Annotated in this window: 58 protein-coding genes and 1 pseudogene (1 of these 59 running past the window's edge); 30 read left to right on the top strand and 29 right to left on the bottom strand. The window is 60.4% G+C overall.

Translation table 11 applies throughout. The features are described 5' to 3' along the window. The 16 genes from Q8O29_RS02220 to Q8O29_RS02145 all read right to left on the bottom strand — a co-directional run. Positions 1 to 360, bottom strand: partial view of an ATP-binding protein gene (locus tag Q8O29_RS02220; RefSeq protein ID WP_305560425.1) — the 5' end (the start) only. 972 nt of this gene lie to the left of the window's left edge; 360 of the gene's 1,332 nt are visible here — the first part of the coding sequence; its start codon is at positions 358 to 360; the stop codon falls past the left edge of the window. Then, positions 357 to 1,028: a response regulator transcription factor gene (locus Q8O29_RS02215; RefSeq protein ID WP_305560424.1), complete on the bottom strand. Its 672-nt coding sequence runs from the start codon at positions 1,026 to 1,028 to the stop codon at positions 357 to 359. The genes Q8O29_RS02220 and Q8O29_RS02215 overlap by 4 nt, the downstream gene beginning before the upstream one ends. An 18-nt stretch (positions 1,029 to 1,046) precedes the next feature. Next, positions 1,047 to 1,283 (bottom strand): PepSY domain-containing protein, encoded by a 237-nt coding sequence (locus Q8O29_RS02210; protein WP_305560423.1) that lies wholly within the window; start codon positions 1,281 to 1,283, stop codon positions 1,047 to 1,049. Next, positions 1,280 to 1,900 (bottom strand): glycine zipper 2TM domain-containing protein, encoded by a 621-nt coding sequence (locus Q8O29_RS02205; protein ID WP_305560422.1) that lies wholly within the window; start codon positions 1,898 to 1,900, stop codon positions 1,280 to 1,282. Before Q8O29_RS02205 ends, Q8O29_RS02210 begins: the two co-directional genes overlap by 4 nt. Positions 1,901 to 3,008: 1,108 nt before the next feature. Beyond that, positions 3,009 to 3,638 carry an ANTAR domain-containing response regulator gene (locus Q8O29_RS02200; RefSeq protein ID WP_305560421.1) on the bottom strand — a complete coding sequence of 210 codons (630 nt, stop codon included), beginning with the start codon at positions 3,636 to 3,638 and terminating at the stop codon, positions 3,009 to 3,011. Position 3,639: 1 nt separating this feature from the next. Further along, positions 3,640 to 4,794, bottom strand: coding sequence for a transporter substrate-binding domain-containing protein (locus Q8O29_RS02195; protein WP_305560420.1), 1,155 nt, complete (start codon positions 4,792 to 4,794; stop codon positions 3,640 to 3,642). Between the two features lie 217 nt (positions 4,795 to 5,011). Then, positions 5,012 to 7,048, bottom strand: a complete 2,037-nt coding sequence (locus Q8O29_RS02190) for a nitric oxide reductase activation protein NorD (protein WP_305560419.1) — start codon at positions 7,046 to 7,048, stop codon at positions 5,012 to 5,014. A gap of 17 nt (positions 7,049 to 7,065) precedes the next feature. Next, positions 7,066 to 7,872: a CbbQ/NirQ/NorQ/GpvN family protein gene (locus tag Q8O29_RS02185; RefSeq protein ID WP_305560418.1), complete on the bottom strand. Its 807-nt coding sequence runs from the start codon at positions 7,870 to 7,872 to the stop codon at positions 7,066 to 7,068. A gap of 69 nt (positions 7,873 to 7,941) precedes the next feature. Continuing rightward, the gene (locus Q8O29_RS02180) at positions 7,942 to 8,979 is read right to left on the bottom strand and encodes an aliphatic amidase (RefSeq protein WP_305560417.1); all 1,038 of its coding nucleotides are present in this window, start codon (positions 8,977 to 8,979) and stop codon (positions 7,942 to 7,944) included. Between the two features lie 30 nt (positions 8,980 to 9,009). Further along, complete coding sequence (urtE, locus tag Q8O29_RS02175; protein ID WP_305560416.1) at positions 9,010 to 9,699, bottom strand: urea ABC transporter ATP-binding subunit UrtE; 690 nt, start codon at positions 9,697 to 9,699, stop codon at positions 9,010 to 9,012. Positions 9,700 to 9,704: 5 nt separating this feature from the next. Next, the gene (gene urtD, locus Q8O29_RS02170; RefSeq protein ID WP_305560415.1) at positions 9,705 to 10,475 is read right to left on the bottom strand and encodes an urea ABC transporter ATP-binding protein UrtD; all 771 of its coding nucleotides are present in this window, start codon (positions 10,473 to 10,475) and stop codon (positions 9,705 to 9,707) included. Between the two features lie 53 nt (positions 10,476 to 10,528). Beyond that, complete coding sequence (urtC, locus tag Q8O29_RS02165) at positions 10,529 to 11,560, bottom strand: urea ABC transporter permease subunit UrtC (RefSeq protein ID WP_305560414.1); 1,032 nt, start codon at positions 11,558 to 11,560, stop codon at positions 10,529 to 10,531. 2 nt (positions 11,561 to 11,562) lie between these two features. Then, complete coding sequence (gene urtB, locus Q8O29_RS02160; protein WP_305560413.1) at positions 11,563 to 12,465, bottom strand: urea ABC transporter permease subunit UrtB; 903 nt, start codon at positions 12,463 to 12,465, stop codon at positions 11,563 to 11,565. An 80-nt stretch (positions 12,466 to 12,545) separates the two neighbouring features. Beyond that, positions 12,546 to 13,736: an urea ABC transporter substrate-binding protein gene (urtA, locus tag Q8O29_RS02155; protein ID WP_305560412.1), complete on the bottom strand. Its 1,191-nt coding sequence runs from the start codon at positions 13,734 to 13,736 to the stop codon at positions 12,546 to 12,548. Positions 13,737 to 14,316: 580 nt separating this feature from the next. Beyond that, on the bottom strand, positions 14,317 to 14,727 hold the full coding sequence (locus Q8O29_RS02150) for a type II toxin-antitoxin system VapC family toxin (protein WP_305560411.1): 411 nt from the start codon (positions 14,725 to 14,727) through the stop codon (positions 14,317 to 14,319). A gap of 19 nt (positions 14,728 to 14,746) precedes the next feature. Beyond that, the gene (locus Q8O29_RS02145; protein WP_305560410.1) at positions 14,747 to 15,004 is read right to left on the bottom strand and encodes a type II toxin-antitoxin system Phd/YefM family antitoxin; all 258 of its coding nucleotides are present in this window, start codon (positions 15,002 to 15,004) and stop codon (positions 14,747 to 14,749) included. Positions 15,005 to 15,354: 350 nt separating this feature from the next. Here Q8O29_RS02145 and Q8O29_RS02140 point away from each other — a divergent pair, with 350 nt between their 5' ends. The 11 genes from Q8O29_RS02140 to Q8O29_RS02085 all read left to right on the top strand — a co-directional run bounded on the left by Q8O29_RS02140 (position 15,355) and on the right by Q8O29_RS02085 (position 24,307). Beyond that, entirely contained in the window at positions 15,355 to 16,083 is a 729-nt protein-coding gene (locus tag Q8O29_RS02140; protein ID WP_305560409.1) for a type IV toxin-antitoxin system AbiEi family antitoxin domain-containing protein, read from the top strand. Further along, entirely contained in the window at positions 16,080 to 16,991 is a 912-nt protein-coding gene (locus Q8O29_RS02135) for a nucleotidyl transferase AbiEii/AbiGii toxin family protein (protein ID WP_305560408.1), read from the top strand. The genes Q8O29_RS02140 and Q8O29_RS02135 overlap by 4 nt, the downstream gene beginning before the upstream one ends. Positions 16,992 to 17,106: 115 nt before the next feature. Then, positions 17,107 to 17,385 carry a type II toxin-antitoxin system RelE/ParE family toxin gene (locus Q8O29_RS02130; protein ID WP_305560407.1) on the top strand — a complete coding sequence of 93 codons (279 nt, stop codon included), beginning with the start codon at positions 17,107 to 17,109 and terminating at the stop codon, positions 17,383 to 17,385. Between the two features lie 34 nt (positions 17,386 to 17,419). Further along, entirely contained in the window at positions 17,420 to 17,743 is a 324-nt protein-coding gene (locus Q8O29_RS02125; protein ID WP_305560406.1) for a HigA family addiction module antitoxin, read from the top strand. A gap of 205 nt (positions 17,744 to 17,948) precedes the next feature. Further along, complete coding sequence (locus Q8O29_RS02115) at positions 17,949 to 18,734, top strand: DUF2971 domain-containing protein (protein WP_305560405.1); 786 nt, start codon at positions 17,949 to 17,951, stop codon at positions 18,732 to 18,734. Positions 18,735 to 18,923: 189 nt separating this feature from the next. Further along, positions 18,924 to 20,399 (top strand): RNB domain-containing ribonuclease, encoded by a 1,476-nt coding sequence (locus tag Q8O29_RS02110; RefSeq protein WP_305560404.1) that lies wholly within the window; start codon positions 18,924 to 18,926, stop codon positions 20,397 to 20,399. 257 nt (positions 20,400 to 20,656) lie between these two features. Beyond that, complete coding sequence (locus Q8O29_RS02105) at positions 20,657 to 20,983, top strand: XRE family transcriptional regulator (RefSeq protein ID WP_305560403.1); 327 nt, start codon at positions 20,657 to 20,659, stop codon at positions 20,981 to 20,983. A gap of 2 nt (positions 20,984 to 20,985) precedes the next feature. After that, a complete protein-coding gene (locus tag Q8O29_RS02100; RefSeq protein ID WP_305560402.1) occupies positions 20,986 to 22,224 on the top strand; it encodes a type II toxin-antitoxin system HipA family toxin in 1,239 nt (412 codons plus the stop codon). A 214-nt stretch (positions 22,225 to 22,438) separates the two neighbouring features. Continuing rightward, positions 22,439 to 23,032, top strand: a complete 594-nt coding sequence (locus Q8O29_RS02095) for a carboxymuconolactone decarboxylase family protein (protein WP_305560401.1) — start codon at positions 22,439 to 22,441, stop codon at positions 23,030 to 23,032. A 24-nt stretch (positions 23,033 to 23,056) separates the two neighbouring features. Then, the gene (locus Q8O29_RS02090; RefSeq protein WP_305560400.1) at positions 23,057 to 23,821 is read left to right on the top strand and encodes a TSUP family transporter; all 765 of its coding nucleotides are present in this window, start codon (positions 23,057 to 23,059) and stop codon (positions 23,819 to 23,821) included. Positions 23,822 to 23,839: 18 nt separating this feature from the next. Beyond that, complete coding sequence (locus Q8O29_RS02085; protein WP_305560399.1) at positions 23,840 to 24,307, top strand: EVE domain-containing protein; 468 nt, start codon at positions 23,840 to 23,842, stop codon at positions 24,305 to 24,307. Between the two features lie 117 nt (positions 24,308 to 24,424). Here the strand turns inward: Q8O29_RS02085 and Q8O29_RS02080 are convergent, their stop codons facing one another. Together Q8O29_RS02080 and Q8O29_RS02075 are read right to left on the bottom strand one after the other, a co-directional pair. After that, the gene (locus Q8O29_RS02080; RefSeq protein ID WP_305560398.1) at positions 24,425 to 25,336 is read right to left on the bottom strand and encodes a ketopantoate reductase family protein; all 912 of its coding nucleotides are present in this window, start codon (positions 25,334 to 25,336) and stop codon (positions 24,425 to 24,427) included. Then, positions 25,333 to 26,502, bottom strand: coding sequence for a PHB depolymerase family esterase (locus tag Q8O29_RS02075; protein ID WP_305560397.1), 1,170 nt, complete (start codon positions 26,500 to 26,502; stop codon positions 25,333 to 25,335). The genes Q8O29_RS02080 and Q8O29_RS02075 overlap by 4 nt, the downstream gene beginning before the upstream one ends. Positions 26,503 to 26,734: 232 nt before the next feature. Here Q8O29_RS02075 and Q8O29_RS02070 point away from each other — a divergent pair, with 232 nt between their 5' ends. Then, positions 26,735 to 27,718 (top strand): rhodanese-related sulfurtransferase, encoded by a 984-nt coding sequence (locus Q8O29_RS02070; RefSeq protein ID WP_305560396.1) that lies wholly within the window; start codon positions 26,735 to 26,737, stop codon positions 27,716 to 27,718. Next, positions 27,718 to 28,368, top strand: a complete 651-nt coding sequence (locus Q8O29_RS02065; protein WP_305560395.1) for a glutathione S-transferase — start codon at positions 27,718 to 27,720, stop codon at positions 28,366 to 28,368. Before Q8O29_RS02070 ends, Q8O29_RS02065 begins: the two co-directional genes overlap by 1 nt. A gap of 118 nt (positions 28,369 to 28,486) precedes the next feature. Here Q8O29_RS02065 and sbcB read toward each other — a convergent pair whose 3' ends face one another. The 4 genes from sbcB to icd form a co-directional block, all read right to left on the bottom strand. Further along, positions 28,487 to 29,956 carry an exodeoxyribonuclease I gene (gene sbcB / locus Q8O29_RS02060; protein WP_305560394.1) on the bottom strand — a complete coding sequence of 490 codons (1,470 nt, stop codon included), beginning with the start codon at positions 29,954 to 29,956 and terminating at the stop codon, positions 28,487 to 28,489. 141 nt (positions 29,957 to 30,097) lie between these two features. Then, positions 30,098 to 32,434 carry an ATP-dependent Clp protease ATP-binding subunit ClpA gene (clpA, locus tag Q8O29_RS02055; protein WP_305560393.1) on the bottom strand — a complete coding sequence of 779 codons (2,337 nt, stop codon included), beginning with the start codon at positions 32,432 to 32,434 and terminating at the stop codon, positions 30,098 to 30,100. A gap of 85 nt (positions 32,435 to 32,519) precedes the next feature. Beyond that, positions 32,520 to 32,888 carry an ATP-dependent Clp protease adapter ClpS gene (gene clpS, locus Q8O29_RS02050; protein ID WP_305560392.1) on the bottom strand — a complete coding sequence of 123 codons (369 nt, stop codon included), beginning with the start codon at positions 32,886 to 32,888 and terminating at the stop codon, positions 32,520 to 32,522. Positions 32,889 to 33,074: 186 nt separating this feature from the next. Then, positions 33,075 to 34,328 carry an NADP-dependent isocitrate dehydrogenase gene (icd, locus tag Q8O29_RS02045; protein WP_305560391.1) on the bottom strand — a complete coding sequence of 418 codons (1,254 nt, stop codon included), beginning with the start codon at positions 34,326 to 34,328 and terminating at the stop codon, positions 33,075 to 33,077. Between the two features lie 209 nt (positions 34,329 to 34,537). Here icd and Q8O29_RS02040 point away from each other — a divergent pair, with 209 nt between their 5' ends. Both Q8O29_RS02040 and Q8O29_RS02035 read left to right on the top strand, forming a co-directional pair. Beyond that, positions 34,538 to 34,876, top strand: a complete 339-nt coding sequence (locus Q8O29_RS02040; RefSeq protein ID WP_305560390.1) for a cell envelope biogenesis protein TolA — start codon at positions 34,538 to 34,540, stop codon at positions 34,874 to 34,876. Positions 34,877 to 34,969: 93 nt separating this feature from the next. After that, positions 34,970 to 35,455 carry a DUF192 domain-containing protein gene (locus tag Q8O29_RS02035; protein WP_305560389.1) on the top strand — a complete coding sequence of 162 codons (486 nt, stop codon included), beginning with the start codon at positions 34,970 to 34,972 and terminating at the stop codon, positions 35,453 to 35,455. A 73-nt stretch (positions 35,456 to 35,528) separates the two neighbouring features. Here Q8O29_RS02035 and Q8O29_RS02030 read toward each other — a convergent pair whose 3' ends face one another. Further along, positions 35,529 to 36,110 (bottom strand): superoxide dismutase, encoded by a 582-nt coding sequence (locus Q8O29_RS02030; protein ID WP_305560388.1) that lies wholly within the window; start codon positions 36,108 to 36,110, stop codon positions 35,529 to 35,531. A gap of 83 nt (positions 36,111 to 36,193) precedes the next feature. After that, positions 36,194 to 37,468, bottom strand: a complete 1,275-nt coding sequence (gene xseA, locus Q8O29_RS02025; protein ID WP_305560457.1) for an exodeoxyribonuclease VII large subunit — start codon at positions 37,466 to 37,468, stop codon at positions 36,194 to 36,196. A gap of 374 nt (positions 37,469 to 37,842) precedes the next feature. Between xseA and Q8O29_RS02020 the strand changes: the two genes are divergently transcribed. The 6 genes from Q8O29_RS02020 to adk all read left to right on the top strand — a co-directional run bounded on the left by Q8O29_RS02020 (position 37,843) and on the right by adk (position 41,796). After that, complete coding sequence (locus tag Q8O29_RS02020) at positions 37,843 to 38,481, top strand: MotA/TolQ/ExbB proton channel family protein (protein WP_305560387.1); 639 nt, start codon at positions 37,843 to 37,845, stop codon at positions 38,479 to 38,481. 169 nt (positions 38,482 to 38,650) lie between these two features. Next, on the top strand, positions 38,651 to 39,079 hold the full coding sequence (locus tag Q8O29_RS02015) for a biopolymer transporter ExbD (protein WP_305560386.1): 429 nt from the start codon (positions 38,651 to 38,653) through the stop codon (positions 39,077 to 39,079). Positions 39,080 to 39,081: 2 nt separating this feature from the next. Further along, positions 39,082 to 40,098: a tetraacyldisaccharide 4'-kinase gene (gene lpxK, locus Q8O29_RS02010; RefSeq protein ID WP_305560385.1), complete on the top strand. Its 1,017-nt coding sequence runs from the start codon at positions 39,082 to 39,084 to the stop codon at positions 40,096 to 40,098. After that, complete coding sequence (locus Q8O29_RS02005) at positions 40,079 to 40,261, top strand: Trm112 family protein (RefSeq protein WP_305560384.1); 183 nt, start codon at positions 40,079 to 40,081, stop codon at positions 40,259 to 40,261. Before lpxK ends, Q8O29_RS02005 begins: the two co-directional genes overlap by 20 nt. A 10-nt stretch (positions 40,262 to 40,271) precedes the next feature. Continuing rightward, positions 40,272 to 41,030 (top strand): 3-deoxy-manno-octulosonate cytidylyltransferase, encoded by a 759-nt coding sequence (kdsB, locus tag Q8O29_RS02000; protein WP_305560383.1) that lies wholly within the window; start codon positions 40,272 to 40,274, stop codon positions 41,028 to 41,030. 109 nt (positions 41,031 to 41,139) lie between these two features. Further along, positions 41,140 to 41,796, top strand: a complete 657-nt coding sequence (gene adk / locus Q8O29_RS01995; protein WP_305560382.1) for an adenylate kinase — start codon at positions 41,140 to 41,142, stop codon at positions 41,794 to 41,796. Positions 41,797 to 41,863: 67 nt separating this feature from the next. Here the strand turns inward: adk and Q8O29_RS01990 are convergent, their stop codons facing one another. Genes Q8O29_RS01990 through Q8O29_RS01980 form a run of 3 tightly spaced genes read right to left on the bottom strand, consistent with a single transcriptional unit; the run spans position 41,864 to position 43,768 of the window. Then, positions 41,864 to 42,343 carry a DUF6152 family protein gene (locus Q8O29_RS01990; RefSeq protein ID WP_305560381.1) on the bottom strand — a complete coding sequence of 160 codons (480 nt, stop codon included), beginning with the start codon at positions 42,341 to 42,343 and terminating at the stop codon, positions 41,864 to 41,866. Positions 42,344 to 42,366: 23 nt separating this feature from the next. Beyond that, on the bottom strand, positions 42,367 to 42,786 hold the full coding sequence (locus tag Q8O29_RS01985; RefSeq protein ID WP_305560380.1) for a hypothetical protein: 420 nt from the start codon (positions 42,784 to 42,786) through the stop codon (positions 42,367 to 42,369). Position 42,787: 1 nt separating this feature from the next. Next, positions 42,788 to 43,768 carry an asparaginase gene (locus Q8O29_RS01980; RefSeq protein ID WP_371134126.1) on the bottom strand — a complete coding sequence of 327 codons (981 nt, stop codon included), beginning with the start codon at positions 43,766 to 43,768 and terminating at the stop codon, positions 42,788 to 42,790. Between the two features lie 100 nt (positions 43,769 to 43,868). Here Q8O29_RS01980 and lexA point away from each other — a divergent pair, with 100 nt between their 5' ends. The 3 genes from lexA (at position 43,869) to Q8O29_RS01965 (ending at position 46,311) form a co-directional block, all read left to right on the top strand. Continuing rightward, positions 43,869 to 44,558, top strand: a complete 690-nt coding sequence (lexA, locus tag Q8O29_RS01975) for a transcriptional repressor LexA (RefSeq protein ID WP_305560378.1) — start codon at positions 43,869 to 43,871, stop codon at positions 44,556 to 44,558. Between the two features lie 156 nt (positions 44,559 to 44,714). Then, on the top strand, positions 44,715 to 45,107 hold the full coding sequence (locus Q8O29_RS01970; protein WP_305560377.1) for a hypothetical protein: 393 nt from the start codon (positions 44,715 to 44,717) through the stop codon (positions 45,105 to 45,107). A 196-nt stretch (positions 45,108 to 45,303) separates the two neighbouring features. Then, positions 45,304 to 46,311 carry a D-2-hydroxyacid dehydrogenase family protein gene (locus Q8O29_RS01965; protein ID WP_305560376.1) on the top strand — a complete coding sequence of 336 codons (1,008 nt, stop codon included), beginning with the start codon at positions 45,304 to 45,306 and terminating at the stop codon, positions 46,309 to 46,311. Positions 46,312 to 46,392: 81 nt separating this feature from the next. Here Q8O29_RS01965 and Q8O29_RS01960 read toward each other — a convergent pair whose 3' ends face one another. Further along, positions 46,393 to 47,991, bottom strand: a complete 1,599-nt coding sequence (locus tag Q8O29_RS01960) for a hypothetical protein (RefSeq protein WP_305560375.1) — start codon at positions 47,989 to 47,991, stop codon at positions 46,393 to 46,395. A gap of 257 nt (positions 47,992 to 48,248) precedes the next feature. On the opposite strand from Q8O29_RS01960, the gene Q8O29_RS01955 reads away from it, so the two are divergent. From Q8O29_RS01955 to Q8O29_RS01935, 5 genes are all read left to right on the top strand, one after another. Further along, positions 48,249 to 49,769 carry a 3-hydroxyacyl-CoA dehydrogenase gene (locus tag Q8O29_RS01955; protein ID WP_305560374.1) on the top strand — a complete coding sequence of 507 codons (1,521 nt, stop codon included), beginning with the start codon at positions 48,249 to 48,251 and terminating at the stop codon, positions 49,767 to 49,769. A 162-nt stretch (positions 49,770 to 49,931) separates the two neighbouring features. Next, positions 49,932 to 50,711: an oxepin-CoA hydrolase, alternative type gene (locus tag Q8O29_RS01950; protein ID WP_305560373.1), complete on the top strand. Its 780-nt coding sequence runs from the start codon at positions 49,932 to 49,934 to the stop codon at positions 50,709 to 50,711. Positions 50,712 to 50,819: 108 nt separating this feature from the next. Next, entirely contained in the window at positions 50,820 to 51,545 is a 726-nt protein-coding gene (locus Q8O29_RS01945) for a Crp/Fnr family transcriptional regulator (protein WP_305560372.1), read from the top strand. 3 nt (positions 51,546 to 51,548) lie between these two features. After that, on the top strand, positions 51,549 to 52,649 hold the full coding sequence (locus tag Q8O29_RS01940) for a phosphotransferase (protein WP_305560371.1): 1,101 nt from the start codon (positions 51,549 to 51,551) through the stop codon (positions 52,647 to 52,649). A 41-nt stretch (positions 52,650 to 52,690) separates the two neighbouring features. Continuing rightward, on the top strand, positions 52,691 to 53,950 hold the full coding sequence (locus Q8O29_RS01935) for an acyl-CoA dehydrogenase family protein (RefSeq protein WP_305560370.1): 1,260 nt from the start codon (positions 52,691 to 52,693) through the stop codon (positions 53,948 to 53,950). A 112-nt stretch (positions 53,951 to 54,062) separates the two neighbouring features. Here Q8O29_RS01935 and Q8O29_RS01930 read toward each other — a convergent pair whose 3' ends face one another. Continuing rightward, positions 54,063 to 54,743, bottom strand: coding sequence for a hypothetical protein (locus Q8O29_RS01930; RefSeq protein WP_305560369.1), 681 nt, complete (start codon positions 54,741 to 54,743; stop codon positions 54,063 to 54,065). 92 nt (positions 54,744 to 54,835) lie between these two features. Here Q8O29_RS01930 and Q8O29_RS01925 point away from each other — a divergent pair. Next, a pseudogene (locus tag Q8O29_RS01925) lies at positions 54,836 to 54,955 on the top strand (glutathione S-transferase family protein); the annotation flags it as partial. Positions 54,956 to 55,232 lie beyond the last annotated feature (277 nt).

Here is a 55,232-nt window from a genome sequence, read left to right as displayed (position 1 = left end):
CTGGTTGCGCCACTGACCGGCTTGCAGGCTGCGCGGGACCGGCAACTGCTGGCCCAGCGCCGAGGCCGACTGCCACTGCTCATTGCGCAACACGTTGTGGATACCGGCATACAGGCCAGAACCCGGCAGCGAGAGGCGCGGCTCAGCAAACGCCTGCGGCATTACCAGCACACCGCAGGCATCAAGTTCGGCCGCTGCCAGCAAAAGGTAGATGGTGCTCTGCAGCCGGCCGAAATAGGCCGCCTGCACGCTCTCGGCATTTGCTCGCTGCACCGCCAGCCCAGCGCCCGTCAAAAAGGCCAGCAACACCAACGCCGCACCCAGAAGCAGTCGAGTACGGATGGAATAACCGGCCCTCATTCGAGGGTGAACCTGTAGCCCCGTCCGCGCACGGTGTCGATGGGCCCGACGCTGCCTTGCGGATCGAGCTTGCGCCGCAGCCGGCCCACCAGCACCTCCAGCACGTTGCTGTCGCGGTCTTCCCCGTGCGGGTACAGGTAGTCCGACAGCGCCTGCCGGGTGACGATGGCCGGGCGCTGGCGCACCAGGGTTTCGAGCAGGCGGTACTCGAACGCCGTGAGCTCCAGCGCCGCGCCATTGAGCCGCACCGCCTGAGCCGTCAGGTCGATGCTGAGCGGGCCAAGCGTCAGCACGTCAGAGGCGGTCTTGAGCGAGCGCCGCAGCAAGGCCTTGAGCCGCGCCGCCAGCTCCGGGTATTCGAAAGGTTTGACCAGGTAGTCGTCGGCCCCGGCTTCCAGGCCGACCACCTTGTCTTGCCAACTGCCGCGCGCGGTGAGGATCAAAATAGGCAGAACTTTGCCCTCCTGGCGCAGACGCTGCACGATGGTCAGCCCGTTCAGCTTGGGCAGCCCCAGGTCAACAATGACCAGGTCAACCGGGTACTCGCGCGCCAGAAACAGGCCCTCTTCGCCGTCCCTGGCCTGATCAACCCGATAGCCTTCGGCCTCCAGTTGGCGGGCCAGGGTCAGCCGCAGCGCCGCATCGTCTTCAATGAGCAACAGGCGCATGGGCTGAAGCTGCCGGCCCTAACGGACCTGGCCGGTCGCGACGTCCACCTGGATCACACGGACTTCACCAGCCGCCGTGATCACCTTGACGCGCCACACCGGCTGGCTCGAAAACTCGGACTTCTCGACGGACAGCACGCGACCGCCACTGGCCCGCTGGGCCACCGCAGCCGCGTCGTCGCGGCTCAGGTTGGCCCAGGCCAGATTGGACGCCACCAGCAAGGTGGCACAGAGCAGTTTGGCAAATGTGTTCATCGGTTGTAAGCGCCATGGTACTCGCGACCGTCACGGTTATCTCGCCTGCCCTGGTACTCACGCCCGCCCTGGTAGTCACGTCCACCTTGATACTCGCGCTCCACTGGCGCAAATGAAACGCGTATGGGCAAGGTGCGGCCCGGGTTCTCGCGGGTTACCGTGCTGTAAACCTGGCCACGGTACTCGTACTCCACCTGGTAGCCCGTGAGGCGGGACTGCACGTCATTCACAGTGCGGCAGTTCTGCACTTGGCGCTGCTGCGGCTGGGGTGCCTGCTGGTAGCCACCCCCCCAGTTGTTCTGGTTGGCAAAGTGCTCGCCGGCCAGCGCGCCGACCACGGCACCGACCGCAGTCGCAGCTTCGCGGCCGCGGCCCCCGCCAACCTGATTGCCCAGCAGGGCGCCGGCGACGCCGCCAAGCGCCAGCCCGCCGTAATTGCGCGAAGACACTGTAGGTTGCTGCTCGGTCACCCACTGGCTGGTGCACTCGTTGCGCGGAACAGAGACATTCTCGTACTGCGGGCTGACATTGCGCACGCGAGCCGTGTCGTTGAAGGTCTGGGCCTGGGCGCCCGCTGCCAGCAGCGTGGTCAGGCAAAGAATGGCAGAACGTTTCATGGAGAGCTCCTTGGTTGATGTGAGACAGAGCTTATGAAGGAAGGGGTGAACGAAAGCTGAACGAAATCGATAAAGATTCATTACGACGCCTGGCCCACGCTCCGCGGGCATGACCCGCGCGCCCGCGCTGATGGCCGCAGGCGTCAACATCGCCTTCACTCACAGCTGTGTGATGGACCCTTGGTACTGCAACCCGAAAATATCGAAACATGAAAGCGCGTCTTCGCATCCATGGTTGCGCCTTACCCTGGGCACGAATCCATCACTTTCATCTTGTTCCGCTACCTCCGGGTTGCAGTACTCGTACCGTTTGCCAAGTCCGATTCAGACTCCGGAGACTCGTATCTAGTTTCAAATCTGGTGAACCAATTCGACTGCAAGGAAATGCTTGTCCGGCCTACACGAGCATTCGGCATGAGAGTCATTGGTTTGAATTGCGTTAATTTCGTTTCCCTCGAATCTGGGTATTCGCTCGATCCTGAAGCTGTAGCCTGTTGCGGCCAGTCGAGGATTGGCCCATGTGCCGGAATTGCGCTGACCTATGCATCGGCTATGCGAATCGTTGCCCAGTCGACCAGCGCATCAACTGGTGAACGGGAAACCGGCGATCGGATCGGATTCGCCCTAGGGTAGCCCTGCGCCTGGGGTGGACGGTACCTGTCGATTCGGCCGTTCATCCAGATGGCAAGTGACCAAACCTGACATCACTGCTCGAAAAGTGCGGGGCTTCATGACAGGCCACGGTGCGATACGTGAGCTCATGCGGTTGAATTTCCTATCTATCTCCCGGTCATGATGCACGGAGTCTGCAGGGCCAGGGCGCAGAAGTCGCCTCCAGAACCGTGTGGGATCCGGCAATAAATGAGCTCACATTGCGGCATACAAACGAAGGAGTCAGGGTTTTCTAGTCAGTCAAGCATGGGCTTTCTTTTTTTCCGGCAATTTGCGTTCCTTGGATCGTATTTCCCGACAAATTGTGCGCTTGGATTGTTTGAGTTTACTAGCCAGTGAAGCCCAGACATACTCTCACTTGTGCTACCTGGGCCATCCAAGGACTCGGCGGCTCTTGCTCTGCAAGGCGGCTCAACGCCACGTCCCAAGGTATAAATCATGTGCGCCCAAGTGAAAGGATCTCGTTGGCATTGATGATCGCTGCAGCGATTTCTTCAGTGGTGACCCGCTTGCTCATGGCTTGGTCCCGGATCAGATCGTAAGCAGCACCATCCGTGATCTGGCGAGTGCGCACCAAGATGCTCTTGGCTTCTGCGATCTGGCGCACACCCAAAAATTTGGCCTCAAGTTTGTGCAGGCGACGTTTCAGGGTTTTGGTATCGCCGTGCACATGACGCGTAACAACGAGGGCGGAGAGCAAACCGAATGAACGAATAGGTGATGGCAGAACAGCTTGTGCGCCAATGTGCAGAACGATTTCCACGATCGTCGGATTCTCGTAGGTCACCACGGCAATGACCGCAGGAGCGTCGTCTCCCTTGAGCCACTCGTAACCCATATCGATACTGTCGGGCCGAACCGCAAGAAAAACCACGTCAATCCCCGCAGACAACGCGGGAAGCGGCGGCCAGAAGGCCTGTACCTGGCAACCGATGCGTTGCAATTGCTGGATCAGCTGCCTGCCATCCTCGTCGTCCGGATGAAAGACGGCGACTTTGAGTGTACGCAGGTCCTTGAGAAGCGGGGGCGTGGTCCGCGTTGCACGCCGAGTGGTACTGCTCTCCAATTCAAAGCTCCAGTGTGCTGAGCGTTGTGGTCCAGTCGCCGAGGGAGTGCGTAACCATATAGGGGTCGGGCTGCACGGGTCGGGTAGCCTCGCGAACAATCGTGAATTGGCCCTTTGAGTTTGCAACGCCAATGCGCGGGTACAGCGATGTGTGGTGATTTGTAGGATCCACGCGTATGCGACCCTGTGGTGCTTCGAACTCGCTCCCCAGTATGTGCGGCATGATCCGGCTGATTTCGTCGTCCTCCGCATGGCGGTAAGCGTTGGCATAGATATGAACCTGGAAATAAGCGGCTTCCCAACACATATTTGGAACGCACGAAGATCCAAAGCGCTCGCCAAGCCACTCCAGGCAGCGTTTGTTGGCGGTGGAATTTATCGACTGGAAGTAAGGCGCTGCAGTGAAATGCCCCAGTGCCACATCAAAACCCATCTGCGAGATCTCGGCTTCTGACGTCGTCAGGCTGGCGATGGGCATGGTCTTCGGATCAAGACCTGACTCGGCATAAGCCCGATAAAGGCTTGCAGTCGAGTCACCCACCACAGTCGAGAAAATGAAGTCAGGACGCTTGTCACGGATGTCAGTCATGATCAGCCGATAGTCCTTTTCCGTGGCATCGAGATTGAAGTACCGTTCTCCGACTTTTCTGCTGTTGGGGCGCTGCAGAACCAGGTCGCTCATGATGCGATTGGACTCGTAAGGGTAGATGTAGTTGGATCCGATCAGATAGACCGATGAACCGAAATTGGCGGTCATGAATTCCGCCAGCTGCACACTGTTCTGGTTCGGTGCTGCGCCCGTGTAAATGATGTTGTTGGAAAACTCAAACCCCTCGTACAGCGTGGGGTAAAAAAGAAGTTTGTTCGATTTCTCGACGATCGGCAACACTGCCTTTCGACTGCTGGACATGTAGCAGCCGAAAATAACGTTGACCTTGTCTTGAAGCAGCAATCGCTCGGCATAAGCGGCATAGACCGCAGGAGAAGACTGGGCATCGTAGCGGACGGGCACAATCTCACGCCCCTCAACACCGCCAGCCTGATTGATCTCATCAATGGCCAGCAGAGTCCCCTGCATTTGGGAACGCCCGATGGTTGAGGTCGCACCGGTTTCGGAGAACAGAACGCCGATGCGTATGGGATCCTTATTTGCCACAATACCTACCTTTTTTGCTGATATTCAGCATTCCAGAATTCATGAGTAGTTCAGTAACCATTAGATGAGAGCTAAAAAGTGTCTTCGCCGGATGAGCGCCCGGATCCGCACTGTTGCACCAATAACAGTGGCCGATAACTTTGGTGCAACATCCGAAGATGTGGCAGGTCTTTTGCCCTGCCCTCCCTTATTTTGCTGCAAATTTGTGGGCGTGAAGTCACAAAAGCACCAGCCGCGCATACAGCGAGGACAGATGAGCTTGCAAGCTGTCGGGTTCGTCGACGATGCGGTAGTTATTCCATCCAAATATATTCCGCACGTACGGGTCGGCCTGCGGGTCCAGCGCAACGCAGAAGATATGCACACCGCATCGCCGGCTTTCGTGGACTGCCGCGCGGGCATCTTCAACCAGATACTGAGGCTCATACACATCCACATCCGAAGGCGCACCATCTGTGATCAGCAAAATTGCCCGGTGATCGCCCCCTTCATGCGCAAGCTGCGTTGTTGCATGGCGAAGTGCGGCTCCCATACGGGTCGAATAGCGGCCAGGCACTGACAGGATTCTCCCGGTGGAATTCGTATCAAGTGGTGCACCAAACTCCAGCAGGCGGTAATAATTCACTTCGGCCCGCGTGTTCGATGAAAACCCGTGTACGGCAATGCGGTCCCCGCAATGTATTACCGCCTGCGCGAGCAGCAGCGCGGCCTTCTTTTCGATGTCAAGTATGGATTGCATCCGATCACCGACGCAATCGTTGGTCGACTCGGATAAATCGAGCAGCACAAGGACGCTTGACATCCGATCTTCGTTGCCAGCGCGCATGAAAAGGCGCGGGTCAGGCGATAAATCCAGCCGTTGGTCAATCATGACTTCGATGGCTGCGTTGAGATCAATGTCCTCTCCTTCCAGCTGACGCCTGATGCGTCTGTTTCGGCTCAAGCGCCGTGAGCGAGGCAGTGCAACCGGCGGCATAACCGCCACGCCAGTTTCGACGAGGATCGATGTGGCGCGGCGGCCTTGCCACGCCGGCACCTTTTCAATAACGGTGCACCAATCTGTCCGCATGAAATGACGCCGGTGGTCCCATTCCGGATAAGTGTGGCGCCCGATTTCGGTCTCCGTGGCTGGCGGCTCGGCGGTCCACTCATCAGGCAGTGCGGATTCAGGTCGCTGCTGCTGGGGCAATGGGCTCATGGCTTGCAGGTCCACCGGCTCAGGCGGCATGGTGGCTCCATTGAAGTCCCAGAGAAAGCTGTTGTCGTCCCGGTAGGCCTCAGGAACAAGGTAGCTTGGGATCCGGAACGGAACCCGCATCTGGCCGAGATCGTTGGCCAGGATGGACGCCAGCCGACGAAATGCAGCATAGTCATGAAGATCAACGGCCTGCGCTTCGAACAGTCGGCGGGCCTTGTTGACCCAATAATTGTCGTCTTGGTAATGCGTGTCCATCAGGGCCAGATTCATGCGCCCAACCAGCGCCGAAAAGTCGAGCTCCTGTGGCCTGACGCCATGCCTGAGAAACTCGAGGAACCAGCCCTGTACCCCGGGATAGTCGCGGACCAGCAAGCGTTCGACACGCGCATCCTCGATCGCCGAAACCATGGCAATGCTCATAGGCTTCAGGGTCTGGACGGGCAAGCCCGGCGTCGAGTAGCGGAGGTGGGCAACCGCATGAGCAACAGCTGCACGATAGATGCGGTAGCGGTCATGACCATCCAGCGCGGTGTAATCATCCGGCAAAAGCAGGTGACTTGGCGTCAGTACCGGCCGCAGGGGCAACCCGTTCAGCGATATTTGGTGGCGCGGTTGAAGCTCAAACGCAATGCCTGCCAGCCCGCGGAATAAAAGTCCCAGAGATGGCAGCGCCGCAGCAAGGTCGCCAGCACCCGCCTCGCCGTGCAACATCTCGATCGCGCGCCTATCTTCCAGCTTAAAGTAGGCACGCTGCCGAGCCTGATCGCCTGGGTACATGCGCAGTCCGGTCAGTATCCACCGCCCCAAGCCCTCAGCCCCAATATGCGGAAAAAGCGAGTCAAGGCGGTCCGCCACCGCTAGCGCGCACACCGGATCTTCATCGTTGAGCGCTTCAAGCCAAGGCAGTATCGCGGCAGTTTGATCTGGGCCGTGGCGGGCTGCGACCTGGGTAAGCTTTAGGTCGAGAGTGCCAAGATCGACGTCGCCCCATCGCTTACTTGCCGCCGACCTCGGAGACAGAGGTTTCGGCGCGCGTGATCCTTTTTCTTCTGCCATCTGGGGCCCGCCTTTGTCTACTCGAAATAGGCTTCGACAAAGCCGCGCAGCGCCTTGGCCATGTCCGGGTCGTCCGTCAACGCGCGCGTCATTGTCATGTCGCAGCTCTCGCGTGGGTTGACGCCGGAGCCGATCAGCACGCCAGCATAGATAAGCATGCGGGTAGAAATTCCCTCGTCCAGACCATGATGCTTCAGCGCCCTGGATCGGTGCGCAATACCGACAAGACGAGCCGCAATATCCGAGGATATGCCGGCTTCGTGCGCCACGATTTCGGCCTCCAGCGCAGCATCGGGGTAGTCAAACTCCAACGCGGCGAAGCGCTGACGTGTCGACGGCTTCATGTCCTTGCTTCGACTTTGGTAGCCCGGGTTGTAGGAAACCACTAGCTGGAAGTCGGGATGGGCGTGAATAAGCTCCCCTTTTTTGTCGAGCGAGAGGATACGGCGGGCATCAGTCAGTGGATGGATGACAACCGTCGTATCCTGGCGCGCCTCGACCACTTCGTCGAGATAGCAAATGCCGCCATGCCTGACTGCAAGCGTCAGCGGGCCGTCGTGCCATGCGGTGCCCTGCGCGTCCAACAGGTAGCGCCCAATAAGATCAGAGGCCGTCATGTCCTCATTGCAGGCAAGCGTCACCAACGGCCGGTTCAGCTTCCAGGCCATGTACTCGACGAAACGCGTCTTTCCGCAGCCGGTAGGCCCTTTGAGAATCAAGGGCAGACGGTGCGAGTACGCATGCTCATACAGGGAAACTTCATTACCGGTCGACCGGTAAAACGGCTCGATGGCAAGCCGGTAGGCGTCTAGATTGGATGCCACGTACGAATCCTGTCAAGACGGACGGGCAACGTTCGTCACGCCCCCAGCCCGATCTGGTTGCAATAAGTTTCAGCGATGCTTCACAGTCTCATTCGGAATGCCTTCGATGGGGCACTCCGCGGTGCCGGGCGTTGAACGGGTAAAGCCCTCCACCATCTTGCGCGTCCCTTCCGGATCGTTAATCCATTTGCCGTAGAAGTCGAATGGGCAGGACGCCACCCCGTTGACGTCTTCGCCTGAATTGATCTTGCCGGTATAGCCGCGGTGCACCAGCTTGTAGAGATGGTTATTCGACTGCGAATTCTTGCGCGCGTCGCGGATCAGGCTCATGGACAGTTCGGCGTAATTGACGCCCATCTCCTCGGTGCCGCATTCGCCCAAACTGCGGCCGTCAAAGCCGATTACGGCCGAGTGCCCGAAGTACGAGTAAACACCATCGAATCCGGTGGCGTTGGAGACGGCCACATAGACATTATTCATCCACGCCATGGTCTTCGAAACCATGATCTGCTGCTCCTTGGCCGGGTACATGTAGCCTTGGCATCGAACAATCAATTCGGCGCCGCGCATGGCGCAATCACGCCAGATTTCCGGATAGTTGCCATCGTCACAGATGATCAGGCTGATCTTCATGCCCTTGGGACCTTCGGAAACGTACGTGCAATTTCCGGGATACCAGCCCTCGATCGGCGTCCACGGCATGATCTTGCGGTATTTCTGGACGATTTCTCCCTTGTTGTTCATCAGGATCAACGTGTTGTATGGCGCCTTGTTAGGGTGCTCCTCATGACGCTCGCCAGTCAAGGAGAACACCCCCCAGACATTCGCCCTGCGGCAAGCGTCCGCAAAAATCTCCGTTTCATCGCCCGGAATTGTTGACGCTGTCTCGTACATTTCCTTGGCGTCGTACATGATGCCGTGTGTCGAATACTCCGGAAAGACCACCAAGTCCATCCCGGGCAGGCCTTTTTTCATACCGATCAGCATCTCAGCGATGTTGCGTGCATTGGCAAGAACTTCAGCTTTGGTGTGCAACCGCGGCATCTTGTAATTGACCACCGCCACGCCGACGCAATCATTGCTGCTGGAAATATCGCCATGTCTCATAACTCTCTCCTGAATTGATAAAAAACCTGCCTAGACGGTCAGGAACGAACGGACTTCTTCAATATCAATATCGCTTTTTTCGACGGCACGCACGATGCGCCCGCGGTCAATGACCAAAAGACGATCTGCCACTTCGAGCGCGAAGCTCAAAACCTGCTCGGATACCAGAATCGCGATGCCCAGCTCCTTGCGCAGCGCGTTCAGTGAACGGGCTATTTCCTTGATGATGGAGGGTTGAATGCCTTCGGTAGGTTCGTCAAGAATCAATACCCGAGGCCTGGACACCAGCGCGCGCGCGATTGCCAACTGCTGTTGCTGCCCGCCGGAAAGGTTGCCGCCCTTACGGTCCTTCATCTCCTTCAGAACCGGAAAGAACTTATAAATGAAGTCCGGAATATCGGCATAGCGCGCAGTCTCCAGACCCGTCAGAATATTTTCTTCAACCGTTAGCTGCGAAAAAATCATCCGGCCCTGTGGCACATAAGCCAAGCCCGCCTGAACGCGCGCATAACTTGGAAGGCCCGCCAACTCGCGCCCGCCCAGCGTGATCGAACCGCTCTTTACTGGAATCATTCCGATAAGCGACTTCAGCAAGGTGCTTTTGCCCATGCCGTTTCGGCCGACGACGGCGATGGCGGCACCTGGCGCGAGTTCAAAAGCCGCCTTATGGATGACATGGCTTTCACCGTAGTAAACGTCCAGATTGGAGATATTGAGCATGATTTTTAATGTCCCAGATACACTTCAATAACGCGTGGGTCGTTCTGTACCTGGTCGACGCTTCCCTGGGACAGCAACTTGCCCTGGTGCAGCACCGTGATGGTGTTGGCGATTGCCTTGACAAAGTCCATGTCGTGTTCAATCACGACCAGCGACTTGCCAAGCGCAATGGTTTTCAGCAACTCAGCCGTCTGCTCGCGCTCACGGGGTGACATCCCTGCGACGGGCTCGTCGAGCAGCAGTAGGTCCGGGTCCTGCACCAGCAACATGCCGATCTCCAGCCACTGCTTTTGTCCGTGCGACAGCCTTCCGGACTTGGTGCGAAGGTGATCGGCGAGCATGATCTGCTCGGCAATACTGCCGATCCTCTCCTTAACCTGCCGGGTACGCCGGAAGAGGATCGAGGCCCAGACGCCATGCGCCTGTGGAATGGAAATTTCAAGATTTTCCCCAACGGTGAGATCTTCATAGATGGATGGGTTCTGGAACTTCCGACCGACCCCTTTGCGCACGATCTGAAAGTCCGGCAATCGAGTCAGTTCGAGATCACGGAAACGGATACTTCCGGAGGTTGGCTTGGTTTTTCCACAAATCATGTCAAGCAAAGTCGTCTTGCCGGCCCCGTTTGGACCGATGATCACTCGAAGTTCTTTCTCGTTGATTGACATTGAAAGGTCGTCAACCGCCTTGAAGCCGTCGAATGAAACGGTCAGGTTTTTGATGGCCAGGATGGGTGGCGCGCTCACTACGCTCTGGGGTAAGGAGTCGGCTTTCATAGGGACATTCATGGAATCTTGGAACGTGGCGGCATGCATTGATCGTCCCCGCCTCAGGCCTTAAGCCGAAGCAGGCGTTGCATCGCGCCAGCCAGCCCGTTAGGCAAAAAAGCCACCACGAAGATGAACATTCCGCCCAAAAAAAACAACCAGCTCTCGGGAAATTGCTCAGACAGAAAAGATTTCAGGAAGCCGACCACGAGGGCGCCGATGACGGCACCGGGCACTGACAAGCGTCCGCCCACTGCGGCGTATATCACCATCTCGACGGAAGCGACTGTGCCGATGAGGCTGGGTGTGATGAGGCCGACCTGGAGGGTAAACAAGGCTCCGCCGATTGAAGACAAAACAGCGGCAACGCTGAAGACAAAAGCCTTGATCATCGCCGTGTCATACCCCGAGAAGCGAACGCGGTCCTCACGGTCGCGCACGGCGACCAGGATTTTCCCGAACCGCGTGTGCAGCAACCCCGCTGAAGCGGCCATAACCACCAGCAGCAACACCACCTCGACCAGGTAAATCCAGCGCTTGCTGGCGTCCCCGATGATGTCGAGTCCCAGCAGGGACTTGAAATCAGTGATTCCGTTTGCGCCACCGGTCTCGCCCTGCTGCCCAATGATCATGACAGTCAGCGTCAGCGCCAGCGACAAAGTGACAATGGCGAAGTAAACTCCACTGACCCGTTTTTTGAAAATTGCATAGGCAAACGGAAACGCAACGACGACGGGCACCACTAGAATCGCAGCGATTGTCAGCGGCAAGCTCGTGAACGGTTGCCACCAGCCCGGAAGGTGCTCGACGCTGCTCCAGACCATAAAGTCGGGCAACTCGGGAGCCGACGCTTCGATCTTGAGGAACATCGCCATGGCATAGCCGCCGATGCCAAAAAAGATACCTTGGCCCAAGCTGAGGATGCCGCAGTAACCCCAGGCGAGGACCACGCCGACGGCAACGAACGCGAAAGCAAGGTACTTGCCCGCAGCGCCCAGCCAAAACGGTTCAAGCGTTAGCGGCAGCACGAGCAGAAGCAGCGCCGCGATTCCCAGGTGTGCCGAGCGCTCGGCGTTTTTCTCTGTGATTTTCATGCTTAACTCCGCACTTTTGAGGAGAACAGCCCGTTGGGCCGGAAGTAAAGCACGACGACGACCAGTAAAAGAATGGAAGCTTTGGCCATGGAGCCGCTCATCAGGTACTCCAGCGTCGTCTGCGTCTGGGCAATCAGGAAGGCTGATGCCGCAGTGCCAAGCAAGCTGGCAACACCACCGAAGACAACGACGATGAATGAGTCGACAATATAAAGTTGTCCGGTGCCCGGATTGGTCGAACCAATCATGGTGAATACCGCACCGGCTATGCCAGCCAACCCCGAACCGAGCGCAAACGTCAGCGCGTCAACGCGGTTGGTGTCAATGCCGACGGCAGAGCTCATGGGCCGGTTTTGCGTCACAGCGCGGGCGCGCAGTCCCAAGCGGGTTTTGTAGAGGATGAGGTAAACACTCAACGCAACCAGGATCGTCAGGCCGATGATGAAAATGCGGTTGAGAGGTAGCTGAATACCGACAGTCGGCTCCCATGCTCCACTGAGCCATGAAGTAAGGGGCACCGAGACCTCCTGCGGCCCAAAAATCGAGCGGTAACTTTGCTGCAAAATCAGGCTCAACCCCCAGGTGGCCAGAAGGGTGTCAAGCGGTCGGTTGTAGAACCAGCGAATGAACCCTCGTTCCAGCACATAACCGAACCCGAAGGTGACGCCAAACGCCACCACGATGGCCGCGAACAGGTACCAGTCCATCAGCGACGGAAGATAGTGAGAGAAAAATTGCGCTGTGAGATAGGTGGCATAGGCACCGAGCGCCATCAATTCGCCGTGCGCCATATTGATGACGCCCATCAAACCGAAAACGATGGCCAGGCCCAGGGCCATCAGCAACAAGATGGTGAACAGGCTCATTCCGTTGAAAACCTGCATCACGAGAATATCGAAAGACATGCCAAACCCCCACTTGCGGAAAAAACTGCAGCCGGGCGGGACCGGTTCACCGACCCCGTCCGCTGGCAGGAGTCAGACCATCAGAGTTTGGGGAATGGATTAGGCTCAATCACGCCTGACTCATAGACGATATCGAACTGCCCATCGCTGCGGGCCTTCCCAATACGGACTTTTTTCGCGACATGGTGGTTGGTTGCGTGGATGCGAATCTTGCCCTCGGGGGCGGCAAATTCGAGGCCGGATGACGCTGCGATCACCTTTTGAACGTCAAAGGATTTGGCTTTTTCGGCTGCCAGCTTCCACAAATAAACCGCGTTGTAAGCGCACTGCATCGGGTCCCCGACCACCCGGTCCTGCCCATATTTAGCCTTCAGCGCTTTGACGAAGCGCTCGTTTTGCGGATTTACCAGGCTCTGGAAGTAGCCCATGCAGGCGTAATAGCCCACGGCATTTTCTTTGCCAATACCGTCAATTTCATTTTCAGAGACAACGGTAGACAACAGTTTCTGCTTTGTGCCATCGAGACCCGCCGCCTTCAGTTGTTTGTAAAAGGCGACATTGCTTCCGCCTACAACGGTAGAGTAAATCCAGTCCGGCTTGGCCGCCTTGATTTTGTTGATGATTGACGAAAATTCAGTGTGACCCAACGGCGCGTATTCTTCGCCAACGACTTTACCCCCGACACGGGCAATGGTGGGCCTGGCGATTTTGTTGCAGGTCCGCGGATAGATGTAGTCGGAACCCACCAGAAAGAATGTCTTGCCCTGCTCCTTTGCGATCCACTCCATGGCCGTGATCACCGATTGGGTAGCTTCCTGCGATGTGTAGATGACTGACTTGTCCTGTTCCTGGCCTTCGTAGTAGGTCGGGTAGTACAGCAAGCCTTTCATCTGGTTGAGTACCGGCAGCACCGCTTTGCGCGATGCCGAGGTGTAGCAGCCAACGATGGCCGCGACCTTGTCGCGTTGTAGCAATTTTTTGGTTTTTTCAGCAAAGGTGGGCCAATCGCTTGCGCCATCTTCTACAACCGCTTCGATCTTGCGCCCCATCACACCACCAGCAGCATTGATCTCATCAATGGCCATTTTTTCGGCGTCAACCAGTGCGGCCTCGGCAATGGCGATGGTGCCCGACAGTGAATGAAGTAAACCCAGTTTTACCGTTTCCTGCGCACTGGCCAGGCTCGGCAATAGCGAGGCACCGGAGGCGGTCCCTAGCACCATCATGGTCCCGCCGGTTTTCATGAAACGGCGTCGATTGAATTGGCTCATCTATTTCTCCTTGTTACTATACGGTTGATGTTGACCTGCGAACACTCTTGAAATCGACGTGTATGAGATAACGTTTTCATACACGACAGCCGCGTTTTTCCAGAGGCAAAGCTCCGCCTCGACTGCTCTCACAGCCTGATAAAAAATCACGAAGAAAACGGCCAGAACAAAAAAGCCCGAACCGGATAAACCGGTTCGGGCTTTTTTGCCTTACGACTTGCTGGCAGTATTGGCAGCAGGTCGTTAAAAGTATATTGACGGTGCGTCGTCTGGGAAGAAATATAGCGCTGGAGTGAATTTCGAATATTGGCATTTACCCTAATGCCTCGGGCATCGTTTGCATCAGCAGGTAGTCATCGCTCGCCTGGGGCTTGGAAGTCGATTGACCAGGCATGGCCATCAGACGTTTTCACTCTTCAGAAGTCAGCTACGGCAGAATAAATTTCCCCGCCCCAAGGGGCGGGGTATTGGCTGCACTATGCCTCACACGCTTCGCGGCTCGTCTTCGTTTTACAGTGCCCTTCGGACACTGTCGTTTTCCGTACGCCCCAAGGGGCGGGGAATTAGACCCGCTTCGGATTCAAACGGGTGACTCAAATGGGTTGAGCAGTTGAACGCCAAAAGTAGAAAAATCTGCGGCGTTGCGCGTGACCACCGTCAGCTGATGTCGAATTGCGGTCGCTGCGATCATTGCGTCCTCATACAAGGTGTCGGAGCGGCGGTGCATGAGCTTTGCCCAGATGCGGAAGGCCTCTGCGTCCATGGGCAATACGTTGTACGACGCCGCCATCAGATCGGCCCAGCGCTCGATCTCAAGCGCCTTGGCCTCGTTCTGATCCCGCGTGATCTCAATCCCGGCCTGGATTTCGCCCAGACTCACCGCTGAAACATGCAAATCAATGTCAGCAACCGACTCGAGCCAGGCGATCCCCGCGCCATGTGGCCGGGGTCGGCGCAATTCAGAGATGACATTTGTGTCCAAAAGGTACATGGCGCTTTAGTTCGATGCTTTACTTGAAAGCTTCAGTGCGTCGCCGGCGAGCAGCACCGCGCTTTGGCACCAGGAACTCCGTACGCGCGGCTTCAGACAGCAACAGCTCTTTGAGCGAGGGTTTGGCCGCAGACTGCAGCCGCTTCCACTCCGCAGCCGGAACAAGCACCGCCGCCTCAGCCCCTCGCCGCGTCACCATCTGCGGCCCGGCTGTCAGGCATGCATCGAGAAATTCACTAAAACGCGCCTTCGCGTCTTGCACGGGCCAGACTTTCATACGACACTCCTTTTGACCAGTCATCTGACTAGTTTAGCAGATCAAGCAAATTTCAGTGAAATCCCCCGGCTACGGAAATCGTTGAATATCAGTGAGCGCCGTACTCACGACGGGATGTGACGGAGACTGTCCGCTTGCGGTCGAATCGGCTGTAGGTTTGGAAAAAGGGAGCGCTGTTGGCGGAGGTGGCGGAGGTGGCGGAGGTGGCGCGAGACTGAAGCTTTCAGGAAGGTCGCAAGCGTGATACCAATAATTTGAAATTTGCATCAGAACCACAGATTTACTGTGAATTCACAGAATAAATGAAATAGGTCGAATGCAATATTTAGAAATATTCATAAAATCACAGTGTGACTACCGAAAAACGAAACAAACTAAACACTCTGTACATACAGGTTCCCGCAGGCACGCCTTTAACTTCGGCCACATTGGCCGATCTAGGAATCTCCAGCAACCTGGCTGGCCAGTACGCGAAGGCTGGCTGGCTGACACGGCTCAGCCAAGGCGTCTATGCCCGTGCGAACGATGTCCTGGACCTGCATCGTTGCCTTTCGGTTTTGCAAAAAGGCGTCGAAGGCCTGCACGTTGGTGGTAAGACCGCGCTCGATTGGCACGGATTGCGCCAATACGTTTCCCTCAAGCCGACCTTGCAGCTCTACGGCTGGGAAACTGCCACTCTGCCCGCATGGTTTACCGAACGTTTTCCTGCCGAATACCGCCGCAAGCGCCTGTTCCGCGAAACGCCGGGGCAGCTACTGCACGTCCAACCCCATGCCAACAGCGACGCGCTGCTCTCTTCGCCCGAACGTGCGCTTTTGGAAATGCTCAGCGAGGTGGGTCTGCGCCAGCCCATGCAAGAGGCACGCGAGATTGCCGGCACCACGCACCACCTGCGTTCCAGGGTGCTCAAGCAGTTGCTTCTGCAGTGCACGAGTGTCAAGACGGTGCGCCTGTGTTTGCAACTGGGCCACGAACTGCAATTGCCTTGGGAGGCAAAGCTCAGTGCCGAAGACCTGCCCGCCAGAAGCAAGTCACCTTGGGTATCGCGTTCCCGCGATGGCCTGCTGGTGTTGAAATGAACCCGACTTACCTCGACACGGCCAAGGCGCTGGTCGCCGCAGCGCCACACGTCTTTTTTGACGACACCTTCGCCCTCAAAGGCGGCACCGCCATCAACCTGTTCTTCCGGGACATGCCCCGCTTGTCTGTAGATTTGGACTTGGTGCTGCCGGACCATACCTTGCAATGGGCTGCAGCACGCAAGCGCATCGACAGCGCCCTGGCAGAAGGCCGCAAGCGTCTTCAGGCCGCCGGCTTCCAGGTGACGGCCCCCGGCAACGACGGGCAAGAGACCCGGCTACAGCTCACCCGCGGCAATATTCTCGTCAAGGTTGAAGTGAACTTCGTGATGCGCGGCACCGTCAACCCGGTGGCAACCTTGCCTCTTACACAAGCAGCCGGCGACACGCTGCTGGCTGAAGTGGACATCCCCGTCGTCTCCCGCGAGGACGTGTACGGCGGCAAGCTCGTGGCGGCGCTCGACCGGCAACACCCGCGCGACCTTTTCGATGTCATGCAACTGTTCGAGCACGAAGGCCTCACGCCGGGAATCCGGCGCGCCTTTGTGGTGTACCTGGCCAGCCACAACCGACCGATTCACGAAGTACTGTTTCCGGCCATGCGCGACATCCAGTACGAATACGACAACAACTTCGACGGCATGACCACCCAAAAAGTGCCGATCAAGGCGCTGCTTGACGCCCGCGAGCGCTTGGTGGCGGAAATTCATGGCGGCCTGGATGCGGACGAAAAAAACTTCTTGATTTCCCTTGCCGCCGCGCAGCCTGACTGGGGCAAGCTGAGCATCCCCCATCTGGACCAACTACCCGCCATCCGCTGGAAGCTAGACAACCTCCAAAAGCTGAAAGATGCAGACCCGAAAAAGTTTCAGGCACAGTCGCAGGAGCTGCAAAAGCGGATGCGCTGAAGCGCCGCGGCATGACCTTCGCGCCCGAACTCATGGCCGCAGGCGTCAACGTCGCATTCGAAAAAGTCTTGCAAATTTATTATCGACTACCGATAAACGATGTACAATTTTCTCTATGATAGTTTCATTCAAATGCGAGGAAACTGAGACTCTGTTCAAAGCCGGAAAATCAGCTGTTTTTTCAGGTATTTTGAAGTCGGCAACACGAAAATTGACCATGCTTGAGGCGGCTGTTACCTTGGATTTTTTGAAATCACCCCCCGGCAATCGACTGGAGGCATTGGTCGGTAATCGTGCAGGTCAGCACAGCATCCGGATTAACGACCAATGGCGTCTTTGCTTTGTCTGGACCGATGAAGGCGCCAAGGCTGTGGAAATCGTTGACTATCACTGAGCGCCTTGCTCACGACTTTTGAAAGGCACTACTTATGATCAAGAACGGAATGCGCCCCATCCACCCCGGAGAAATACTTCGGGAAGAATACCTGGTGCCCCTGAACATGACAGCCAACGCACTGTCCAAAAAGCTCGGGGTAACAGCGTCACGCATCAATGAAATCGTGAAAGAAGAACGAGGCATAACGCCTGAGACGGCTTTGCGCCTGGAGCGCTGTTTTGGTGGTGACGCCCAGTCATGGATGAACCTGCAGACGATGTATGACTTGAAGATTGCCGAGAAGGCAAAAGCAAAAACTATCATGAAGGAAGTCGAAGTGATGACCAATGCCGAAGGATTCGCACTCGGCGCGTGAGTGACAGTCCGCTGATCAATCCAACACTTCCGAGACAGCACACCTCAGCTAAGCGCCGCAGCATGACCCGCGTGTCTGAGCTGATCGAAGTGGGTGCAGATGGCGAGCCAGAATGGCATTCGCCTGTGTTTTGGAGCGGTGACGGTCAATGCGGCGAAGGTGATGCATTTCGTGAAGTGATACTCCAAACTCAAGGCTAAAGCCCATGACACTCCCTCCCAAAAGGTTCTTCAAGTACCGGCATGCTGCTGGAGATACCGCGATGTACCTGGAGCGAACGGTCTTGCACAACGAGATCTACTTCGCACCGGCGAGCTCATTCAACGACCCGTTTGACTGCACGGTCTGTTTTGCTGACGAGACTGGTACTGACGAAGAGCTGATGGAGAACTACATCTACCTCGCAAGAAAACATGGGCCAGCGATGACAGATGCGGAACTTCGCGCCGACGCAGAACAGATGATTGCTGACCCCACCCGCAATCCCCGCAATCAAACCGTGAGAAACACCATTCAAGACGAACATGCGAGGGTTGTTCGCGCAACAACCGGGATTTACTGCGTCTCAGAAATTCCAGATGACATTTTGATGTGGTCGCACTATGCGGACCATCATCGCGGCGTCTGCCTTGAATTCGACGGCCAAGCAAAGCTCATGCAGCACGCTATGCGCGTTACCTATGCGAATGATCGGCCACAGATTGCGCAGTACGACTCCAATGTAGTCAAGCTGGAGAAGGGAGTTCTTACTAAGTCCATGCACTGGAAATATGAGCGTGAATGGCGATTGATTCGATATACGCAAGGCCCGGGCATAGCGACTTTCCGACCCGAAAATTTGACAGGCATCATCGTCGGCTCGCAGGCATCTATGAAAGTTATCCAATTGGTGCGCAAGTTGAACAAGGCCCGAGGTGTTCCGCTCAAGCTTCACAAGGCGAGTACCAACCGCAGTACCTTCACCGTAGATATTCAAGAAATAGCTTCTTAAATTCGACTCTTCTACAAAATACGAACCCGAAAAATTCAAGGGAAAAACTGGCCCTACAGCCCTTATTTGCCTTGCGTGAAAACGCACCTAACACCAGCACCTGCAAGCTACTGCGGCCTCTACGCCGGCCGAGCCAGGAGGCCGGGCGCAATCAGGGGGTACATTGAGACGATGCACTTACCATGCTCCATGGACCCCACCCACCTCCACCAAATCGCAGTCGAAGCCATGCGTTCCCGCGGCCTGTTGCCCGAGTTTTCCCCGCAAGCCTTGCAGGAAGCAGAAGCCGCACGCCAGACCGGTACCGAACGCAGCGCAGACATCCGGGATCTGCGGCACCTGACCTGGTTTTCCATTGACAACGACGACACGCGCGACCTGGACCAACTGAGCGTGGCCGAGCCGCTGGCCGGGGGCGCCGCGCGTTTGCTGGTGGCGGTGGCCGATGTCGATTGGCTGGTGCGGCCCGGTGGCGCGGTGGATAGCCATGCCGCAATGAACACGACCTCGGTGTACACGGCGGCGGGTATTTTCCCGATGCTGCCGGAAGTGCTGTCCACCGACCTGACCTCTCTACACGAAGGCCAGGAGCGGCTGGCCGTGGTGGTGGACATGCTGGTCGCCGCTGACGGCACGGTGTCTGAGTCTGACATCTACCGCGCGCTGGTGCTGAACCACGCCAAGCTGACTTATGACGCTGTTTCGACATGGCTGGACGGCGGCGGGCCAGCGCCGCCACAAATGATCAGCGTGCCGGGGCTGGAGGCACAAGTGCGCTTGCACGACACCCTGGCCGGCAAACTGCGGCAATGGCGCCAGTCGCGGGGTGCGCTCAATGTCAACACCATCGCCGCGCGGCCGGTGTTCAAGGACGGTCAGTTGGTGGACTTGCGCCCCGACGAGAAAAACCGTGCCAAGGATTTGATTGCCGACCTGATGATTGCGACCAACGGCGCGACGGCGCGCTTTCTGGTGGACCATGGGTTTCCGTCGATACGCCGGTTCTTGCAGGCACCGCGACGCTGGGATCGCCTTGTGGCTTTGGCCTCCGGCCACGGTGTGAATTTACCTGCGCTGCCCGACGCCTTGGCGCTTGACCGCTTTTTATGCGCGCGGCGCCAGGCCGACCCGACCGGCTTTGCTGACCTGTCGCTGGCGGTGGTGAAATTGCTGGGATCGGGCGAGTATGCTGCTGCGCCGGCTCTACCCCCCGGCGCAGCAAAAGCGGGCGCAAATGGACTGGGCCACTTCGGCCTGGCCATCAACGACTACGCCCATTCGACCGCACCGAATCGCCGCTTTCCCGATCTGGTGACGCAGCGCCTGCTGAAGGCGGCGCTGGCCGGTGAGTCACCCCCTTATTCCACCGATCAATTGAACGACATTGCCCGGCATTGCACGCAGCAGGAAGACAACGCCAGCAAGGTCGAGCGCCAGGTGCTCAAGGCCGCCGCGGCTTATTTGCTGGACGGGCGTTTGGGCGATGTGTTTGACGCCCTCGTGACGGGCGCGGCGGCCAAGGGCACGTTTGTGCGCATCAGCAGCCCGCTGCTGGAAGGTCGCATGGTGCGCGGTTTTGACGGGCTGGACGTGGGCGACACCTTGCAGGTGCGCCTGCTGGCGGTGGATGCTGAGAAAAGCTTTATCGACTTTGAGCGAGCTTGAACTTAGGGAGTTGGAAATTACAAAGGTACCCTTGTCATGCCGGACTCGATGAGCCTGCCCCGGACTCCGATCCGGGGGCATCCATGCCGTCAGGTGCTCTGGATTGCGGATCAAGTCCGCAATGACAAGCTGTGGAATTTGGTACCTTTGTAATTTCCATCTCCCTTATTCAATTTTGGATTGAAGAACTGTTGCTTCGAAATTCATCTATATATCGTATTATTTAACAAATAGGTTATTTTGTTATATTATGAGGTATGCCTCAAGTAGCCTCAGCCATAGACGCCCTGCCCCCCGCCGCCGTAGCCGCGCTGCGCAAGCTGGGGGCCGACCTGACTACCGCTCGCAAGCGGCGCAAGCAGTCCTTGCGAGCCTGGGCTGTGCGGCTGGATGTGTCGGTGCCCACCTTGATGAAGATGGAAAAAGGTGACGCTGCGGTTTCGATAGGCGTGTACGCCACCGCGCTCTGGATGGTTGGCCGTCATGAAGCCCTGGCGGCACTCGCGGAGCCGAAGGAGGATGTGGCTGCGCTCGAAAACGAAATTGCTGCGGCGGCACAGCGGCATCGCCGCGAGGGTAAATAGCCATGGCCGACAAATACGTCCCGCAAGATCGCCTGTTTTTGTGGTGGCTGGGTGAACCTGCCCAAGCTCGCCCGGTGGGAGAACTGGGCCAGGCCGTCGGCGGCCGGGCTGTGTCATTGCGCTATGCGCCAGGCTGGCTGCAGTCAGGCTTTGCCCTGAGTGAAGACCTGCCCCTGGTGGATGAGCTGTTTGTGCCGCGCGACAAAGACTGCGCAGCAGGTGCGGTTGACGATGCACGTCCTGACCGCTGGGGTGAGCGGGTGATCCGCAAGTTCGAGGCCTCGCCTCGGCTTTCCATTCTTGAATTTCTGCTGTTTGCGGGTGACGACCGGTATGGCGCACTGGGTGTGAGCCAGCGGAGCGATGCCTACGAGCCGTGGCGCCGCAGCCCCATGCCCACGCTTGACAGTTTGCAGGAGATGGCCGAGGTCGTGCGCAAGGTGCTGGCAAACGAGGCGGTGTCCGAGTTGCAAAAACGCCTGGTGCGGCCTGGCGCCTCGCTGGGCGGGGCGCGTCCCAAGTCTCTGATAGAGATGGGCGGTGCGCCGTGGCTGGTGAAGTTTGGCGAAGGCGAAGAGATCAACACGCCGCTGATTGAACACGCCACCATGACGCTGGCGCGCTTGTGCGGGGTAGATGTGGCACAGACACAGGCCTTGCCGGTCGGGCCGGGGCACGCAGTTGCCGTGCGCCGGTTCGACCGGGTCGGGCCTGCGCGGCTACACGCCGTGTCGGCGCATGTGGCCCTGCGCGCCGCCGGGGAAACACTGGGCTACCCGCAACTGGCGCAGTTGCTGCGCCGCGTGGCGCCAGCCGATGCGATCCGCAGTCAGCAAGACCAACTGTTCAGGCGCATGGTCTTCAACATCCTGATGGACAACACAGACGACCACGAGAAAAACCATGCCCTGCTGCGGCAGGCCGATGGCCACTACCTGCTGTCGCCGGCGTTTGACGTGGTGCCCAGCGCGCAAGGCCTGGGCTACCAGGCGATGGCGGTTGGCGACCAGGCCTCGGAGTCCACGCTGGCCAACGCGCTGTCGCAGGCCCGCCAGTTCGGGCTAAAGGCGGATGCAGCGGGCGCCATCATCCGGGAGATCGCAGGTCGGGTGAGCGTCTGGAAAAAGCACTTCAAGGCCAAAGGGGTTGCAGGACAAGACATCGCCTTGCTGGCCCAATACATCGACGGTGACAGGCTGCGGCGCCAGCGCGAGGAGTTCGCTGTACTATCAAATACATAGCTGCTCGCGCTCGATTCCATTGGGCTGCGGGCACATTTCACTCCTAAAAATACAGCGCCCGAGGTAAATTAACGCCTCGGTGCGTGGCCCCTGCGCCAAGCGGCCGCGATGGCTGCTGAGGGTCTGAACGAAAAGCAGCCGGCGTGGTGGCGGGACGCCCATCGCACTTTAAACTGACCCGGTCGCTTCCCGGCCACCCGAACAAGGATCACGCATGCCCCACCTCACCCCCATCCCCCTCGCCGACGTCAAAGAAGACGACATCCGCGAGCGCTTCGAGCACTACAAGAAAACGCGAGGCTTCACGCCCAACAGCATCATGACCATGGTGCGGCGGCCAAATATTGTGCGCGCCTTCATGGCGCTGAACCAGGCGGTGCTGTACGAAGGCACCGTGCCCGAAGAAACCAAGATGCTGGTCAGCCTGGCCAGCAGTTATGCGGCCGGTTGCCTGTATTGCCAGTCGCACATGACCAACCTGTCCAGCATCTACAAGGCGTCGGACGCCAAGATTGCCGCGCTGTGGGACTTTGAGAACAGCGCGCTGTTCAGCCCGGCAGAACGCGCCGCGATCAATCTGGCCCTCAAGGCCGGCGCTGTGCCCAACGAGGCGTCGCACACCGACTTTGACGAGCTCAAGAATCACTACAACGACGAGCAGATCGTCGAGATCGTGGCCGCCATCGCGCTTTTCGGCTACCTCAACCGCTGGAACGACACCATGGCAACGGCGCTGGAGCCGCTGGCTGTGCAGGTGGCCGAGCGGGCGATTGGCGGCGTGGGCTGGGAAGTCGGCAAGCACCGCTGACGAACTGCTGACACACGCCGCTGAATGACCCTTCTTCAAACCGCTCTCTTCCTGCTTTGTGTGGCGCTGGCCACCTGCGCGCAAAGCCTGACCGGTTTTGCGTTTGCGCTGATCCTGCTGGGGCTGGCCGGGCTGCTGGAGCTGGCGCCGCTGGCCGACCTGGCCAATGTGGCAACAGTGCTGGGACTGGCCAATGCGCTGGTGGCTTTGCGCGGCTCAAGCCGGGCGCTTGATGTACCTGCCTTTCGCGACATCACGCTGGGCGGCGTGGCCGGCATTCTGCTCGGGGTGGTATTGCTGGGCTGGCTCAGTAGCAACGTGACGCTGGTGCTGCGTGTGTTGCTGGGCCTGACGGTGATCGCCTGCGCCCTTGTTGTGCTGATGGAGACGGCAGCGCTGCGCGAGCGGTCATCGGCCAGCGCGTTCCGGTTCTGGGGGGCAATCTCTGGCCTGCTGACGGGCCTGTTTGCCACTGGTGGGCCGCCGCTGGTGTACCACTTTTACCGCCAGCCGATGGCGCTAAAAACCGTGCGCGACACACTGGTGGCCACGCTGGCTGCCAGCTCGTTGTTGCGGCTGCTGATGGTGCTGCCGACCGGCCAATTCAGCGGTAACGCGCTCAAGCTGAGCCTGCTGGCGGCGCCGCTGGTGTTCGGGCTAAGCTGGTGGCTGGAGCGGCACCCGCCCGGCTGGTCGCGGGCAGCGGTGCTCAAGCTGGTCTGCGCGCTGCTGTTGCTCACTGGCGCCGGGTTGATTGTCCCGGCTGTGCTGCTGATCCTCAAACCTTGAGCCTGAAGGAATGACACGATGAACTACTGGCTGATGAAGTCCGAACCCGAAGAATGTTCGGCGGACGACGCGCTGGCCGCACCCAATGCCACGGTGCCCTGGGTCGGCGTGCGCAACTACCAGGCGCGCAACTTCATGCGTGACGGCATGCAGGTCGGTGACGGCGTGTTGTTCTACCACTCCAGTTGTGCCGAGCCCGGCATCGTGGGTATCGCACGAGTGGCGTCCACGCCCTACCCTGACCCAACGCAGTTCGACGCGAAGTCGCCCTACTACGATGCCAAGTCAAAGCCGGCCGAACCGCGCTGGTTGCTGGTGGACGTGCAAGTGCTGCGAAAAACTCGCAACCTGACCCTGCCCGAGTTGCGCGCAAATGACACGCTTGAAGACCTGGTGGTGCTGCGCAAAGGCAACCGCCTGTCCATCACACCGGTCGAGCCGCAGCACTGGCGGGTTATTTTGAAACAGCTGGGTGGGGATTTATAGGGTTAAATTTACCTCTAGGAGCCTGTCGGGCTTGGGGCGTCGAGAGCGAAAATCGACCCCAGCGAGGACAGTTGATTGCGGCTCAAACCCGCAATGACTGCTTGGTGGGACGCAGCCCTAAGTGCGCTTTGATTCGACCAACTTCACCAATGCCCACAACACCCGATTCGCCGGCGTTGCAATCCCCAGTGCCTCGCCGCGCCTGACAATCAGGCCGTTGAGATAGTCGATCTCTGTGGCTTTGCCGCGCGCCAGGTCTTGCGCGGTCGATGAAAACTGGTTGGGCATGCTGCCGGCCAGTTGGTCCACCACCGCATGCACATCGCCCGCCACCTGCACACCTTCGGCTTGCGCCACGGCCAGGCATTCGGCCACCACATCGCGCATCAGCGCCCGCACGCCCTCGCCCGCTACGGTTTTGCCGTAGGGCAACTGGCTGATGGCCGAGACGGCGTTGTAGGCGCAATTGAGGATGAGTTTGGCCCAGAGCGCGCCATTCACGTTGGGCGAGACCTCGGTGGGCACACCAGCGGCGATAAAGGCCTGCGCCACGGCGTCGCTGTGTCTGGATGGCTCCATCACCAGATCGCCCCGGCCATGGTGCCTGACGTGGCCGGGACCGGCCATCTCGGTGGCCACGTAGACCACGGCGGCGGCCACCGCATGCTGCGGCAGCACGCTGCGCAAGCGCCCGCTGTTGTCCACGCCATTTTGCAGGCACAGCACCAGCGCATCGGGATGCAGGTGGGGGCGGATCAAGGTGCCGGCGGCTTCAGTGTCTAGCGACTTGACACAGAACAGCACCAACTGCGCGCCCTGCACCGCACTGGCCTGGCTGCTGGCGGCCAGGCGCACGTGTTCATCAAATTGCGTGGTCTGCATACGCAGTCCGCTGGCGGCCATGGCAGCCACATGCTGCGGCCGCGCAATCAGCGTCACAGGGTGGCCATGACGCGCCAGCATGCCGCCGAAATAACATCCGACGGCGCCTGCGCCCATGACGGCCACGGTGAGGGGTGAAAAGCTCATGGCTGGATTGTAGAAAAACCGGGGGTAGGAGTCGCCAACCGCCAGTGCTGCGCAAAAAAAGTCCACATCATCAGCGTCGCGTCGGGGCCTTCCGGCGCGCTGAACTCCACACTGCCATCGCCACCGCTCCAGGCATGCCCCAGGTGGTCAATCTCGCAGGCCACCAGTTGGGGCTTGCGGCCGGCGTACCAGGTGGCGCTTTCATAGGCGTGGCGCGGGTGGCGGCCGGTGCTGCGCGCCGGGTAGCGCCGAACCACGGCCTCCTCACGCGTGATGAGGCCGGCGTTGAGGATGGTGAACTGCTCGGTCAGCTGCGTCATGTTGATGCGCCGCACCACGCTGTCGCGCGCGCCGTGGAGCAGGATGGCCGGCATGCCGGGAAAGGCCTGCTCCGCGCTGCCGAAAAACCGAACGCTGTCGCGGTGCGAGGCGCCCGAGCCGTGCTGCATCGCGCGGTAGGCGCTCATCGGCGAATCTGTGGTGCCAAACACCGGCGCCGAATGCAGGCCGACTGCGGCCACCATGGCGGGGTAACGCAGCGCCAGAATATTGGCTAGCCCGGCGCCCGCCGACAGGCCCACGACATAGGTGCGGGAGCGGTCCAGCCCATGTTTGGCCTGCACCTGCGCCACCATGTCGGCAATCAGCCGCACGTCGCCCAGGCCCTCCTGGGTCGCGCGCTTGTACCAATGCCAGCAGCGGTGTGCATCGGCTGCGGCCGACTGCTGTGGGTACAACACCGCAAAACCCTTGCGTTCGGCCAGCGCGTTCATGCGGGTGGACAGCGCAAAGTCGGTGGCCGTCTGCTGGCAACCGTGCAGCATCACCACCAGCGGCAACGGCGCGGCTGGCGCACCCGACGGCAGGTAGAGCCAGTACACCATGCGCCGCGCTGAAGCCACCTGGCCAGCGGCCGGCACAGAAAACCAGGACTTTTGCCAGTGCCCCGGCAGACCAGTGAGCGGACGCGCGGGCGAGGTCGCGCTTTGGCGGGTAACGGCAATGGGCCGGGCTTTCGCCACCTTCACGGGTTTGGCTTTTCGCAAGGCCGGCGCACGCGGCGGCTTGGGCACCAGGCTTAGCAGCAGCCTGCGGCCTTGCGCCTGCTGGGCCCGGCTCAAGCGGCGCACACTTTTGAGCCAGAGGCTGCTCAGGCTTTTGGCCATGGCGCGGAGGGAGGACCGGATCGGCCTGAATTAGTAAGCATGCGTCCATTTTGCTGCATTGCAGCAAACGCGTCCACGCACTGGGCTGCCTTTTGTGTGGTCCTGCACGCCGCCTATCTGTCAGGACGCTGAGGTGGCGCAAACTGCCCGGCTGCTGCGCTTGGTACGATGGGAAAATTCGCTTTACTTTCGACCTTGTTTTTGAACGCTTTTTCGCCATCTGCGCCCTGCCATGCCCAGCTTTTTGACCGCCGCCCTCTACAAGTTTGTGACCTTGCCCGACTTCACCGCGCTGCAGACGCCGCTGCAGGCATTTTGCGAAGCGCAGGATGTGCGCGGGACCCTGCTGCTGGCCGAAGAAGGCATCAACGGCACGATTGCCGGGCCTGAGGACGGTGTGCGCGCGGTGCTCGCACATCTGCGCAGTGACCCGCGCCTGGCCGGCCTGGCGCACAAGGAGTCGTGGTCGCTCAAACTGCCGTTTTACCGCATGAAGGTGCGCCTCAAGCGCGAGATCGTCACCCTGGGCGTGCCCGGCATCAACCCGAACCAGATGGCCGGCCAGTACGTGAAGCCGCAGGACTGGAATGCGCTGATCAGCGAAGCCGGTGTGGTGGTGGTGGACACGCGCAATAACTATGAGGTCGGCATCGGCACCTTTGCCGGCGCGGTGGACCCACACACAAAAAGTTTTTCGGAGCTGCCGGCCTGGGTGGCAGCGCAGTCGGCACCCGGCGGCCTGCTGGCCGAAAAAAATGGCAAGAAGCCGAAAGTCGCGATGTTCTGCACCGGCGGCATCCGCTGCGAAAAATCCACCGCCTTCATGCGCACCCAGGGCTTTGACGAGGTCTACCACCTCGAAGGCGGCATCCTCAAGTACCTGGAAACCGTGCCCGAGGACCAGAGCCGCTGGCAGGGCGAATGTTTTGTCTTCGACGAACGTGTTTCCGTCGTGCACGGCCTGGCGACCGGCCACTATGACCTCTGCCGGGCCTGCCGCGACCCGATCAGTGCGGCCGACAAGGCCTCACCGCTGTACGTGCCGGGTGTGAGTTGCCCCGGCTGCCATGACAAGAAAACCGACGCGCAAAAACGCGGCTTCATCGAGCGCCAGCGCCAGGTCGACTACGCGAACCGCCAGCGCCAGCCGCACATCGGTGCGAAGCTGGCTTCATCGAGCGGTGAGACCAGCGAAGACGGCGAAGAAAGCGCCTGATGGGCGCCCTGCCCGTCCTGTATTCGTTTCGCCGCTGCCCCTACGCGATGCGCGCCCGGCTGGCGCTCGCCGTCAGCGGCCAGGCGAACGAGCTGCGCGAGGTCGTGCTTAGCGCCAAACCCGCCGCCATGCTCGACGCCTCGCCCAAGGGCACGGTGCCAGTGCTGGTACTGCCCGGCGGCGAGGTGATTGACGAGAGCCTGGACATCATGCGCTGGGCATTGGCCCGCAACGACCCTGCGCATTGGCTGGCGCCGCCAGGCGCATCAGCCGAAGCGATGGACGCGCTGATCGCCGGCAATGATGGGGCGTTCAAACAGCACCTGGATCGCTACAAATACCCGAACCACTATCCGCAGGAGTCGGGTGGCGACGCCATGAGTTTTGCGCTGAAGCACCGAAACGAGGCGGGACACTGGCTGGCGCAGCTCGATGCGCGTCTCGGCGACGGCTGGCTGTTCGGTGCGCAAGCCAGCCTCGCCGACATGGCCATCCTGCCCTTCATCCGCCAGTTCGCGCACATCGACGCCGACTGGTTCGCCGCCCAGCCCTGGCCACGCCTAGGGGCGTGGCTAACCGCGTTTGAGGCTGGCGCGCTGTTCGCCGGCGTGATGGAAAAACAGGCGCCGTGGCAGTCGGCCAGAGACTGAGGTGCCCGCCAGGTCCTCCCTTGCACCTCGAGCATTAAATCGAACTTTCAACCCATCTCAAGCCTGGCTCGGCAGCTCTAAAAAAAGCCCCCTCTGCCCGGACAGCATGTCTTCACGGTCACACCTCCGGCGCCACCATCTCCGCATACTCATACAGCGCCCCCAGTACCGCCTCCCCGCGCTCATCCGCCGTTTCCGACAACACATCAAGCTCGGCCAAAAACGCATCGACATTGCGCGCTCCACCCTCGCCTTCGAGCAAGCGCGCCGCGCGGTGTGCTTCCCAGCGTTCGGCATGTTCCGGTGACAGCGTGGTCTCGAAGTTGCGCGCGCGGTAACGAAACACCAGCTCTTGCAGCCGCTCGTCGTCAAAGCCGGTGCGGCTGAGCGCGAGTTCTGCCGGCGCCAGGCCGCGCAGCTTGTTGAGCCGGCGCCTGTCGTCGTTGTTGATGAAGCCGCCGTACAGATCTTCGTCCACATCGGGCACACCCTCTTTGGGCCGTGCAAACACCTCGGGCCAGACCGCGCTCATGTCGGGCAGGCTGGCGGCTTTTTCGGCGTGGCGCAGGGCGGCTTCGATGTCAATGCCCCACTTGGCCGCCATCGCATGGCTGAGCGTTGCCAGCCTACGCACCACCATCGGTGATTTGTTCAGGTGGACCGACTTGATGGGCAAGCGCGCCACGCCTTCGGGCAAGTCGGCGCTTTTGCTGAACAGGCGCTGGCGCAAGGTGGCGACGTCGAGCAGCGGCAACTCGTCGGGATCGTAAGCGAGGTCCCAGGCCAGCAGCTCGTTCTTGTTGGACGGGTGCATGGCCAGCGGCCACATCACGGCCAGGCAGCCTTTTTCGGGTGCGAACATGCCCGTCACATGCAAAAACGGCTGCGCGGTTTGCGGGCTGGTGGGCAGGCCCAGCTCGGCGGCCACGCGGTCCTTTTTGTGCAGCGACAGACAGAAGTCGAACAGCCGCGGTTGCGCCTGTCGGATCAGCCGCGCCAGCGCAACCGTCGCGCGCACGTCGGACAGCGCGTCGTGCGCCGACTCGTGGAGCAGGCCGTTGGCGCGCGCCAGGTCTTCGAGCTTGAAGCTGGGGCGCAAGGCCCCCGGCGCATCGGGGCGGCGTTCATCGGGCTTCATCGGCCATTGAATACCTTCGGGCCGCAAGGCATAAGCCATACGCACCACGTCGAGCAGGTCCCAGCGGCCGCAGTCGTTTTGCCACTCGCGCGCGTAAGGGTCGATCAGATTGCGCCAAAACAGGTGGCGTGTGACTTCGTCGTCGAAACGGATGGTGTTGTAACCCACGCCGATGGTGCCCGGCTGCGCCAGCACGGCTTCAATGCGGCTGGCAAATTCATGCTCGGGCAGGCCGCGCTTCAGACACAACTGCGGCGTGATGCCGGTGATCAGGCAGGACGCCGGGTCAGGCAGGTAGTCGCGCGCCGGCTGGCAGTAGATCATCAGCGGCTCGCCGATCTCGTTGAGCTCGGCGTCGGTGCGTATGCCGGCAAACTGCGCGGGCCGGTCGCGCCGCGTGTTCAGGCCAAAGGTTTCGTAGTCGTGCCAGAGAAAGGTGTGTGTCGCCATGGAGGGATGCTTGTCAACCAGGTTTATGTATAAAAAAGGCCTCTAGCCCATAGCGAATGGGCGCGAGATGCTATGATTTCAGGAGCAAATGAAAAAGACCGGTAGCGCCATGCTACCGGCCTTTTTGAACCTGCGCCCGCTTCAGCTGGTTTCAGCCTGCTCGGCCTCGGGCTTGGCCTTGCCCTCTTTCTTGGGCAAGGGCTGGATGTCGAGTTCGACTTCGCCGGTCTCGACGCCTTTTTCGTCGGTCGTGACTTTCATGTCCACCGTCAGGCGGCCACCGTCGATCAGGCGCCCGAACAGCAGCTCGTCGGCCAGCGCGCGACGTATCGTGTCCTGGATCAGGCGCTGCATCGGACGTGCGCCCATCAGCGGATCGAAACCCTTCTTGCCGAGGTACTTGCGCAGCGTGTCGGTGAAGGTGACTTCGACCTTCTTCTCGGCCAACTGCGTCTCAAGCTGCAGCAGGAACTTGTCGACCACGCGCAGGATGACGGTTTCGTCCAGCGCCTTGAAGCTCACGGTGGCGTCCAGGCGGTTGCGGAACTCGGGCGTGAACAGGCGCTTGATGTCGGCCATCTCGTCGCCCGCCTCGCGCGGATTCGTGAAACCAATCGTCGCCTTGTTCATGGTCTCGGCGCCGGCGTTGGTGGTCATGACAAGGATCACGTTGCGGAAGTCGGCCTTGCGCCCGTTGTTGTCTGTCAGCGTGCCGTGGTCCATGACCTGCAGCAGCACGTTGAAGATGTCGGGATGCGCTTTTTCAATTTCGTCGAGCAAGAGCACGCAATGCGGTTTCTTGGTGACGGCCTCGGTCAGCAGGCCGCCCTGGTCGAACCCGACATAACCCGGAGGCGCACCGATCAGGCGGCTCACCGCATGGCGCTCCATGTACTCGGACATGTCGAAGCGGATCAGCTCGATGCCCATGATGTAGGCCAGCTGCTTGGCCGCCTCGGTCTTGCCGACGCCGGTGGGGCCGGAGAACAGGAAGGAGCCAATCGGCTTGTCGTCCTTGCCCAGGCCAGAGCGTGCCATCTTGACGGCGGACGCCAGCACGTCGAGCGCTTTGTCCTGGCCGAACACCACGCTTTTCAGGTCGCGCTCAAGTGTCTTGAGCTTGCCACGATCATCATTGGACACATTGGCGGGCGGAATGCGAGCGATCTTGGCGACGATCTCCTCGACCTCGGTCTTGGTGATGATTTTTTTGCGCTTGTTGGCAGGCAGGATGCGCTGGGCCGCGCCGGCTTCGTCAATCACGTCAATCGCTTTGTCGGGCAGATGCCGGTCATTGATGTATTTGGCGCTGAGCTCGGCCGCAGCCTGCAACGCTGCCACGGCGTACTTGACACTGTGGTGTTCTTCAAAACGGGATTTCAGGCCCTTGAGGATGTCCACCGTTTCCTGCACGGTCGGCTCGACCACATCCACCTTCTGGAAGCGGCGTGACAGGGCCGCGTCTTTTTCAAAGATGCCACGGTACTCGGTAAACGTCGTCGCGCCAATGCACTTGAGCTGACCTGAGCTGAGCGCGGGCTTGAGCAGGTTGGACGCATCCAGCGTGCCGCCCGAGGCTGCACCGGCACCGATCAGGGTGTGGATCTCGTCGATGAACAAAATGCCGTTGGGCTTGTCCTTCAGCGCCTTGAGCACGCCCTTGAGGCGCTGCTCGAAGTCACCGCGGTACTTGGTGCCAGCCAACAGCGCGCCCATGTCGAGCGAGTAGACCTGCGCTTCGCCCAAAATCTCGGGCACGTCTTTTTGCGTGATGCGCCAGGCCAGGCCCTCGGCAATGGCAGTTTTACCCACGCCGGCTTCACCCACGAGCAGCGGGTTGTTCTTGCGGCGACGGCAGAGGATCTGGATCACACGCTCGACTTCGTAATGGCGCCCGATCAGCGGGTCGATCTTGCCGTCCTTGGCGAGCTGGTTGAGGTTCTGGGTGTACTGCTCCAGTGGCGAAGCTTTTTCGTTCTTCTCGCCACCCTCTTCGTTTTCGGCAGCGCTCTCGCCGGCCTTGGTTGGCTCGGGCGGGTCGCTTTTCTTGATGCCGTGCGCGATGAAGTTCACCACGTCCAGGCGCGTGACGCCCTGTTGGTGCAGGTAATACACGGCGTGTGAATCCTTCTCGCCGAAGATCGCGACCAGCACGTTGGCACCAGTGACCTCCTTCTTGCCGTTGCCGGTGGACTGCACATGCATGATGGCGCGCTGGATCACACGCTGGAAGCCGAGTGTGGGTTGCGTGTCCACATCGTCGTTGCCGGCGACCTGCGGCGTGTTGTCCTTGATGAAATTGGCCAGCGACTTGCGCAGGTCATCAATGTTGGCGGAGCAGGCCCGTAGCACCTCGGCGGCACTCGGGTTGTCGAGCAAGGCAAGCAGCAGGTGCTCCACGGTGATGAACTCGTGGCGCTGTTGACGGGCCTCGACAAAGGCCATGTGCAAGCTGACTTCTAGTTCCTGGGCAATCATTGCGTTTCCTTTCGGCTTGCTGCTGGGGTATCTGGGAGAGGTATCGGGGGGCGGCTGATGTCGAAAATAGGGGCTGATTCGGCGATTATTCAATGGGCTCGCAAACACACTGCAGCGGATGGCCACTTTTCCGCGCGGCTTCGGTCACCTGGTCGACCTTGGTGGACGCCACATCCTTGGAAAACACGCCGCACACACCTTTGCCGTCAAGGTGGATCTTCAGCATGATCTGCGTGGCGGTTTCCCGGTCTTTATTGAAAAACTCCTGAATCACCTCGACCACAAACTCCATCGGGGTGTAGTCGTCGTTGAGCAGCACCACCTGAAACATTTGCGGCGGCTTGGTCTTCTGCGGACGCCGCTCCAGCACGACCGAATCCCCACCATTGGCACCATCGGGCTTGAAGGCCGGGGCCTTGGGCGGTGCGGGAGGCTTGGGGGGTTGGGTTGCCATGGAATTCATTCTAGCGAGCGAAATTGCCCGGCGCGGTACATAAGGAAATTGGTGGCGGGAACGCGACATTCAAGGACCGGCAATTGACTTTTATAAGACCCATAAAAAAAACCGCTCCGGCCTGCGCCAGGAGCGGTTGTGCTGTGCGGCTGCCGATTTGCAAACCATCGGGCAGCGGCCACGTCTTTACATGTGGTCGATCATCACCTGGCCGAAACCGGAACAGCTGACCTGAGTCGCGCCCTCCATCAGGCGGGCGAAGTCGTAGGTGACCTTTTTCGACGCGATGGATTTTTCCATCGAGCTGATGATCAGGTCGGCGGCTTTGGTCCAGCCCATGTGACGCAGCATCATTTCTGCCGACAGGATTTCGGAACCGGGGTTCACATAGTCCTTGCCGGCGTATTTGGGGGCCGTGCCGTGGGTGGCTTCAAACATGGCGATGGTGTCGCTCAGGTTGGCGCCGGGGGCGATGCCGATGCCACCTACCTGGGCGGCCAGCGCGTCGGACACGTAGTCGCCGTTGAGGTTCAAGGTCGCAATGACCGAGTATTCGGCCGGGCGCAGCAAAATTTGCTGCAGAAAGGCATCGGCAATGCTGTCCTTGACCGTGATGTCCTTGCCGGTCTTCGGGTTCTTGAACTTCATCCACGGGCCGCCGTCGATCTCGACCGCGCCGAATTCCTTCGCAGCCAGCGCATAAGCCCAGTCACGGAAGCCACCTTCGGTGAACTTCATGATGTTGCCCTTGTGCACGATGGTCAGGCTGGGCTTGTCATTGTCGATGGTGTACTGCAGGGCCTTGCGCACCAGGCGCTCGGTGCCTTCGCGCGACACCGGCTTGATGCCGATGCCGGAGGTGTTGGGAAAGCGTATTTTCTTGACGCCCATCTCGTCCTGCAGGAACTTGATGAGTTTTTTGGCCTTGTCGGACTCGGCTTCGAACTCGATGCCGGCGTAGATGTCTTCCGAGTTTTCACGGAAGATCACCATGTTGGTCTTGTGCGGCTCTTTCACGGGTGATGGCACGCCGGCAAAGTACTGGATGGGACGCAGGCAAACGTAGAGGTCCAGCTCCTGGCGCAGCGCCACGTTGAGCGAGCGGATGCCACCGCCGACGGGCGTGGTCAGCGGGCCCTTGATGGACACCACATAGTCCTTGACTGCAGCCAGGGTTTCTTCCGGCAGCCAGACGTCGGGACCGTAGACTTTGGTCGATTTTTCACCCGCATACACTTCCATCCAGTGGATCTTTTTCTTGCCGCCATAGGCTTTGGCCACCGCCGCATCGACCACCTTGAGCATGACCGGCGTGATATCCGCGCCCGTGCCATCGCCTTCAATGAACGGAATGACCGGCTCGTCCGGAACATTCAGCGAATTGTCGGCATTGACAGTGATTTTCTGACCCTGGGCGGGCACCTTGATGTGCTGGTACATGTGGAAAAGTCTCCGGTAAGCGCTGGATTGGCAATGAAAAAGCTGCTTGTGGCAGCTTAGGTGGTAACCCCTAAATTCTAGCCGCAAAAAGATGCAGCACCGTTTTCAGCAGGCGCCGTGTCAACCGTTTGCAAACGGTCCCCGTTACAGTAATACCTCGGGGATTTCCGGGGTCCATTCCTGACAATACATCCTACAGAGGAACTCACATGAACAAAGTTATCGCTACCCTGATCGCGGGCCTTTTTGCCGTTGGTGTTTTCGCGCAAACTCCTGCCCAGCCCGCACAACCGGCCAAGCCTGCAATGCCAGCGACTCCGGCAACACCTGCTACCCCAGCAACGCCTGCCATGCCAGCTCCCAAGGTTGACGCCAAGGCCGCTAAAGCTGAAAAAGCTGCTGCCGCCAAAAAGGCCAAAGAAGACAAAGCTGCTGCTGCCAAAGCTGCCAAGGCCGAAAAAGCCGCTGCGGTCAAGAAAGCCAAGGAAGACAAAGCTGCTGCCGCTAAAAAAGCTAAAGAAGACAAAGCCGCTGCTGCCAAGAAATAATTCTTCGCGCCGGACCAGAATGCCCGCCCTGCGGGCATTTTTTATGGCCGTCGTTTATGCTGATTTTCCGAACGATCGACTTATGGTGACTTCATGCTCCTAAAAACTGACTCCGGCCGCCACAACGCCCGCGCCCTGCTCTGCGCATCGGCCTTTTTCATCGCGGCATTAGCGCCCGCCATGGCGCAGGAGAACCCACAAATGAAGCTGCCGCGGGTCAAGCTGTCTGCGGGCATGCACCAGATCGATGCACAAGTCGCGCAGACGCCAGAGCAACGCCAAATCGGCCTGATGTTTCGCAAGAACATGCCGCAAACCGAAGGCATGCTGTTTGTGTTTGAAGAGCCCACCAAGCAGTGCTTCTGGATGAAAAACACCTTGCTGCCGCTGACCGCAGCCTTTGTCGCAGACGATGGCGTCATCGTGAACCTGGCTGACATGAAGCCGCAAACCACCGACTCGCATTGCTCGGACAAACCGGTGCGTTATGTGCTGGAGATGAATGTGGGCTGGTTCGCCAAAAAAGGCATCAAGGCCGGCAGCAAACTCTCAGGCCCACCGTTCGAAAAAAACCGCTGAACGCTGACCAGCGTCTGTTCCGTCGCCCTAAAAAAAGCCGGCACGAAGCCAGCTTTTTTATGCACGGGGCGACTCAGGCGAAGTTGGCTTCGGCGAACGACCAGTTCACCAGGTTGGACAGGAAAGTCTCGACAAACTTGGGGCGCATATTGCGGTAGTCGATGTAGTAGGCATGCTCCCAGACATCGACGGTCATCAGCGCTTTGTCGGCAGTGGTCAGCGGTGTACCGGCCGGGCCGGTATTGACGATGTCGACGCTGCCGTCGGCCTTTTTCACCAGCCAGGTCCAGCCGGAGCCGAAATTGCCCACAGCGGACTTGACGAAGGCTTCCTTGAATGCGGCATAGGAGCCGAACTTGGCGTTGATGGCCGCAGCCAGCGCGCCAGAAGGCTCGCCACCGCCGGCGGGCTTCATGCAGCTCCAGAAGAAGGTGTGGTTCCAGATCTGGGCGGCATTGTTGTACACGCCGCCGCTGGATTTTTTGACGATCTCTTCGAGCGTCATGGCTTCGAACTCGGTGCCTTTCTGCAGGTTGTTGAGGTTCACCACATAGGCGTTGTGGTGCTTGCCGTGGTGATACTCAAAGGCTTCCTGGCTGTAATGCGGCGCCAGGGCGTCGATAGCGTAAGGCAGTGGGGGCAGTTTGTGTTCCATTGTTTTTTCCTTGTGGGGTGTTGTGGTGATGTTGTGAAGCTGGTGGGATGATAAGGGCGGCTTGTCACAGCCATTGTAAAAAACTAAATCAGCCGCGCTGCGGAAACGGTCAAATCGACCTCGCCGTCGGCAAGGGTAGCGCGCAGGGCCTGGCCGGACGCGGTGTCGGCGACACGGGTGACGGCCTGACCCTGCATGTCGGCGAGCCAGGCATAACCGCGTTGCAGCACCAGCGTCGGGTTCAGCGGCGCCAGTCGCAGTTGCGCACGCTCGAGCCGGCGCTGGTGCTGCTGAGCTGCTCGTCCAAGTGCCTGGGGAAACGCCAGGCCCAAGGCCTGCAAGGCGTTTTTTTTGTGCTGGATGCCGGTATGCAGCGCATGGCGCAGGCCCTGCGCGTGGCCGGCCAGGCGCGCATGCTGGCGCGTGACCAGGTGCGAGGGCCGGCTGACACGTGCCGCAGCCCAGTCCAGCCGCTGGTTGCTGGCCTGCAGTTGCCGCTCGACGCCGAAATGCAGCCGATCCTGCAGATCGTCCAGTTCCCCCAGCCAGGCCTTTTGCGGCTGAGCACACAGCTCGGCGGCGGCCGTCGGGGTCGGCGCGCGCAGGTCGGCACAAAAGTCGGCAATCGTGAAATCAGTTTCATGGCCGACACCGCAAACCACCGGCATAGGCGCGGCCACGATCAGGCGTGCCAATTGCTCGTCGTTGAAAGCCCAGAGGTCTTCCATGGCGCCGCCGCCGCGCACCAGCAGCAGCACATCGACCTCGGCGCGTTCATAGGCCTCGCGCAAGGCCTGGCGCAACGCTTCGGGCGCCTGCGCGCCCTGCACACTGGCCGGGTAGATCACGACCGGAATATGCGGCGCGCGGCGCTGCAAGGCGGTCACGACGTCGTGCAGGGCCGCAGCACCCAGCGAGGTCACCACCCCGATGGCTGTTGGCAGCAAGGGCAAGTTCCGCTTGCGGGCAGCATCGAACAGGCCCTCGGCTTCGAGCTTGTTCTTGAGCTGGACAAAACGCTCGAACAGATTGCCTTCTCCAGCCTGCTGCATGGACTCGACCACCAGTTGCAGCTCACCGCGCGGCTCGTAAACGCCGAGCCGTCCGCGCACCTCGACCAACTGCCCATCGCGCGGCGAAAAATCCAGCAGGCCAGCGGCGCGCCGGAACATGGCGCAGCGGATCTGGCCCTGCTCGTCCTTCAGCGAAAAATAACAATGCCCGCTGGCCGAACGCGAAAACCCGCTGAGTTCGCCCTGCACCGCGACCGGGTTGAAACGCGCTTCGAGACTGTCGGCGATGGCGTGCAGCAAGGAACCGACCGGCCAGATGCGCACGCCCGGACGGCCACCGGGCATCGGCTTTTCAGACCTGAAGAAAGACGCAGACACTGTTAAACCCCCTGATTTCATGCGGGTAATACTCCACAGAGGCCCACAGGCAGCAGGCAAAACCCGTGGTTTGCTGGGGAGAATCAACTAAGTTGGTGTAAGCCATTGATTTTAAATAACTTTATCCTGCTCATTTTTTCATCGTTTTGTCACATGCACCGTTTGGCGCGGCTTTGCGACCCATCGTAGACCACTTGCTCACAAAGTTATGCACAGCTTCTGTGGGTTATGTCCTACGGGCGGTTAGCGATGCTCCAGCGAACAGAGGCTCAACACAGGGCGGGGCATGCCCATCGGGGTGGGCCATAATCCACAGCAATTATCAGCTTGGAGATTTGCCCTTGTTTTCGATCATACAAGCCGCAGGCTGGCCGATTTGGCCCCTTATTGCCTGCTCGATTTTGGCGTTGGCGCTGGTTATCGAGCGTTTTACCAGCCTCAAAACCGCCCGGATCGCACCGCCTAAATTACTGGACGAAGCCATCACCGTGTCACGCAATGGCGTGCCTGCCACCGACGTGGTGGCGCACCTGGAACAAAACTCCCTGCTCGGTGAGGTGCTCGCCAGCGGTTTCCGCGCCCTCAACACCAACCCACGCATCAGTGAAGGCGATTTGCGTTCAACGCTGGAAGGTGCAGGCCGGCGTGCCGCCCACACGCTGGAGCGTTACCTGGCGGCACTCGCCACCATTGCCTCGGCGGCGCCGCTGCTGGGCTTGCTGGGCACCGTCATTGGCATGATCGAGATTTTTGGCTCCCAAGCGGGCAGCGGCGGCGTGGCCAGCGCCAGCGGCGGCAACCCGGCGCAACTCGCGCAAGGCATTTCGATTGCGCTGTACAACACGGCCTTTGGATTGATCGTGGCGATTCCGGCGCTGATCTTTTGGCGCTATTTTCGGGCCCGAGTGGATGGCTACCTGCTGACAATGGAAATTGCGTCCGAGCGTTTTGTGCGGCATCTTAATACCCTGCGCAAATAATGGCCCCCACGCTTTTCACTGTGTGTAATACGCGAGGCCTTGCAGGCCGCTGCTCTGCGGAGCCTTCGCTTCTGTCGCCCGTCCAAACCTGCGCAGGCAGGTTCGGAGCCGCGGGCTCCAGCCCCGAGGGGGCTGTGCTTGCTTGGGGCGGCCCTGCGCTGCGCACATCATGAGGTTTCACGGCCCCTCCCGAGATGAACCGGAGATCAACCTGATCCCCTTCATCGACGTGTTGCTGGTGGTGCTGATTTTCCTGATGCTATCAACCACCTACAGCAAGTTCACCGAGCTGCAGATCAAACTCCCGGTGGCCGATGCCGACCAGCAGCGCGACTATCCCAAGGAAGTGATCGTCGCCGTCAGCAGCGACGGCCGCTACATGGTCAGCAAGATGCCGGTGGACGGCCGCAGCATCGAGACGCTGAGCGCGGCCATAACAGCGGCAGCCAAAGCCGGCAAGGACAGCGTCATCATCATCAGCGCCGATGCCAGCGCCACCCACCAGTCGGTGATCACGGTGATGGAAGCGGCGCGGCGCAGCGGCCTGACCCAGATCACCTTTGCCACCCAAAGCGCGGCCCAGGCCGGCGCCAAATAAACGTGCAAGCGCTGCTGCAGCGGGCCTGGCTGCGGCGCGGCCCGTTGGCGGGCCTGCTGTGGCCGGTGGCGCTGCTGTTCGGCGGTCTGGTGCGCTTGCGCCGCGCCCTGTACCGGTCCAAGCTGCTTCGCTCCGAAAAAATGTCTGTGCCGGTGGTGGTGGTTGGCAATGTGGTGGCCGGCGGCGCCGGCAAAACGCCCACCGTGATCGCGCTGGTTCAGCATTTGCAGGCGGCCGGCATCCGTACTGGCGTGGTCTCGCGCGGATACGGGCGCAGCAGCGATGCCTGCCTGGAGGTGTTGCCGACCACCCCGCCGCAACAATCGGGCGATGAACCTGCGCTGATCCAGCGCGCCACGCAAGCGCCGGTGTTTGTGGCGGCGCGCCGCGTTGATGCCGCACGCGCCCTGCTGGCGGCCCATCCGACCACGCAGCTCATCATCTGCGACGACGGCCTGCAGCATTACGCGCTGCAGCGCGACATCGAGATTGCCGTCTTTGACGAACGCGGCGCCGGCAACGGCTGGTTGCTGCCGGCTGGTCCGCTGCGTGAACCCTGGCCGCAGCGCGGCGCCAGCATCGACCTGGTGCTGCATACCGGCGCTGTGCCTGCCTTCCACGGCTTCAGCGCCGCACGGCGGCTGGCCGACCACGCGCTGCGCGCTGACGGCAGCCGCGTGACCTTGAGCAGCCTGGCCAGCACGGCATTAATTGCGCTGGCCGGCATTGCCAAACCTCAAGCTTTTTTTGACATGCTTCAGGCACACGGCCTGACCCTCGCGCAGACACGGGCGCTCGTCGATCACTATGATTTTGATAGCTACCCACGCCCGTCCGACAAGGGCTACACCCTGATTTGCACCGAAAAAGACGCGGTCAAGCTGTTTCCGCGGCAGCCGGACGTCCTCGCAGTGCCGCTGCTGTTTGAACCCGAGCCGGCTTTTTTTGCAGCCTTTGATACGCTGCTGGCAAGCCGGCTTTCTCTATTACCATCGTCCCATGGACACCAAACTGCTTGAACTGCTGGTCTGCCCCGTGACCAAGGGCCCGCTTGATTTCGACCGTGAAAAACAAGAATTGGTCTCGCGCAGTGCACGCCTGGCCTACCCGATACGCGACGGCCTGCCGGTAATGCTGGAAAACGAGGCCCGCGTTCTCACTGACGAAGAACTCGGCCTCTGATCTCTGCGGCATGAGCTTCACCGTCCTCATTCCCGCCCGCCTCGCCTCCACCCGCCTGCCCGACAAGCCGCTGGCTGACATTGCCGGCGTTCCGATGGTGGTGCGCGTGGCGCAACGTGCTGCGTTAAGTGGCGCCACGCGCGTTGTGGTGGCCACCGACAGCCCGCGCATCGCCGAAACCTGCGCGGCCTTCCAGGTCACGACGGTGATGACCCGTGCGGATCACCCGAGTGGCAGCGACCGCCTTGCCGAAGCCTGCAATTTGCTGCAACTCAGCGACGACGAGGTGGTGGTCAATGTGCAGGGCGACGAGCCGCTGATTGACCCCGCGCTGATCAACGCCGTGGCCGGCCTTCTTCCAGAGCGGCCCGATTGCGCCATGAGCACCGCCGCACACGCGATTACCACGCTGGCGGACCTGCACAACCCGAACGTGGTCAAGGTGGTGCTCGACGCACGCAACACCGCGCTCTATTTCAGCCGTGCGCCTATCCCCGCCGCGCGCGATGCCGGTGGCCAGGCCTGGTGGGGCGCCGGTAGCAGCCTGCCGCCGCCGCTGCGCCATGTCGGCATCTACGCCTACCGCACCGGCTTTTTGCGCCAGTTTCCGAAACTGCCGCAAGCGCCGCTGGAGCAACTGGAGGCCTTGGAACAGTTGCGTGCGCTCTGGCACGGCCATCACATTGCCGTTCACATCACCACCGATGCGCCGGGTCCCGGCGTGGACACGGCCGAAGATTTGGAACGTGTGCGCCGGCTGTTTGTGTAAGCCTGCCACAGGGCACGCATGCTATCCTTCAGAATAAGAAAAATGTGACGCTGGCACCCTGCAACAGGCCCGCGCTCAGCACTAAATTCATAAAAATCCGAGGACATCCATGAGACTGATTTTGTTGGGCGCGCCTGGCGCGGGCAAGGGCACACAGGCCACCTTCATCTGCCAGAAATACGGAATCCCCCAGATTTCCACCGGCGACATGTTGCGCGCCGCCGTCAAGGCCGGCTCACCGCTGGGCATCGAAGCCAAAAAAGTGATGGACTCGGGCGGCCTGGTCAGCGATGACCTGATCATCAACCTGGTGAAGGACCGCATCGCCCAGCCCGACTGCGCCAAGGGTTTTCTGTTCGATGGGTTTCCGCGCACGCTGCCGCAGGCCGACGCGATGAAGGCCGCCGGCGTCAAGCTTGATTACGTGCTGGAGATCGACGTGCCTTTCGAAGCCATCATCGAGCGCATGAGCGGACGCCGATCGCACCCGGCATCCGGCCGCACCTACCATGTCAAGTTCAATCCGCCCAAGACCGAAGGCAAAGACGATGTGAGCGGCGAGCCACTGATCCAGCGTGACGACGACAAGGAAGACACCGTGCGCAAGCGCCTGGAGGTCTACAGCGCGCAAACGCGTCCGCTGGTCGATTACTACTCGAACTGGGCCAAAGCCGAGCCCGCTGCGGCGCCGCAGTACCGCGCCATCAGCGGCATGGGTGGTGTTGATGAAATCACGGCGCGCGCCTTCAAGGCCCTGGCCGGCTGAACTTCTCGCGCCCACAAAAAAGGCCGTCCATCGACGGCCTTTTTTCATGCTTGTGGCTGCTGCGCCTTCATGCCGGGCTGGAGCGCAGCCCGTAGACCTTGCCGTCGGCAAACAGGTACTCAACGCGCAGAATCGCCTCACCTTTCTCGCCGGTAAAGGTAAAACCCAGCAGCGCGATCTGCGCGCCGGCCTTGATCTCGGCCACGTTCCAGGCCTGCATGCGTGTCAGGGGGGCCAGTTCAATTTCCCAGCGTTTGTCCTTGCGTGTGGGCACCACAGCCTTGGCCAGCAGCGCTTTGCCGTCCACCGGCGCGCTCTGCGCAGGCAAGGCGCGCTGCGCCAGATCGGCCGGCAACTTCAGGTTGGGAGAAACTTCGAGTTCAAGCTCGGCATGCGGGTTGCGCCACATCGACTTGACCACCCTGCCCTCCAGGTAAATCGGCCGGTCCTGGTCAAAACTGCTCCAGCCGTGGTGGGCCTGGGCCCAGGGGGCAGCGCCTGCCACGGGCAAAGCCAGGGACACTTTCAGTACATCACGTCGCTTCATGGTCAACTCCTTGTTGGCTCGTTTTACACATACGCAATCCATCGGCCACAGGCCACCACGGCCAGCCAGATCAGCGTGGACACCGCCATCTGCACCCGCGCCAGCGCGTCAAGTTTCTCCAGCGACGCTCGCCCGTGAAACCAGGCCGCATTACAACCCGCCGCCAATAACAACAGCATCTTCAGGGTAAAAGCCCGGTTGGCCAGCAGTTCGGCCGGCTGGGATGCAAACATCAGCAGGCCCGAGGCCGCCACTACCGAAAAACCAGTGAACGCGATGCCCAGGCTCAGCCGCGACAAGTCCTTCACCGGTAGCGCGGCGCCCAGACCGAACACGCGCAGCTCCAGCAGCACCAGGTTGCCCAGCAGCAGCGCAATGCCAATGATGTGCACCACCTCTAGCGCCGGGTAGGCCCAGACATGTGATCGCAGCGACTCGAACATCTCAGGCTTTAGCCACCTTAGACAGCAGCTCCAGCATCAGCGCCACACGCGCCTTGACCGGGCTCAGGCCCTGCGAATCGGCCAGTGCATCGCCGGCCTTGGGCAGCACCCGGCCTTCGAGACAGCGCGTGGCCCGGACCACCCGCACACCGCCGGCCTGCGCCTCCAGCAAGGCCACTTCCAGCGCGTGGTGCAAGGTGCCGTTGCCAGTGCCTGCCACCACCAGACCTTGCACCCCGTCGGCCGCCAGCGCGCGCACGGCGCGGCCATCGGCGCCGGCGTAATTCATGACAATTTCAACGCGCGGCCAGGACTGGTCCTGCGCTTCGATTGCTATGTTTTTTATAGCTAATGGCCCATATCCAGCATGGGCTGAAGGCCAATTTCGTAATAAACACAGGCGGTCTTCCTCAACGTAGCCGAGCGGGCCGGCGTCGCGGGAGCTGAAGGCATCGAGACGATAGGTATGGACTTTCTGCACATCGAAAGCGCCGTGGATAACGCCGGCGCAGACCGCCACCACGCCGCGCGCCCCAGCGTGCGACGCGACAGCCACGGCGTCCAGCATGTTTTGCGGCCCGTCGGGCGCCAGCGCCGTCGCCGGCCGCATCGCGCAGGTCAGCACCACCGGTTTGGCAGGGTCCAGCACCGCCTGCAGGAAAAACGCGGTTTCTTCCAGCGTGTCGGTGCCGTGCGTGATGACGATGCCCTGAACCTGGTCCTGTGCCAGCCAGTGCGCCACCCGCTGCGCCAGCGCGCGCCAGACGCCGAAGTCCATGTCTTTGCTGTCGACCTGGGCCACCTGCTCGCTGAGCAGTTCAAAGCGGCTGCTCGCCAGCGCAGGCAGCGCGGCAACAAGCTGGCCGATACCGACTTGAGCGGCGGTGTAGCCGAGGTTGTCGCCAGCCTGGGCTGCGGTGCCGGCAATCGTGCCGCCAGTGCCCAAAATCACGATCTTTTTGCTTTTGATCTTGCCGGACACTTGCATTCCTTAAAAAACTGGATGAAAATACAGCTACTGGTTATTAAAACAGCCTTGACCGATTCCCCCGCCGGTCACTGTTCCCCAAGGAGCCTACGCCATGAGCCTCATTGATTTTTCGGAAATGCCCAAACTCACTGCTCGCCAGCAACAAATCCTGGAACTGATCCAGAGCGCCATTGCGCGCACCGGCGCACCGCCGACTCGCGCCGAGATCGCCAATGAACTCGGCTTCAAGTCCGCCAACGCCGCTGAGGAGCACTTGCAGGCGCTGGCCCGCAAGGGCGTGATCGAGCTGGTCAGCGGCACCTCGCGCGGCATCCGCCTGCGCAGCGACGCTTTACGCTCCATCAACGAATCCCGCATCAAACAGTTCTCCCTGCCCTTGCAAAGCCTGGCCCAACTCGCCCTGCCTCTGGTGGGGCGGGTTGCGGCTGGCAGCCCCATTCTCGCGCAGGAGCATGTGGACCACACCTACTATTTCGAAAGCAGCCTGTTCCAGCGCAAGCCCGACTACCTGCTCAAGGTGCGCGGCATGAGCATGCGTGATGCCGGCATCATGGACGGCGACCTGCTGGCCGTGCAGCAGACCAAAGAGGCCAAGAATGGTCAGATCGTGGTTGCCCGCCTGGGCGACGAAGTCACGGTCAAACGCTTTCGCCGCAACAAGCACCTGATCGAGCTGCTGCCCGAAAACCCCGACTTCAAAACCATTGTGGTCGAGCCCGGTGAGCCTTTCGAGCTGGAGGGCCTGGCGGTCGGCCTGATCCGCAACACCATGCTGATGTAGCCAGCGGATGTGGCGGACGGCCCGGCTTCATGGCCCTCCGCAATTTCTTTCCGCGCAGCAGGTGGCGGGCGTTTGGTCTAAGTTGGCCAACACCCTGCTGCAGCGGATGTTCTGTTCTTGCAATCCTGCCTGTGTTTACCTCTCTCAGGAGTTTTCATGGGAATCGCCAGTTTTTCACGTTCACCACTGCTGTCTGTGCTGCTCGCGCCGTTGCAGGCGCTGGCCACCTTGTGGATGCCGGCTCAGCCGTCGGCTGCCGCACCGTCCTGCAGCCCGGTCCCGGCCTTCAAACGCTTTGCCGCCAATGACTCATCTGCTACAAAAATCATAGCTGGCAGCACCCGAAACACAAGGGCTACAGGTTCGAAACCTTGCCAAACGATGGTAAAAGCCACCACCCCGCGACGCCTTAAAGTTGTTCGCGAGTTTGAAGCCGGCATCAGCCCGTCCTGCGCGGGCCGCATGGTGATTTCAGGCCGCATGGCCGATGTCTGCGCCGAGCTGGACCGCATGGCCCAGCGGGAAACCGCGCAAGCTCAGGCCGCCTGAGGCCAGGTGCCGGGTCGTTGCCGCCGAGCCTGGCGCTGGCGATGCTTTGCGCGGGACCACGGCGAAGAGCAAACGGACAGGCGCGTGAAGCCGGCTCATGCCTTTGCGCTACCGCGCCTCATAAAACGATTGCGTTCTGCTACATCTTGCGGCGCTGCCTCCTCGTGGTGGCAGAACTTGCAGGCACAATATCGGCATGAATATTGTGATCCTTGACGACTATCAGGATGCGGTCCGCAAACTCGCCTGCGCAGCCAAACTCGATGCCTACCAGGCCAAGGTCTACACCAACACTGTCAAAGGCATCGGCCAGCTTTCCGTGCGTCTCAAGGACGCCGATGTGGTCGTGTTGATCCGGGAACGCACCCATCTGCAGCGCCAGTTGATCGAAAAACTCCCTAAACTCAAGATGATTGCGCAGACCGGCCGCGTGGGTAGCCACGTCGACGTCGGTGCCTGCACCGAGCGCGGCATTGTGGTCGCCGAAGGCGTGGGTTCACCGACGGCGCCAGCCGAACTGACCTGGGCCTTGATCATGGCCGCGATGCGTCGCATTCCCCACTACGTGTCCCACCTCAAACACGGCGCCTGGCAGCAGGCCGGCTTGAAAAACGCCTCCATGCCAGCCAATTTCGGCGTCGGCTCGGTGCTCAAGGGCAAGGTGCTCGGCATCTGGAGTTACGGCAAGATCGGCCAGATCGTTGCCGGTTACGGCCGCGCCTTCGGCATGCGGGTGCTGGTCTGGGGCAGCCAGGCCTCGCGCGCACGCGCCCAGGCGGACGGCTTTGAAGTGGCATCGTCCAAAGCCGAGTTTTTTCAGGACAGTGACGTCCTGACCCTGCACCTGCGTCTGACGGACGACACGCGCGGAGTGATCACGCTTGAAGACCTGGCGCGCATGAAGCCTTCATCGGTGCTGGTCAACACCTCTCGCGCCGAGTTGATCGAACCGGAAGCGCTGATCGCCGGACTGAATCGCGGTCGCCCCGGGCTGGCGGCCGTGGACGTGTTCGAATCTGAGCCTATCCTGCAGGGGCATGCGCTGCTGCGCCTGGAAAACTGCATCTGCACCCCGCACATCGGCTACGTGGAGCAGGAAAGTTATGAGATGTATTTCGGCGCAGCCTTTGACAACGTGGTGAACTTCATCAAAGGCACACCCACCAACATCGTCAATCCCGGCGCCCTGCAGGTTCGCAGGTAAAAGCCATCTGGCATCTGGCATCTGGCCCAAAGGCGCCAAGTGTCCAGCCGTTCAAGATAAGCCATGCCGGCCATCGGCCTGTCAGGCCCTGCTTAGATCATCCGGCCTGAAACCGGTGTCGTAGTCATCAAAGTCAACCAGAGAATCGAACGCCGTGGGCTCTTTGGGCGCACGCGCTGAGGTCGACCTCGCCGCCGCGCGGACATGGCTACCCGGCATTTTGTCGGGATTGGCACCACCTGACAACTGGTTTAAATCAATGTCCAGACCCAAGCGCGGCGAAGACCTCGGCTGCATGGCGAGATCGGGCCAGTGCGTGTCCATCGTGCTATCGGTGGGTTCAGCCTGCAGGTCGATAATTTCGCGGGCCACCGCATGCAGCAGCAGCAGCTCACGGTAGGCCTCCAGGTCCAACACTTCGGCGGGGTTGCCTGGCTCGCGGAAAAGCGTGTTGTCGATGATGTCAAACACGTGGCGCTTCGGCCAAGCCGCTTCAATCCGGTCCATAACCGCTGTGTAAGCCGCCGCATTGGGGCCGATGGCGGTGTAGCTGTCAAAAGGCGCTATCTGCGTATTGAACACCTGGTTGAAGTCGGTGCGAAGGACTTCGTAATCCTCCCGGTTGCCGGTCTGATGGTACAAGTCCAGCAGATCCAGATAAACAAGGGCGCTGGTCTTGACGTTGTTGACAAGGTGCTTGCGAAGCAGGGCAATGGCTTTGTCCTGCTGCCCCAGCGAGCTGAAAAATTCCACCTGTTGCTGCAAGTCAAAGATTTCCGGCACCTTGACGGTGCGGGGAACAAAAGGCACGCTGACCGAAAATTTGGCGCGGTCTCGCCGTGCCAAAGGCGGTACCGAGTCTTGCGGGGGACGGATGGAAGGCGGCGGGCGACGCTTCAGATCGTCAAACAATGATTCGTCAATGTCCAGGTCCACACTGCTGGTCGCGGGCGTGTCAGGCAACATGCCCGGCAGCGAGCCTTGCAGCGGCTGAACAGGGGTGCGCCGGCGCAAAAGGAGAAAAAACAAGCCGCCCAGTGTCAGAAACAGCAGGCCACCCAAGCCATACACCCATTGCTTACCGTAACGCCCGCTCTGGGCCAGTTGAAGCTGTTCCTTGCTTGCATCCAACGCCGACTGGGTGTTCTGCAGCTCGTCACGCAACTGGCGCAATTCGCCCTCCAGGGCTTGGATCTTTTCAATGCCCTGCGGGTTATCTTGAGTTGCTCCCGACAGGGGGGTGCCACCCACCTGCGACGAGGCATCAGCGCCCGGAGCAATTGAACGCGGCTTGGCGGCTGCAAGCACCACATAGCGACGCACGGTTTTTTGCACGCAACCGGCGCGCAGATGAACCGTGACCACCGGCCCTTCAACAAGCGAGGTGGAACGAATACGTATCAGCGACTGCTGTGCATTGGAGGATTTTTCCAGCGACACCTGAACCTGTGATTTGTCCAGTTGCTTGTCCACATAAAAAACACTCGCCTCCAGACACAAGGCCTGTTGATCATCGCCTGATTCGAGCATCATCTGCACGGAGATGTCCAGCGGCTGACCCAGCACAGCCGAGCGGGTATTGGGCCCCAGCGTGATGGCCAAGGCTCCCGCCGCCGCACACATGCCCAGGCCGACAGCAAGAAGACAGCGCTTTTTGAACAAATGTAAAAAGATAATCACTTGGCTGATTCTGGCATAGCCCAACTTCATAAAAGAACGCGCAGACAGGGTGCACGGACTTCAAACCAGACAGGCCTGAAATAATGGACCGAGCGTTTCATGAAAATACCAGGGACCACCGCCAACTGTAAGGAGCCGTAACGCCTGTCGAACAAGTTTACCCCTTGCAGGGATGCGGCAAAACTATATCTCAGGGTAAAAATGCACTGAGATTTCGCCCGCAAGCCCCCTCTAGTGCTGCGTGATAATACTTTTCCATGAACCCACTCTATAAAACTGTAGGCATTGTTGGCACTGGCGCCATGGGCCGAGGCATCGCCCAACTGGCAGCGCAAGCAGGCAGCCTGGTCAGGTTGTTTGATGCACAAACCGAGGCCGCCGGCCAGGCGCGCGACGCGCTGCTCATCCAGTGGGACAAGCTGGTTGACAAAGGCCGTCTGGACCCCGCATTGGCGACCACCTACAAGGCCCGTCTGCTGCCGGCCGCCGGACTGGAGGCCCTGTCCGATTGCGATCTGGTGGTCGAGGCCGTTGTAGAACATTTGGATGTAAAAAAATCACTGTTTTTATCGTTGGAAAATGTTATTTCTCCGCAAGCCGTTTTGGCCACCAACACATCTTCGCTGTCCGTCACGGCTATTGCCGCCGGATTGAAGCACCCTGACCGCTTTGCCGGCTATCATTTTTTCAACCCCGTGCCGCTCATGAAGGTGGTAGAGGTGATTGCCGGGCTGAAGACGAGCGCAGCCACCTGTGAGGGCCTTGCCGCGTACGCGCGCCAAATGGGGCACACGCCGGTGCAGGCCCAGGACACGCCCGGCTTCATCGTCAACCACGCCGGGCGCGGCTATGGCACAGAGGCCTTGCGCGTGGTCAGCGAAGGCATTGCCGATTTCGCCACCATAGACCGCATCCTCAAGGACCAGGCCGGCTTCAAGCTCGGCCCGTTCGAGCTGATGGATCTGACCGCGCTGGATGTGTCACACCCGGTCATGGAGTCGGTCTACCAGCAGTATTACGACGAGCCGCGTTACCGCCCCAGTGTGATCACCGCGCAGCGCCTGGCCGGCGGCATGCTGGGCCGCAAAACCGGTGAAGGTTTTTACCGCTACCAGGACGGCGCCGCCCAGCTCGCGCCTGAACCACCGGCCCCGACCGTCGCCGAGATGCCACCGGCCTGGGTCTCGCCGCGCGCCGCACGCCGTTCGGAGTTGCTGCAGTTGCTGAAGAACCTGGGCGCGAACATCGAAACCGGTGCCTCGCCCTCAATGAACGCGCTGGTGCTGGTGGCGCCACTGGGCTTTGACATCACCACGGTGGCGGTGGTCGAGCGGCTGGACCCCGCCAGAACCATAGGCATCGACATGCTGATCGACGATGCGGCTACCAAGCGCCGCGTGCTGGCCACCAACCCTGCCACCCGCAGCGACATGCGCGATGCCGCGCACGCCCTGTTTGCGCTTGATGGCAAGGCCGTCAGCGTGATCCGCGACAGCGGCGGCTTCGTGACACAGCGTGTGGTGGCCACCATCGTCAACATCGCCAGTGACATCTGCCAACAGGGCATCTGCACCCCCAAAGACCTGGAAACCGCAGTCACGCTCGGCCTCGGTTATCCACTGGGGCCGCTGGCCATGGGCGACCGCTACGGTCCGACCAACATCCTGGAAGTGCTGTTCAACATGCAAACGGTCTACGGCGACCCGCGTTACCGCCCTTCCCCGTGGCTGCGCCGGCGCGGCGCCATCGGCCTGAGCCTGATGCACCAAGAACCATGACTCCCCCCCGTCGGATGCTCACTGCGTGTAGCACCTTCCCCCCTCAAGGGGGCGGCGCCTGTGGACCGGCGAAGCTGGATCCACGGCCCCTGCTTGCAAGGCACTGTGCAAAGGGCCGAGTTCCGCACGCCCTCCCCATTTCGCTGGATTGGAACAACTAACATGGCAGGCGCACTCAAAAGCACCAGCGACGGCGCCACGCTGGTGCTGACCCTGAGCAACCCGGACGTCCGCAATGCCTTGAGCCCGGAGATTTACGCCGCCGGTGTCGAGGCGCTCAACGCTGCCGAAAACAACCCGGAGATCCGCAGCGTGGTGATCACCGGCGAAGGCAGCACCTTCTGCGCGGGCGGTAACCTGCAGCGCCTGCTGGCCAACCGTGAGCAGCCGCAGGAGGTGCAGGCGCAAAGCATTAACGGCCTGCATAGCTGGATCGATTCGATACGCACCTTTCCCAAGCCGGTCATCGCGGCTGTTGAGGGCGCGGCGGCGGGTGCCGGGTTTTCACTGGCACTGGCCTGCGACTTCGTGGTTGCTGCCGACAACGCCGTGTTTGTCATGGCTTACAGCAGCGTCGCGCTGTCGCCAGATGGTGGCGGCAGTTGGGCATTGAGCCGCGCCCTGCCGCGCCAGGCGGTGACCGAATTGCTGATGTGTGGGGAGCGTATCAGTGCGCAGCGGCTACAGGCGCTCGGGCTGGTCAACCGTTGTGTGACCCCCGGCGATGCACTGAGCGAAGCCCTTAAGCTGGCGGACACACTCAACACCCGTGCGCCCAATGCACTGGCGAGCATCAAGGAACTGATCAACGACGCCTCAGGCAGCACCCTGGGCCAGCAGATGGACGCCGAGCGTGCGCACTTCGTGCGCAATCTGCACCAGCCCAACGGCGGCGAAGGCATCTCGGCCTTCCTTGAAAAACGCACGCCCCGTTACGACTGAGCAGCCGGCAGCACGTGGCTGCACGGACACCGAGGCGACAGGTGGGCGTCACCAACGTCGTCGCTGGCGCGACAATAGAAGCCTTGTGAGTCACCCAAAAGACAGGCCATGGACGATCCCATTCTTACGATAGACGAACGAGAAGCCATCAACGGTGGCCGTTGGTTTTCATCTCTCTCCCCCTCACTCAGGCACGACATACTTCGATGCGCTTACGTCCAACGATTCAAGGATGCCGAACTGATCGCCGCCCGCGGCGACCCGCCGGAACAATGGATTGCCTGCGCCAAAGGTGCGGTGCGCGTGAGTTCGACCTCGATCTCGGGCAAGCAGATCACCCTGACCTATGTGGAGCCGGGTATCTGGTTCGGCGATGTGGCGATCTTCGACGGCGACCGGCGCACCCACGACGCCTATGCGCATGGCGAAACCACCATCCTGTGCGTGGCCAAAGCCGATTTCAAAAAAATCCTGGCGACGCATGTGGAGCTGTACGAAGCGATGCTGCGCCTGCATGCGCGCCGCATCCGCCAGCTTTACGGCTTGGTGGAAGACCTGAACACCCTGCCCCTGCGCGCGCGGCTGGCCAAACAGCTGCTGCACCTGGTGCGCAGTTACGGCGTCAGCAGCCTCAGCGACGGACGCGAGGTGCGCATTGGCCTGCAACTGGCGCAGGAAGAGCTGGCACAACTGCTGGGTGCCTCGCGCCAGCGCGTGAACCAGGAGCTCAAGGCCATGGAGCGCGAGGATGCGATCCGCATCGAGCCCGGCGGTTTGGTGGTGCGCAACCGCGAAGCCTTGCTGCGTATTTCTGAAGCCGATCTGGAAAGATAAAGCATGGGCAACTTCGACCATTTCCTGGGCACGCGCGAGGTCTCGGGCCAACATGCCTTTGATATCGCCGCGCTCAGCGCTTACCTCGATAAAAACCTCGACGGCTTTGAAGGTCCGCTGAGCGCCGAAATCTTCAAGGGTGGCCAGTCGAACCCGACCTACAAGCTGATCACCCCGGCACGCGCCTACGTGATGCGCGCCAAACCCGGCCCGGTGGCCAAACTGCTGCCCTCGGCACATGCGGTCGAGCGCGAATTCAAGGTCATGAGCGGCCTGCAGGACACCGACGTGCCGGTGGCAAAAATGTACTGCCTGTGCGAGGACGAGGCCGTGATCGGCCGCGCCTTTTACGTGATGGAATTTGTCGAGGGCCGCGTTTTGTGGGACCAGTCGCTGCCCGGTATGACAAATACTGAGCGCGCCGAGATCTACACCGAGATGAACCGCGTGATCGCCGCTCTGCACAAGGTGAAGTTTGCCGAACGCGGGCTGGCCGACTACGGCAAGCCCGGCAATTACTTTGAGCGCCAGATCGGCCGCTGGAGCAAGCAGTACACCGCCTCCATCACCGAACCCATCCCCGAGATGGACCAGCTGATGGCCTGGTTGCCAGCCAACATTCCGGCCAGCGCGCGGGATGGGGCCATGGTCTCCATCGTGCATGGCGACTTCCGGCTCGATAACCTGATGTTCCACCCGACCGAACCACGCGTGCTGGCGGTGCTCGACTGGGAACTGTCCACCCTCGGCCACCCGCTGGCCGACTTCAGCTACCACTGCATGGCCTGGCACATTCCGCCGGGCGCTTTCCGCGGCATCGGCGGCCTGGACGTCGTCAGCCTGGGCATTCCGACGGAAGCCGAGTACATCCGTCTGTACTGCGAACGCACCGGTTTTGCCAGCCCCGCGCTGGTCAAGGCCGATTGGAATTTTTACCTCGCCTACAACCTGTTCCGCCTCGCCGCGATTTTGCAGGGCATCGCCAAACGCGTCGAGGCCGGCACCGCCGCCAGTGCCCAGGCCGTTGCTTCGGCCAAAGGCGCACCGGCACTGGCGCGCATGGCCTGGGACTTTGCACAGAAGAGCCAATCACAGAGCACTTGAAGCTCTTCCCTATCACGACGACGCCACTTCAGGAGATAACCATGGATTTCAACTACACCCCCAAGGTCCAGGACATGCAGGCCCGCCTGCTGGCCTTCATGGACCAGCATGTTTACCCGAACGAGGCGCGTTTCTTCCGCGAAATCGCCGAGAACCGCGCCAAGGGCAATGCCTGGATTCCGACCACCCTCATTGAAGAGCTCAAGCCCAAGGCCAGAGCCGCCGAGCTGTGGAACCTGTTTTTGCCGCACTCCCCGCGTGCACCGGAGGGCCTGTCCAACCTGGAATACGCGCCGCTCTGCGAGATCATGGGGCGTGTGCCTTTTGCACCCGAGATTTTCAACTGCTCGGCGCCCGACACCGGCAACATGGAAACCATTGCGCGTTACGGTTCTGAAGCCAACAAGGACCGCTGGCTCGAACCCCTGCTCAAGGGCGAGATCCGCTCGGCCTTTCTGATGACCGAGCCCGAAGTGGCCTCCTCGGACGCGACCAACATCCAATGCCGCATCGAGCGTGACGGCGACGACTACGTGATCAACGGCCTGAAATGGTGGTCGTCCGGCGCGGGCGATCCACGCTGTGCGATCTACATCGTGATGGGCAAGACCAACCCCGACGCCGGTCGCCATGAGCAGCAGTCCATGATTCTGGTGCCGGCCAATGCGCCTGGCATCACCGTGATCCGCCCTCTGAGTGTGTTCGGCTACGACGACGCGCCGCACGGCCACATGGAAGTGCGGCTGGCCAATGTGCGGGTGCCGGTGGGAAACCTGCTGCTTGGCGAAGGCCGTGGTTTTGAAATCGCGCAAGGCCGCCTTGGCCCCGGACGCATCCACCACTGCATGCGCAGCATCGGCATTGCCGAGCGCGCGCTCGAGCTGATGTGCAAACGCCTGAACAGCCGCGTGGCTTTCGGCAAGCCGGTGGCGCGCCAGTCGGTCTGGCACGAACGCATTGCCGACGCCCGCTGCATGATCGACCAGGCCCGCTTGCTGACGCTGAAAGCCGCCTACATGATGGACACCGTGGGCAACAAGGTCGCCAAGGCAGAGATCGCGATGATCAAGGTGGTGGCGCCCAACATGGCCTGCCAGATCATCGACTGGGCGATCCAGGCGCATGGCGGCGGTGGTGTATCGGACGACTTCCCGTTGGCTTATGCCTATGCGCACCAACGCACCCTGCGCCTGGCCGATGGCCCGGACGAAGTGCACCGCGCCTCACTGGCCAAGCTGGAGCTGGCGAAACATCTGAGCCTGCCGGGCGAGGTCGAGATGCCGATCACGCGCGGCAGCTAAACCTCAATTCGCTATAACTTTTATAGCTGTTGGCGCCCGTCCCTGAAGGGCTGGCGCCATTTTTTATTAGAAATTACCCGTGGTTTCCTGACACAGGGTAGACCGACCCGGATCAAAGTGAAATATCAGGCTTGGCGCCAACCAGCGCAGCTTCGCAGGCACTGGTGAAAATCACCGCAGCATGCTGCAGGGTGGCAATATCGCCTGGGCTGTACTGCATGCGCAGGTAAGCCTTTCCGCGCAGCAACATGAGGATGAACGGCGTTTGTGCACTAACCCCCGGTTGCGGCCAGTGCAGCAGCAACTCTGCCAGGTTGCTGTCTATCCAGGCCAGCGCGTGGTCGCGCTGATCAGCCAACACCGTGTAGCGCTCCCAGAAATCCGGTACCAGACTGCTCCAGCCAAACTCTTCATACATGGCCAGCCAGCGCATTTCTTCCGGCAGGCTGGGGTCGGCGGTGGTTTGCAGTGTGTCGGTGTAAATCGCGTAGGCCCGCTTTTCCAGCGTCTCCTTGAGCGGGCGGCTCATGATCAGCACCGACATGTCGCCATCGACGCCAAGCTCAGCCCGGGCACGCAACTCTTCACCGCGGATGTAGTCGCGCGCGGAAGCGCCGCTTTCGAGCTTCCAGGGTTTGCCCCGGATTTTCCCGCTGAGCACCCAGCCCTGGTCTTTTCCCTGACTAGAGTAGCTGAATCCATGCGTGCCAGCCCACTCTGACACCGCGTCGGCGCGCACCATCTCAGGGGGCGCAGCGCTCGGTGCAAAGACTCTCTTCAGGCGCTCAAACATGATTCGGGCATTTCTTTTACAGTCCTGCAGTCATCATAAATCCAAAGGTCGTATTCATGCTTACAGTTTATTCATGGCCCACGCCGAACGGGATCGCCGCGCGGCCAGCGGTGCAGCGTGGCGTCCAGGTGTTGGCGGATTTAAGGCGTCCCATTACCGATGACAAGGCACGTGAGGTGCTGTTTGGCAAGACGCAATACGAGAAGCACTGATTTTCCGGCAACCCCCGGTATTTTCCGCCTCTTTTCAGGGCCGTCATCCCGATTGTGCGCTGCCGCACAGTCGGGCCGGCGAAATGGGGATAGGCTGAAGGATGCTCCACGAATTTCTTTCCCTTCACCGCACATCGCTGATTGATCGCTGCAAATCAAAGAGCGCCAGAAGGTTTGTCCCACAACCCGATCACAAAGAACTCGAGTTCGGAATACCACTCTTTCTGGACCAGTTGATCAAGACCCTGAAGATTGAACAAACGGCCTCTTCGCAACA

It is taken from the genome of Polaromonas sp., from assembly GCF_030689685.1.
Taxonomy (GTDB): domain Bacteria; phylum Pseudomonadota; class Gammaproteobacteria; order Burkholderiales; family Burkholderiaceae_C; genus Polaromonas.
This window is presented reverse-complemented; position numbering and strand designations above follow the sequence as displayed.

Excerpts from the sequence above, each read along its gene's own strand:
- clpA (WP_305560393.1), bottom strand. The coding sequence starts at position 32,434 with ATGATTGCCCAGGAACTAGAAGTCAGCTTGCACATGGCCTTTGTCGAG.
- Q8O29_RS02005 (WP_305560384.1), top strand. The coding sequence starts at position 40,079 with ATGGACACCAAACTGCTTGAACTGCTGGTCTGCCCCGTGACCAAGGGC.
- kdsB (WP_305560383.1), top strand. The coding sequence starts at position 40,272 with ATGAGCTTCACCGTCCTCATTCCCGCCCGCCTCGCCTCCACCCGCCTG.
- Q8O29_RS02030 (WP_305560388.1), bottom strand. The coding sequence starts at position 36,110 with ATGGAACACAAACTGCCCCCACTGCCTTACGCTATCGACGCCCTGGCG.
- Q8O29_RS01945 (WP_305560372.1), top strand. The coding sequence starts at position 50,820 with ATGGACGATCCCATTCTTACGATAGACGAACGAGAAGCCATCAACGGT.
- Q8O29_RS02150 (WP_305560411.1), bottom strand. The coding sequence starts at position 14,727 with ATGTACCTTTTGGACACAAATGTCATCTCTGAATTGCGCCGACCCCGG.
- icd (WP_305560391.1), bottom strand. The coding sequence starts at position 34,328 with ATGTACCAGCACATCAAGGTGCCCGCCCAGGGTCAGAAAATCACTGTC.
- Q8O29_RS02070 (WP_305560396.1), top strand. The coding sequence starts at position 26,735 with ATGCCCAGCTTTTTGACCGCCGCCCTCTACAAGTTTGTGACCTTGCCC.
- Q8O29_RS02205 (WP_305560422.1), bottom strand. The coding sequence starts at position 1,900 with ATGAAACGTTCTGCCATTCTTTGCCTGACCACGCTGCTGGCAGCGGGC.
- urtB (WP_305560413.1), bottom strand. The coding sequence starts at position 12,465 with ATGTCTTTCGATATTCTCGTGATGCAGGTTTTCAACGGAATGAGCCTG.
- Q8O29_RS02215 (WP_305560424.1), bottom strand. The coding sequence starts at position 1,028 with ATGCGCCTGTTGCTCATTGAAGACGATGCGGCGCTGCGGCTGACCCTG.
- xseA (WP_305560457.1), bottom strand. The coding sequence starts at position 37,468 with ATGCCCGGTGGCCGTCCGGGCGTGCGCATCTGGCCGGTCGGTTCCTTG.
- Q8O29_RS01985 (WP_305560380.1), bottom strand. The coding sequence starts at position 42,786 with ATGTTCGAGTCGCTGCGATCACATGTCTGGGCCTACCCGGCGCTAGAG.
- Q8O29_RS02040 (WP_305560390.1), top strand. The coding sequence starts at position 34,538 with ATGAACAAAGTTATCGCTACCCTGATCGCGGGCCTTTTTGCCGTTGGT.
- Q8O29_RS01935 (WP_305560370.1), top strand. The coding sequence starts at position 52,691 with ATGGATTTCAACTACACCCCCAAGGTCCAGGACATGCAGGCCCGCCTG.
- Q8O29_RS01990 (WP_305560381.1), bottom strand. The coding sequence starts at position 42,343 with ATGAAGCGACGTGATGTACTGAAAGTGTCCCTGGCTTTGCCCGTGGCA.
- urtA (WP_305560412.1), bottom strand. The coding sequence starts at position 13,736 with ATGAGCCAATTCAATCGACGCCGTTTCATGAAAACCGGCGGGACCATG.
- Q8O29_RS02015 (WP_305560386.1), top strand. The coding sequence starts at position 38,651 with ATGAGGTTTCACGGCCCCTCCCGAGATGAACCGGAGATCAACCTGATC.
- Q8O29_RS02110 (WP_305560404.1), top strand. The coding sequence starts at position 18,924 with ATGGACCCCACCCACCTCCACCAAATCGCAGTCGAAGCCATGCGTTCC.
- Q8O29_RS02210 (WP_305560423.1), bottom strand. The coding sequence starts at position 1,283 with ATGAACACATTTGCCAAACTGCTCTGTGCCACCTTGCTGGTGGCGTCC.
- Q8O29_RS02080 (WP_305560398.1), bottom strand. The coding sequence starts at position 25,336 with ATGAGCTTTTCACCCCTCACCGTGGCCGTCATGGGCGCAGGCGCCGTC.
- adk (WP_305560382.1), top strand. The coding sequence starts at position 41,140 with ATGAGACTGATTTTGTTGGGCGCGCCTGGCGCGGGCAAGGGCACACAG.
- Q8O29_RS02135 (WP_305560408.1), top strand. The coding sequence starts at position 16,080 with ATGAACCCGACTTACCTCGACACGGCCAAGGCGCTGGTCGCCGCAGCG.
- Q8O29_RS02130 (WP_305560407.1), top strand. The coding sequence starts at position 17,107 with ATGATAGTTTCATTCAAATGCGAGGAAACTGAGACTCTGTTCAAAGCC.
- clpS (WP_305560392.1), bottom strand. The coding sequence starts at position 32,888 with ATGGCAACCCAACCCCCCAAGCCTCCCGCACCGCCCAAGGCCCCGGCC.
- Q8O29_RS01950 (WP_305560373.1), top strand. The coding sequence starts at position 49,932 with ATGGCAGGCGCACTCAAAAGCACCAGCGACGGCGCCACGCTGGTGCTG.
- Q8O29_RS01970 (WP_305560377.1), top strand. The coding sequence starts at position 44,715 with ATGGGAATCGCCAGTTTTTCACGTTCACCACTGCTGTCTGTGCTGCTC.
- lexA (WP_305560378.1), top strand. The coding sequence starts at position 43,869 with ATGAGCCTCATTGATTTTTCGGAAATGCCCAAACTCACTGCTCGCCAG.
- Q8O29_RS02090 (WP_305560400.1), top strand. The coding sequence starts at position 23,057 with ATGACCCTTCTTCAAACCGCTCTCTTCCTGCTTTGTGTGGCGCTGGCC.
- Q8O29_RS01955 (WP_305560374.1), top strand. The coding sequence starts at position 48,249 with ATGAACCCACTCTATAAAACTGTAGGCATTGTTGGCACTGGCGCCATG.
- urtE (WP_305560416.1), bottom strand. The coding sequence starts at position 9,699 with ATGCTCAATATCTCCAATCTGGACGTTTACTACGGTGAAAGCCATGTC.
- Q8O29_RS02180 (WP_305560417.1), bottom strand. The coding sequence starts at position 8,979 with ATGAGACATGGCGATATTTCCAGCAGCAATGATTGCGTCGGCGTGGCG.
- Q8O29_RS02125 (WP_305560406.1), top strand. The coding sequence starts at position 17,420 with ATGATCAAGAACGGAATGCGCCCCATCCACCCCGGAGAAATACTTCGG.
- Q8O29_RS01940 (WP_305560371.1), top strand. The coding sequence starts at position 51,549 with ATGGGCAACTTCGACCATTTCCTGGGCACGCGCGAGGTCTCGGGCCAA.
- sbcB (WP_305560394.1), bottom strand. The coding sequence starts at position 29,956 with ATGGCGACACACACCTTTCTCTGGCACGACTACGAAACCTTTGGCCTG.
- Q8O29_RS02075 (WP_305560397.1), bottom strand. The coding sequence starts at position 26,502 with ATGGCCAAAAGCCTGAGCAGCCTCTGGCTCAAAAGTGTGCGCCGCTTG.
- Q8O29_RS02035 (WP_305560389.1), top strand. The coding sequence starts at position 34,970 with ATGCTCCTAAAAACTGACTCCGGCCGCCACAACGCCCGCGCCCTGCTC.
- Q8O29_RS01930 (WP_305560369.1), bottom strand. The coding sequence starts at position 54,743 with ATGTTTGAGCGCCTGAAGAGAGTCTTTGCACCGAGCGCTGCGCCCCCT.
- Q8O29_RS02065 (WP_305560395.1), top strand. The coding sequence starts at position 27,718 with ATGGGCGCCCTGCCCGTCCTGTATTCGTTTCGCCGCTGCCCCTACGCG.
- Q8O29_RS02095 (WP_305560401.1), top strand. The coding sequence starts at position 22,439 with ATGCCCCACCTCACCCCCATCCCCCTCGCCGACGTCAAAGAAGACGAC.
- Q8O29_RS02145 (WP_305560410.1), bottom strand. The coding sequence starts at position 15,004 with ATGAAAGTCTGGCCCGTGCAAGACGCGAAGGCGCGTTTTAGTGAATTT.
- Q8O29_RS02085 (WP_305560399.1), top strand. The coding sequence starts at position 23,840 with ATGAACTACTGGCTGATGAAGTCCGAACCCGAAGAATGTTCGGCGGAC.
- urtC (WP_305560414.1), bottom strand. The coding sequence starts at position 11,560 with ATGAAAATCACAGAGAAAAACGCCGAGCGCTCGGCACACCTGGGAATC.
- Q8O29_RS02105 (WP_305560403.1), top strand. The coding sequence starts at position 20,657 with ATGCCTCAAGTAGCCTCAGCCATAGACGCCCTGCCCCCCGCCGCCGTA.
- urtD (WP_305560415.1), bottom strand. The coding sequence starts at position 10,475 with ATGAAAGCCGACTCCTTACCCCAGAGCGTAGTGAGCGCGCCACCCATC.
- Q8O29_RS01965 (WP_305560376.1), top strand. The coding sequence starts at position 45,304 with ATGAATATTGTGATCCTTGACGACTATCAGGATGCGGTCCGCAAACTC.
- Q8O29_RS02100 (WP_305560402.1), top strand. The coding sequence starts at position 20,986 with ATGGCCGACAAATACGTCCCGCAAGATCGCCTGTTTTTGTGGTGGCTG.
- Q8O29_RS02115 (WP_305560405.1), top strand. The coding sequence starts at position 17,949 with ATGACACTCCCTCCCAAAAGGTTCTTCAAGTACCGGCATGCTGCTGGA.
- Q8O29_RS02190 (WP_305560419.1), bottom strand. The coding sequence starts at position 7,048 with ATGGCAGAAGAAAAAGGATCACGCGCGCCGAAACCTCTGTCTCCGAGG.